Genomic DNA, 55649 nt, shown 5'->3' with positions numbered 1-55649 from the left:
ATCCGGGATGTGGGGCTTCGCACACTGTCCCGCCGCAGGTCAAGGGTGAGTTGACGGGCGTTCGCGGGCATGGTGGACTGCCGGGGCCAAATACGGCGGCAGAAGAGGAAGTCCGGTGCGAATCCGGCGCGGTCCCGCCACTGTCACCCGGCGCACACGCCGGGGAGCCAGGAACTCTCACCGCCGGTCACGTCGAACCAGGGCGCGGACCCTGAGTGAGGACCTCACCATGCCTGGCTGCCGTTCAGCCCTGTCCGCCGGACACCACCTGCGGGACCACTGACCCGATGCGTGCCGACCGTGTATTCGTGTACGGCGCCACCGTCGGCCTCGCCGGTGACCTGCTCGTCGGCGACCCCCGCCGCGGGCATCCCGTCGCCGCCTTCGGGCGGGCCGCGGGCGCCGCGGAGCGCCTGCTGTGGCGCGACCACCGGGGCTGGGGCGCTCTGCACACCGCCGTGTGCGCCGGCGGCGCCGCGGCCCTGGGCGCGCTGGCGTCCCGTGCCGTGCGCCGCTCCCCCGTCGCGTCCGTCGCCCTGACCGCGGCCGCCACCTGGGCCGTGGTCGGGGGCACCACGCTGGGCCGGGAGGCCCGCGTCATCGGCGAGGCACTGGCCGCGGGGGACGTCGAGGCGGCCCGCGCGCGGCTGCCCCATCTGTGCGGGCGCGATCCGCAGGCCCTGGACGAACAGCAGATCGCCCGTGCCGTCGTCGAGTCGGTCGCCGAGAACACCTCGGACGCCGTCGTCGGCGCGCTGGTGTGGGGCGCGGTCGCGGGTGTTCCCGGGCTCGTCGGCTTCCGGGCGGTGAACACGCTGGACGCGATGGTCGGCCACAAGTCGCCGCGCCACCGGCGCTACGGCTGGGCCTCCGCGCGCCTCGACGATGTGGTGGGCTGGCCCGGCGCACGGCTCACCGCGGTGCTCGCCGCCGTGGCGGGCCCGGATCCGCGCAGGGCGGTCCGCGTGTGGCGCGCCGACGCGGCGAAGCATCCGAGCCCCAACGCGGGCCCGGTGGAGGCGTCGTTCGCGGGCGCGCTCGGCGTCCGGCTGGGCGGGACGCTGTCGTACGGGGGCCGCGTCGAGCACCGGCCCGTGCTGGGCGGGCAGGGCCGAGCGGTGGAGTTCGGCGACATCGACCGGGCCGTGCGGCTGTCGCGGCGTATCGGAGTGCTGACGCTGGTGGCGTGCGCGGGTGCGCGGCTCGCCTACGGAGCCATGAGGGGGAGGCGTACATGAGCGGTGGCGGACTGCTGGTCGCGGGCACCACGTCGGACGCGGGCAAGAGCGTCGTCACCGCCGGGATCTGCCGCTGGCTGGTGCGGCGCGGGGTGAAGGTCGCGCCGTTCAAAGGGCAGAACATGTCGCTGAACTCGTTCGTGACGCGCGAGGGCGCCGAGATCGGACGGGCACAGGCGATGCAGGCGCAGGCGGCCCGCGTGGAGCCGACCGCGCTGATGAACCCGGTGCTGCTCAAGCCCGGCAGCGACCGCTCCAGTCAGGTCGTGCTGATGGGCCGGCCGGTCGGCGAGCTCAGCGCGAGGGGCTATCACGGCGGCAGGCAGCGGGAGTTGTTCGAGCCGGTCCTGGCGTGCCTGGAGGAGCTGCGGGGCACGTATGACGCGGTGATCTGCGAGGGGGCGGGCAGTCCGGCCGAGATCAATCTGCGGCGCACGGACATCGTGAACATGGGCATCGCGCGGGCCGCACGGCTGCCGGTGCTCGTGGTCGGGGACATCGACCGGGGCGGGGTGTTCGCGCAGTTCTTCGGGACGACGGCGCTGCTCGCACCCGAGGACCAGGCGCTGGTCGCCGGCTACCTGGTGAACAAGTTCCGCGGGGACGTGACGCTGCTGGAGCCAGGGCTCGACATGCTGCACGGGCTCACCGGGCGGCGGACGTTCGGCGTCCTGCCGTACGCGCACGGGCTCGGCATCGACGAGGAGGACGGGCTGCGGGTGTCCCTGCGCGGGGCGGTCAGGGAGTCGGTCGTGGCTCCGCCGGTCGGCGAGGACGTGCTGCGGGTCGCGGTGTGCGCGGTGCCGCTGATGTCGAACTTCACCGATGTGGACGCGCTGGCCGCCGAACCGGGTGTCGTGGTGCGCTTCGTGGACCGTGCCGAAGAACTGGCGGACGCCGACCTGGTGGTCGTCCCGGGCACGCGCGGCACGGTACGGGCGCTGGCGTGGCTGCGGGAGCGCGGGCTCGCGGACGCTCTGGTCCGTCGGGCGGCGGAGGGCAGGCCGGTGCTGGGCATCTGCGGCGGTTTCCAGGTCCTGTCGGAGCGCATCGAGGACGAGGTCGAGTCGAAGGCCGGTGCCGTCGACGCGCTCGGACTGCTGCCGGTACGGGTGCGGTTCGCGCACGACAAGACCCTTGCCCGCCCCGTCGGCGAGGCGCTCGGCGAGCGGGTGGAGGGCTACGAGATCCACCACGGCGTCGCCGAAGTCCTCGGCGGCGAGGCGTTCCTGGACGGCTGCCGGGTCGGGTCGGTGTGGGGCACGCACTGGCACGGCTCCCTGGAGAGCGACGGCTTCCGCCGGGCGTTCCTGCGCCGGATCGCCGCGCAGGCGGGCCGCCGTTTCGTACCGGCGCCGGACACGAGCTTCGGTGCGCTGCGCGAGGAGCAGCTGGACCGGCTCGGCGATCTGATCGAGGAGCACGCGGACACGGACGCGCTGCTGCGGCTGATCGAGCAGGGCCCGCCGGACGGGCTGCCGTTCGTCCCGCCGGGGGCACCGTGAGCGCCCCGCAGGCCCCACCGGTCCCGTCCCCTGGTGACATCCCGTCACGTCAAGGAGTGAGCATGAGCACCCGTTATCCGTTCACCGCGGTCGTCGGCATGGACGACCTGCGGCTGGCGCTGCTGCTCAACGCGGTCAGCCCGGCGGTGGGCGGTGTCCTGGTCCGCGGCGAGAAGGGCACGGCCAAGTCCACCGCGGTACGCGCGCTGGCCGACCTGCTGCCGGCCGTCCCGGTGGTGGCGGGGTGCCGCTTCGCCTGCGATCCGGCCGCGCCCGATCCCCGGTGCCCGGACGGACCGCACAGCAACAGCCCGGCGCAGCACCGGCCCACGCGCATGGTCGAACTGCCCGTCGGCGCCTCCGAGGACCGGCTCGTCGGGGCGCTCGACATCGAGCGGGCGCTCGCGGACGGGGTGAAGGCCTTCGAGCCCGGGCTTCTGGCGGACGCGCACCGCGGAATCCTGTACGTCGACGAGGTCAACCTGCTCCACGATCACCTGATCGACCTGCTGCTGGACGCCGCGGCCATGGGCGCCTCCTACGTGGAGCGCGAAGGCGTCTCCGTACGGCATGACGCGCGCTTCCTGCTCGTCGGGACCATGAACCCCGAAGAGGGCGAGTTGCGGCCGCAGTTGCTGGACCGCTTCGGCCTGACGGTGGAGGTCGCCGCCTCCCGGGACCCCGACCGGCGGGTGGAGGTCGTACGGCGCCGGCTGGCGTACGACGAGGACCCGGCGGGCTTCGCGGCGCGCTGGGCGGACGAGGAGGCGGCGCTGCGGGACCGGATCGTGGCGGCACGGGAGCTGCTGCCGGGCGTGGTCCTCGGTGACGGCGTGCTGCGTCAGATCGCGGCGACCTGCGCGGCCTTCGAGGTGGACGGCATGCGCGCGGACATCGTGATGGCGCGTACGGCGACGGCGCTGGCCGCGTGGGCCGGCCGGCGAGAGGTCACCGCCGACGACGTACGGCAGGCCGCGCTGCTCGCCCTGCCGCACCGCAGGCGGCGCAATCCCTTCGACGCCCCCGGCCTGGACGAGGACAAGCTCGACCGGACGCTGGAGGAATTCGGCGAGGACGAGCCCGACCCGGACCCGGATCCCGGACCCGACGGCGACGGTCCTGACGGCGGCGGGCCCGGCGGCGGGGGCGGGGTGCCTCCGCAGGGCCAGGGCCCTGACGCGTCACCCGAGTCCGCCGAGCCCTCCGAGCCTTCCGAGGAGGCCCCGCAACCCACGCCGGCCCCCGGGGCCGGGAGCGGTGAGCAGCAGCCCGTACGGGCCTCGGAGCCGTTCCGCGCGAAGGTGCTGAGCGTGCCCGGTCTCGGCGAGGGCGCCTCGGGCCGCAGGTCCCGGGCGCGTACCGAGCACGGGCGGACGACGGGTGCCCGGCGGCCGCGGGGCGCGCTCGGCAAACTGCACCTGGCGGCCACCGTGCAGGCCGCGGCGCCCCACCAGCGGGCCCGTGGGCGCAGCGGCCCCGGGCTGGTGCTGCGCCGGGACGATCTGCGGCAGGCGACCCGCGAGGGGCGCGAGGGCAACCTCGTGCTGTTCGCGGTGGACGCCTCGGGATCCATGGCGGCACGGCAGCGGATGAGCGCGGTCAAGGGCGCGGTCCTGTCGCTGCTGCTGGACGCCTACCAGCGGCGTGACAAGGTCGGGCTGATCACGTTCCGCGGGAAGGACGCGGAGCTGGTGCTGCCGCCGACGTCGTCGGTGGACGCGGCCGCGGCCCGGCTGGAGTCGCTTCCCACGGGCGGCCGTACGCCCCTGGCGGCGGGCCTGCTGAAGGCGCGGGAGGTGCTGCGCGTCGAGCGCCTGCGGGACCCCTCGCGCCGCCCGCTGCTCGTCGTGGTGACGGACGGCCGCGCCACGGCACGGGGTGCGGGTGACGCGTTCGCGCTCGCCATGCGGGCTGCGCGGCTGCACGCCGCCGAGGGGACGGCATCGGTCGTCGTGGACTGCGAGTCCGGCTATGTACGGCTCGGTCTGGCCGGCACCCTCGCCGGCGAACTCGGCGGCGCCGCCGTCACGCTCGACGAGCTGCGCGCCGACTCGATCGCCGGTCTCGTCAAGGACGTTCGCACCGTATCCGCAAACAGCAGAAGGGCCGCTTGATGCCGCAGGGACAGCCGTCCGTCGTACCGGACGACGGACTCACCACCCGCCAGCGCCGCAACCGTCCGCTCGTGTTCGTGCACACCGGCATCGGCAAGGGCAAGTCGACCGCCGCGTTCGGGCTCGCGCTGCGGGCCTGGAACCAGGGGTGGCCGGTCGGGGTCTTCCAGTTCGTGAAGTCGGCCAAATGGAAGGTCGGCGAGGAGAACGCGCTCAGGGTGCTCGGCGCGAGCGGCGAGGGCGGCACGGTCGCCTGGCACAAGATGGGCGAGGGCTGGTCGTGGATCCAGCGCCCCACGGCCGAGGGCGAGCTGTCGAACGAGGACAAGGCGCGCGAGGGCTGGGAGCAGGTCAAGCGGGACCTGGCCGCCGAGACGTACAAGCTCTACGTGCTCGACGAGTTCGCCTATCCGATGCACTGGGGATGGATCGACACCGACGAGGTCGTCGAGGTGCTGCGCACGCGGCCCGGCACCCAGCATGTGGTGATCACCGGTCGCAACGCCCCGCAGAAACTGATCGACTTCGCCGACCTGGTGACCGACATGTCGAAGGTCAAGCACCCCATGGACGTCGGCCAGAAGGGCCAGCGGGGCATCGAGTGGTAGCACGTCTCGTCATCGCCGCGCCGTCCTCCGGCGCGGGCAAGACCACGGTGGCGACGGGGCTGATGGCCGCGTTCGCCGGCCGTGGCCTCGCGGTCTCACCGCACAAGGTCGGTCCCGACTACATCGACCCCGGCTACCACGCACTGGCCACCGGACGCCCGGGGCGTAATCTCGACGCGTACCTGTGCGGTACGGAGCTGATCGCGCCGCTCTTCGCACATGGCGCGCGCGGCTGCGAACTGGCGCTGGTCGAGGGCGTGATGGGTCTGTACGACGGCGCCGCGGGCCAGGGCGAACTGGCCTCGACGGCACAGGTCGCGAAGCTGCTGCGGGCGCCGGTGGTGCTGGTGGTGGACGCGTCCTCGCAGTCGAGGTCGGTGGCGGCGCTGGTGCACGGTTTCGCGTCGTGGGATCCCGGAGTGCGAATCGGCGGGGTGATCCTGAACAAGGTCGCCACCGACCGGCACGAGCGTCTGCTGCGCGAGGCGCTGGAGGAGTCGGGCGTGCCGGTGATGGGCGTTCTGCGGCGTGCGGACGTCATGGCGACGCCGTCGCGGCATCTGGGGCTGGTGCCGGTCGCCGAGCGGCAGACAGAGGCTCTTGACGCGGTCGCCGCGATGGCGGAGCGGGTGCGGGCCGGGTGCGACCTGGACGCGTTGCTGGCCCTCGCCCGGAGCGCTCCTGCCCTGCACGCGGAGGCATGGGACCCGGCGGTCGTGGGGCCGCCGACCGCCGGTGGTCGGGATGTGCCCACCCTCCCCCGGAGCTCCGCCCGGGGGGTGCCCGCAGTCCCGCCGAACGACCGCCCGACACCGGTCGTGGCGGTGGCAGGGGGCGCCGCGTTCACGTTCTCGTATGCCGAGCATGTCGAGCTGCTGAGGGCCGCCGGGGCGGAGGTCGTCACCTTCGACCCGCTCCGGGACGAACAACTGCCCGACGGCACCCGCGGTCTCGTCATCGGCGGCGGCTTTCCCGAGGTGTACGCGCCCGAGCTCTCGGCGAACGAACCACTGCGCAAGGCCGTCGCCGAGCTGGCGCGGTCCGGTGCGCCGGTCGCGGCCGAGTGCGCCGGGCTGCTGTACCTCGCCCGTTCCCTGGACGGAAAGCCGATGTGCGGGGTGCTGGACGCGGATGCGCGCATGACGGGCCGGCTCACCCTCGGCTACCGGGAGGCCGTCGCCGTGGGAGACAGCCCCCTGGCCGCGGCCGGCACGCGCCTGCGCGGCCACGAGTTCCACCGCACGGTGCTGGAGCCCGGGGCCGGGCCGACGCCCGCGTGGGGCATGGTCCGTCCGGAGCGCCGGGTCGAGGGCTTTGTGCAACAGGGCGTGCATGCCAGCTATCTGCACACGCACTGGGCATCGCGGCCCGAGGTCGCCGCCCGGTTCGCCGAGGCGTGCCGGGAATGACGCGGGAGGGTTCACTCGGCGAGGCCGACCACCAGCCAGATGAAGCCGACGCCGCCGATCGTGCACAACAGCGTGGAGCGGGCGGGGTGTTCGTGGTGCGCCTCGGGCAGGATCTCGGCGGCCGCGAGGTAGAGCAGCGCGCCGCCGAAGAATCCGAGGTAGCTGCCGAGAAGTTCCTCAGGAAGAGTGAACAGCAAGGTGGTCGCCGCGCCGATCACCGGCGCGAGCGCGTCGGCGACGAGCATGACGACCGCCTTGCGGCGGGTGTTCCCGTACAGGCTGGTGAGCGTGTACGTGTTGAAGCCGTCGGCGAAGTCGTGGGTGATGACGGCGAGTGCGACGGTGGCGCCCATGCCGCCGCCGACCTGGAAGGCGGCGCCGAGCGCGATGCCGTCCATGAGGCTGTGGGTCACCATCGCCGCGGCGGCCGTCAGGCCCACCTGCGGTACGCGGCGTTCCCCGCCGTGCGCGGCCTGCCGTACGGCCAGCAGCCGTTCCACGCAGTGGGCCGTGAGGAAGCCGCCGGCGAACAGCAGCAGCGCCTGCGGTACGCCGAACACCGGCCGGCCCGCCGCCTCGGACGACTCGGGCAGAAGGTCGAGTCCGACCACACCGAGCATGAGGCCGCCCGCGAGGCCCAGCACGAGGTGTCTGCGGTCGGTGACGCGGTGCGCCATCCAGCCGCCGAACAGCGTCATGAGAAACGCGCCGAGCGCGACGAACACCGCCATGCGCCCTTGCTAGCCCATCGACCCGCCCCCGTGCACATTGCTGCCGCGCCGGATTGACCCGGTCGCCCCGACCTTCGAGGAGTGCTCCATGACACGTTCGACCTCTCTCGTCGTCGGCCTGGGTGCGTCCCGCGGTGTCCCGGTGGACGAGGTGGTGGAACTCGTCCTCGCGGCGCTGCGCGGGGCGGGCCTGGCGGCGGCCGACGTGGTCGAGGTCGCCACGCTCGACGTCAAGGCCGGCGAACCGGGGATCGTGGGCGCGGCCGGACGGCTGGGCGTTCCCCTGGTGACGTACTCCGCCGCGCGACTCGCCGAGGTCCCGGTCCGCGGACCGTCCGCGGCGGCGCTGGCCGCGGTGGGGACGCCGTCGGTCGCCGAGGCGGCGGCCCTGGCGGGCGGCGGCGAACTCCTGGTGCCCAAGCGCCGGTCGTGTCCGGTGGGACGGCCCGCGGGTGTGACGTGCGCCATCGTGCGCCGACCGCGGCGTACGTCTCCGACATCTGCCGGTATCCGGCGGCAGGGGACATGATGACCGTCGTGCGTTCTTCAACCCCCCACACATCGAGGAGACCCCTGTGATCAGTCTTCCCGTACCGCTGCGCGGCGGCCATGTTCACGCGCACTGACGACCGGGGCCACCCCGAGCACCCCGAGCCCTCCGGCGGGCCGCACGACCTGCGGCACCACGGGGACGCCGAAGTCCGCGACGGCGGCGCTGATCTGGTCGACCTCGCGGTCAACGTCCGCACCGGCACGCCTCCGCAATGGCTGCGGGAACGCGTCGCCGCGTCCGTGGCCTCCCTCGCGGCGTATCCGGACGGGCGCGCGGCACGCGCCGCCGTCGCGGCACGGCACGGGCTGCCGGTGGAGCGGGTGCTGCTGACGGCGGGTGCGGCGGAGGCGTTCGTCCTGCTCGCGAGGGCACTGCCGGTGCGCAGGCCCGTCGTGGTGCATCCGCAGTTCACGGAACCGGAGGCGGCGCTGCGGGACGCGGGCCACGAGGTGGGCCGGGTGCTGCTGCGCGAGGAGGACGGCTTCCGGCTGGACCCGGGAGCGGTGCCGCAGTCGGCGGACCTGGTCGTGATCGGCAACCCGACCAATCCGACGTCCGTCCTGCATCCCGCCGCGCGGATCGCCGAACTGGCGCGTCCGGGGCGGCTGCTGGTCGTGGACGAGGCGTTCATGGACGCGGTGCCCGGCGAGGCGGAGGCGCTCGCGGGGCGCACCGACATACCCGGTCTGGTAGTGCTGCGCAGCCTCACCAAGACGTGGGGCCTTGCGGGGCTGCGGATCGGCTATGTGCTGGCCGAGCCGGAGACGATCGCCGCGCTGGAGCGGGCGCAGCCGCTGTGGCCGGTGTCCACGCCCGCGCTGGTGGCCGCGGAGGCGTGCATGGGCAGTGCGGCGCTGGCGGAGGCCGAGGACGCGGCACGCCGGATCACCGCGGACCGTGCGCATCTGCTGGCCGGTCTGGCGGAGTTCGACGAGGTACGGGTGGTGGAGGCCGCCGAGGGCCCGTTCGTGCTGGTGCGGGTCCGCCGTGCGTCGCAGGTGCGGGAGCGGCTGCGGGGGCTGGGCTTCGCCGTCCGGCGCGGGGACACGTTCCCGGGGCTCGACGGGGGCTGGCTGCGGCTGGCGGTACGGGACCGGGCGACGACGAATCGTTTCCTTCAGGCCCTGGACCAAGCCCTGGTCATGGTGGGCTGACGCCGACCCGCTGGACCGGTGGGCCGAGGGCCTCCCGGCTGGACCGGGGCCGATGCCGGCCTGCGGGACGCGCGGGCTGAGTTGGCCTGCGGGACGCGCGGGCTGAGTTGGCCTGCAGGACGCGGCGGACCGGGGCCTCCCCTCGGCGTCGGCCGACTGGACGCTGCGGACGCCGAGGCCGGCCTACGCAACGCTGCGGACCGAGGCGGCTGGCTGGACGCGGCGGACCGGGGCCTCCTTTCGGCACCGCTCCGCCGGGCGCACGCGGACGGGCCCTCCGGCAAGGGCCCGTCCGGTACGGGGCGGCTCAGTCCTGGGAGCGCGAGCGGCGGCGGGTGAGGACCATCGCGGCGGCACCGGCGGCCAGCAGCAGTCCGGCGCCGCCCGCGATGTACGGGGTGCTGGAACTGCCGCCGGTCTCGGCCAGATTCTCGTCGGGCTCCTGCCCGGACTGCGCCGCGATGTTCTTGGCCGGGGCCTTCGACGGCTGTTCCGCCGTCGGCTCGTCTACCGGCTCCTTCGGGGCGTCGGGCGCTGTGCAGGCGGCTTCGGCGAGGGTGACCTCACCGGTGACCTCGGCGACGTTGAGCTCAACAGGGTCGACCGACACCGTGAGCCGCAGAGCCGTCGCGGCGGCGGTGCGGGACGTGGTGTGCGTCGTCGACAGGTCGAGCGTGACCTCTCCGACACCGGGCACCTCGACACGGGTCGGTCCGGACGCACTGAGCGTCACCTTCTCGCCGAGCACCTTGACGTGGCCGAGCACGTTGGAGGTGGCGACGGGCTTCCTGCCCGCTTCGCACACGGCCTCGGAGGTGGCCTTCTCGACCTCGACGAGCGACAGCAGGGGCAGTCCCGGCACATGGACCCGTGCCCGCACGAGATTGCTGTACGCCGCGGCCCTGCCGTCCTCGACGGTGGCCCTCGCGTTGGCCACGTCGGCGCGCAACACCTGGAACGGCCGCCCCTTGTCGACGCCGTCCAACTGCACGCTCAGCGTGGTCTTCTCGGCGCTCCGGGGTGCCCGCACCTCGTTGAGCGTGGCCTTGAGCGGCACGTCGCCGGCCGTGTCGACCAGGGAGACGTCGAGGTCGGTACGGAGAACAACCGCGTTCGCCCGTCCTTCGCCCCCGGTGGCGTGCGCGGGTGCCGCGAAGGCCAGCGGGACGGCGGCCAGTGCGGCGGCGGCTGTCGCGGCGGCTGCCTTGCGTGCGGGCACACTGGCGGGCAGGCGGAAGGTGTTGCTGTTCACGGTGGTGGAACCCCCACAAGAGACATGGCGTCGCCCGCCACCCACGGGGACACGTGGCGGCGGGGACGAAGACACCCCGAATCCTTACGCACGAAGAGTGAACTGACCGGTGCCTGAGGTGACTTCACCCTAAAGTGGGGTTTCCGCGTCAATATTCGATTCCTGAGGCAAGGGTGTTCCCCTTGACCACATCCGTCACGGCCGAAGGGCGTGCGCCGATCCTCTGGACGGGTGCGCGGAAGAAGGCCTCGACGACGGGTGATCCTGCCGGGTCACGCTCGGTCAGCACACTGCCCGGGACGGCCCGGACGCGGGCCGCCGCGCCTCGGCCGCCGGCCGAGGTGACCTGTCGGCGGCCGAGGTGACCTGTCGGCGGCAGGACCGTTTCATCCCACGACCTGCCCGTTCAGCACCACCCGCCGCGGCGCGGCGAGCGCCCGGACATCGGCCCGCGGGTCCTCGTCGTAGACCACCAGGTCCGCCGGGGCGCCCTCCTCCAGCGCCGGGCGGCCGAGCCACTGCCGAGCGCCCCAAGTGGTGGCCGACAGCGCCCGGACCGGTGGAATACCGGCCTTCACCAACTCGGCGACCTCGTCGGCGACCAGGCCGTGCGCCAGCGAGCCGCCCGCGTCCGTACCGACGAAGACCGGGATGCCCGCGTCGTAGGCCGCACGCACGGTGTCGTAGCGGCGCTCGTGCAGCCTGCGCATATGGGCGGACCAGCGCGGGAACCGGCTCTCGCCGCCCGCCGCCAGGCCCGGGAACGTGGCGATGTTGACCAGCGTCGGGACGATCGCGACGCCGCGCTCGGCGAACAGCGGGATCGTGTCCTCGGTGAGTCCCGTCGCGTGCTCGATGCAGTCGATCCCGGCCTCGACGAGGTCGCGCAGCGAATCCTCGGCGAAGCAGTGGGCCGTCACACGCGCGCCCAGCCGGTGCGCCTCCGCGATCGCCGCCTCCACCGCGTCGCGGGGCCAGCAGGCGGTCAGGTCACCGGCCTCCCGGTCGATCCAGTCGCCGACGAGCTTGACCCAGCCGTCGCCGCGCCGGGCCTCGTGCCCGACATACGCGACCAGATCCTCGGGCTCGATCTCATGGGCGTAGTTGCGGATGTAGCGGCGGGTGCGGGCGATGTGGCGGCCTGCCCGGATGATCTTCGGCAGGTCCTCGCGGTCGTCGATCCAGCGCGTGTCCGAGGGAGACCCGGCGTCGCGCAGCAGCAGGGCGCCCGCGTCCCGGTCGGTGAGCGCCTGCTTCTCGCTGGTCGCCTCGTCGACCGGGCCCTGGCGGTCGAGCCCCACATGGCAGTGGGCGTCGACGAGTCCGGGCAGGGCCCAGCCGTGCACGGTGACCGCCTCGGCGCGAGGGCGGTCGTAGGTGATGCGGCCGTCCACCACCCACACCTCGTCCCGGACGTCCTCGGGTCCGACGAGCACCCGCCCCTTCACATGCAGCACCGTGTCATCGCTCATGCCCTGCACTGTACGAGGCTTACAACGGCGGTGACCCGGGGCCTCGGAAGGCTCGGCCGAAGGCCCGGACGCCGGGCCCGCGCCACCGATCGGGGCACGGCCGGCAGGTGGACCTGTGAACGTGCGCGGCGAGCGGCCGGAGAGAGTCGGCAGCACCTTCCCCGCTCCTCTTTGACGCAAAACAATTCATAGCATGGCCCGTAAATACAGGGAGCAAATTCAAGTGAACAGGTCCCCGCATTCTGCTGCCCCCGATCTCCGCCCCTAAACACATGGATTCCTCTCGGTTTCACGAAGCGATTCACGGGCGCGTTCAACGTCGTTACGGATATGTGACCGACTCCACAGGAAGGTTGTTTTGCCCCCTTAAATACGGGCAAAACAGCGCGATCACAGGGGTTCACGCCGAGCCGCTCGCGCCCGCGCGATAACACAGACAGCGTCCGGACCCAACCCCTCCGCTCGATGCAATCTCGAAATTTGCTCGGTAAATTCAATTCGCATGACCGCCTCACAGGAAGACCTTGTACGAGCCCGTGACGGATTCGCCGATTCTGCCGACTCCCCGGAGTTCCTGGAGATAGACACCCCGCGAGTGGAGGACGGAGCCGCGATCTGGCGCATCGCCCGCGACTCCGAGGTCCTGGACCTCAACTCCTCGTACAGCTATCTGCTGTGGTGTCGCGACTTCGCGGCCACCTCTGTCGTGGCGCGCGGCCCCGGCGGCGAGCCCATCGCCTTCGTCACCGGCTACGTACGGCCCGACCGCCCGGAGGCACTCCTCGTCTGGCAGGTCGCCGTCGACCGCGAGCACCGCGGCCGGGGACTGGCCGGCGTCCTGCTGGATGCCCTGACGGCCAAGGTCACCAGTGGCCGCGGGGTGCGTGAGATCGAGACGACCATCACGCCGGACAACACGGCGTCCGACGCCTTGTTCACCTCCTACGCCCGGCGTCACGACGCGCCGCTGCGCCGCGAAGTCCTCTTCGACGGCGGACTGTTCCCCGAGGGAACGCACCAGCCGGAAGTGCTCTACCGCATCGGCCCCCTCGCCGCCTGACCCCCACCCCCATGGAGACCGCTGTGACCATCACCCCGCCCGCCCTGAGCGTCTTCCAGACCCTCGAGTCCGAGGTGCGCAGCTACTGCCGCGGCTGGCCCGCCGTGTTCGACCGCGCGCAAGGCAGCTATCTGCACGACGAGGACGGCCACACCTACCTGGACTTCTTCGCCGGCGCCGGATCGCTCAACTACGGGCACAACAACCCCGTCCTGAAACGGGCGCTGCTCGACTACATCGAGCGCGACGGCATCACCCACGGACTGGACATGGCGACGAGCGCGAAGCGCGCCTTCCTGGAGACGTTCGAGAACGTCGTCCTGCGCCCGCGCGACCTGCCGTACAAGGTCATGTTCCCCGGCCCGACGGGCACCAACGCGGTCGAGGCCGCGCTGAAGCTGGCCCGCAAGGTCAAGGGGCGCGAGGCGATCGTCTCGTTCACCAACGCCTTCCACGGCATGTCGCTGGGCTCGCTCGCCGTCACGGGCAACGCCTTCAAGCGCGCCGGCGCCGGCATCCCGCTGGTCCACGGCACCCCGATGCCGTTCGACAACTACTTCGACGGCAAGGTCCCGGACTTCCTCTGGTTCGAGCGCCTGCTGGAGGACCAGGGCTCCGGCCTCAACAAGCCGGCCGCCGTGATCGTCGAGACGGTCCAGGGCGAGGGCGGCATCAATGTGGCCCGTCCCGAGTGGCTGCGTGCGCTGGCGGACCTGTGCAAGCGCCAGGACATGCTGCTGATCGTCGACGACATCCAGATGGGCTGCGGCCGCACCGGGGGGTTCTTCTCCTTCGAGGAGGCCGGCATCACCCCGGACATCGTCACGCTGTCCAAGTCGATCAGCGGCTACGGACTGCCCATGTCGCTCTGCCTGTTCCGGCCGGAGCTGGACATCTGGGAGCCGGGCGAGCACAACGGCACCTTCCGGGGCAACAACCCGGCGTTCGTGACCGCGACCGCCGCGCTGGGCACCTACTGGGCCGACGGGCAGATGGAGAAGCAGACCATCGCGCGGGGCGAGCAGGTCGAGCGCGCGCTGCTCGCCGTCGTCGACGAACTGGGCGGCGAGGGCGTCGGCTTCCGCGGCCGCGGGCTCGTGTGGGGCCTGGAGTTCGCGGACAAGACCCGCGCCGGCAAGGTGTGCGCCCGTGCCTTCGAACTCGGACTGCTCCTGGAGACCTCGGGTCCCGAGAGCGAGGTCGTGAAGCTCCTGCCGCCGCTGACCGTCTCCCCCGAGGAACTGGACGAGGGCCTGCGCATCCTGGCGCGCTCAGTCCGCGAGACCGCCTGACCACCGCAGAGACAGAAAGGGCAACGACTCACCGTGATCGTCCGATCGTTCAAGGACCTCGAGAACACCGACCGCCATGTGAAGGCCGCGTCCGGCACCTGGGAGAGCAAGCGCATCGTGCTCGCCAAGGAGAAGGTCGGCTTCTCGCTGCACGAGACCGTGTTGTACGCGGGCACGGAGACGTCGATGTGGTACGCGAACCACATCGAGGCCGTGCTCTGCGTGGAGGGCGAGGCCGAGCTCACCAACGACGAGACGGGCGAGACCCACTGGATCGAGCCCGGCACCATGTACCTGCTGGACGGGCACGAGAAGCACACCATGCGCCCCAAGACCGACTTCCGCTGCGTCTGCGTCTTCAACCCGCCCGTGACCGGACGGGAGGACCATGACGAGAACGGCGTGTACCCCCTGCTGACGGAGGAGGGCTGAGACATGACGACCGCACCCGCACGCACCGATCTGTACCCCACCCGTGGCGCGAGTGAGGTGACGACCCCGCGTCAGGACCCGGTCGTCTGGTCCGCACCGGGCACCCCGGGCCCGATCGCCACAGCCGATCTGATGGGCTTCGAGCGCGACGGCTTTCTCACCGTCGACCAGTTGATCGGCGACGACGAGGTGGCGCTCTACCGCGCCGAACTGGACCGGCTGATCGCCGACCCGGCGGTACGGGCCGACGAGCGCTCGATCATCGAGCCGACGTCTCAGGACGTGCGGTCCGTGTTCGAGGTCCACAAGCTCAGCGAGGCCTTCGCCGCGCTGGTGCGCGACGAGCGAGTGGTGGGCAGAGCCCGCCAGATCCTCGGCTCGGACGTCTACGTCCACCAGTCGCGTATCAACGTGAAGCCGGGCTTCGGCGCCTCGGGCTTCTACTGGCACTCGGACTTCGAGACCTGGCACGCCGAGGACGGGCTGCCGAACATGCGGACCGTGTCCGTGTCGATCGCGCTGACCGAGAACCTCGACACCAACGGCGGCCTGATGATCATGCCTGGGTCGCACCGGACGTTCCTCGGGTGCGCGGGCGCGACGCCGAAGGACAACTACAAGAAGTCGCTGCAGATGCAGGACGCCGGGACCCCGTCGGACGAGGCGCTGACGCGCTTCGCCGACGCCCACGGAATCCGGCTGTTCACGGGCCGGGCCGGGTCGGCGACCTGGTTCGACTGCAACTGCATGCACGGGTCGGGCGACAACATCACCCCGTATCCGCGCAGCAACGTCTTCATCGTGTTCAACAGCGTGGAGAACGCCGCGGCGGAGCCGTTCGCCGCGCCGGTGCGGCGGCCCGAGTTCATCGGGGCGCGGGACTTCACCGCGGTGCGGTAGCTCCCGGTCACCAAGAAGGCGGGGCCGGTCTCCTTTCCCGAGGAGACCGGCCCCGCCTTTGGCCGCTGCCGCTCAGACGAGGGCCGGGTAGTCGATGAATCCCTTGTCGCCACCGCCGAAGAAGGAGGACGGGTCGGGGGTGTTGTACGGACCGTCGGCCCGGAGACGGGCCGGCAGGTCGGGGTTGGCGAGGAACAGGGCGCCGAACGACACCAGGTCGGCGACGCCGTCCTCGATCAGGGCCAGTCGGCCGGCCGGGCCGTCGGCCGGCACGTTGAGCACGACGGTGCCGCCGAACAACTTGCGCAGGGTCAGCACGAGCTCCCGTTGGTCGGGGGTGGACTCGAGGACATGCAGGTAGGCGAGTCCGAGCGGTTCGAGCCGCTGGGCGAGCGCGGTGTAGACGTCCTCGGGCTCCGGCTCGTCGATGTCGTTGTACGAGTTGCCGGGCGAGAGGCGGATGGCGGTGCGCTCGGCGCCGATCTCCTCGGCCACGGCCCTGACGGCCTCCACCGCGAAGCGCATGCGGTTCTCGGCGGAGCCGCCCCACTCGTCGGTGCGGCGGTTGGTGTTGGGCGCCAGGAACTGGTGGATCAGGTAGCCGTTGGCACCGTGCAGCTCGACGCCGTCGAAGCCCGCCTCGACGGCGTTGCGCGCGGCGGCGGCGAAGTCGGCGATCGTCGCCCGTATCTCGTCGGCGCTCAGTTCCCTGGGGGTGACGAAGTCCTTGGGCCCCTCGTGCGTGTAGACCTGGCCCTGGGCGGCGACTGCGGATGCGCCGACGGGGACGAGGCCGTCGGGCAGCAGCACGGGATGGCCGATGCGGCCGGCGTGCATCAGCTGGGCGAAGATCGTGCCGCCTGCGGCGTGCACGGCGTCGGTGACCGCGCGCCAGGCGGCGATCTGCTCGCGGCTGTGGAGCCCGGGGGTGTCGGGATATCCCTGGCCGACGTCAGAGGGCTGGATGCCCTCGGTGATGATCAGCCCCGCCGAGGCGCGCTGCACGTAGTACTCCACGACCGACGGGGTGGGCGTCAGTCCGGGACCGTGGGCGCGGCTGCGGGTCATCGGGGCCATGGCGATGCGGTTGGCGAGCTGCCGTCCGCCGAGACGGATCGGGTCGAATGCGGTGGTCATGATCGTCCCCAAACTTTATATGGTCGGCCAATTAATGACACGGACGCCACTGTACCGCATTCATTGGCCAGCCAAGGTAATATGTGTGACAGCATCGGGAACGAGGGCTGGACGAGCCCGCCGCCGCAGTCGGCCGAAGGGCGGAGCCGCTCCCCCTCGCCGCCCCTGGCCGAGGAGGTCACCATGTCCGCCGCGCCCGAGACACAGGACGACGCCACCTGTGCCGAAGCGCTCCCGCATGCCGCCCGCGGCGGCCCCGTGAGCCATGCGCTGTCCAGGGTGGCGAGGCTGCACCGCATCGCCGCGGGAAGGCTGCTCAAGGGGCTGGACCTCTACCCCGGCCAGGAGTTCCTGATGATGCGCCTGTGGGGCGCAGGCCCCGTTCGGCAGTCGGAGCTGATCAAGGAAGTGGGTCTGGATCCCTCCACGGTCACCAAGATGCTCCAGCGCCTGGAACAGACCGGCCACGTCAGCCGCAGCCCCGACCCCGACGACCGCCGCGCGGTCGTCGTCGAGGCGACGGAACGCAGCTGCGCGCTGCTCGCGGACATGTCGGCCGCATGGGCCGAACTGGAGGAGCAGACGCTCGCCGGCCTGGACGGACACGAACGCCGCGAGCTGGCCCGCCTGCTGGGCAAGGTCGAGGCGAGTCTGTGCACAGAGACGGCCGACTGCGGGGAAGCGAAGGGGTGAGGGCGGCGGCGGGCGCGCGACTGAGGCCCGCCCCCCTCAGCCCTGAAGCGGCGCACCCCTTGTGAGCCGTGGCCCGTGAAACCCCCATCTCAGCGGCCACGTGTGCCACCGGACGGCCGGACCGGACACGCTCGATGAGCAACCGCCTGCCATGAACCATCGCCGGGCATGACGGTGGGACACGAAGGCCTCCGTTGCGCGGTGAAGCCTGGACACCTCCTCCACACGGGAGGTCTTCGCCATGATCAAGACCCATGAGCGTCAACAACGCTCGTGATCAATACAGGCGGCGCGGGCCGATGTGCTCCAGCGCGCGGTCCACGTCCGTCTGCGTGTTGTAGAGGTGGAACGCCGCCCTCAAGGCACCCGCGCGCGAGGAGACGACGATGCCCGCCGCGCCCAGTTCCGCCGCGCGGTCGCCGAGGCCCGGGACGGCGACGATCGCCGAATCGCCGGGGACCGGGGCATGGCCGAGCGCGTCGAGCCCGGCCCGGAACCGCCGTGTCAATGCCACGACATGCGCGTGCACCGCGTCGATGCCGATCTCCTCCAGCAGCGCGAGCGACTGCTCGCCGCCGTGGTACGCGAGGAAGGCCGGGGGCTCGTCGTAGCGGCGGGCCGAGTGGGCGAGCTCGTCGATCGGACCGTACGTCGTCTCCCACAGACGCTCGGCCGCGAACGTCCCCGCGTGCATCGGGGCCAGCGCCTCCTGCGCCTCCTCGGCCACGGTCAGGAACGAGACGCCCCGCGGACACAGCAGGAACTTGAACCCGCCGGTCACGGTGTAGTCCCACTCCCCCGCCCGCAGCGGCAGCCAGCCCGCCGACTGGCTGGCGTCCAGCAGCGTACGGGCACCGTGCGCCGCCGCCGCCGACCGTACGGCGGCCAAGTCGGCGATCCGGCCGTCGGCCGACTGGACCGACGAGAACGCCACGAGCGCCGTGCCGGGCCGCACGGCGTCGGCGAGCGCGTCCAGCGGCGCGTACCGCAGCTTGAGGTCGCCGCGCACCGTGAAGGGGGTGATGACGGAGGCGTACTCCCCTTCAGGGAAGAGGACTTCGGCACCCGGCGGCATCGACGCGGCGATCAGCCCGACATGCACCGACACCGAACCGCCGACGGCGACGCGGCCCTCGTCCACACCGGCGAGCCGTGCGAACGAGCGGCGCGTGGCGTCCACCGCCTCCGACTCGCCCGAACCGCCCGGGCGCCCTTCGGCCAGCTCCTCGGCGAGCCGGGTGACCGCGCGGACGGTACGGCGCGGCAGCAGCCCGCACACGGCGGTGTTCAGATACGTCGACGCGGGCGCGAACTCGCCGCCGGCGAGGGCGTGAAGACTCTCCATGGGCCCACCTTCCGATGCGCCGGGCACCTGGTCAATGGCACCCCGCGGCGCCGCCCGAACGGCGTAGTGTCCTCCCATGCCCGCACTCTCCCCCGCCCTACAGCGCCTCCGTGCCGATCACGCCCCCGCCCTCCTCGCGTTCGAGCGGGAGAACCGGGCCTACTTCGCCGCCTCGGTCCCGGACCGGGGCGACGAGTACTTCGCACGGTTCGACGACCGGCACGCCGCCCTCCTCGCCGAACAGGCCACGGGGCTGTGCCACTTCCATGTACTCGTCGACGAGGACGGCCGGGTGCTCGGGCGGGTCAACCTGGTCGATGCGGCGGGCGGCAGCGCCGAGCTCGGCTACCGCATCGCCGAGAACGCGGCGGGCCGGGGCCTCGCGACCGCCGCCGTGCGCGCGGTGTGCGCGTCGGCGGCGGTGGAGTACGGGCTGAGAGAGCTGCGGGCGTCGACGACCGCGGACAACGCGGCCTCACAAGCGGTGCTGGTCCGCACGGGCTTCACGGCCACGGACGAGGTCGTACTGGACGGCCGGCCGGGCATCGCGTTCGTTCGGCGCCTGTAGAGGCCGAGCGACGTGCGGGCCGGCCGCCCGGCCGGGCATCGCGTACGGCGCCTGGAGAACTCGCGACCGGGCGTCGAGGCATCGGAACGCCAGGCGGGGACAAGCAGGGACGCGTCAGGCATCAGGCTCGTCAGCCATCAGGCTCGTCAGGCGTCAGGCTGGTCAGGCGTCAGGCTGGCGGAATCTCGCAGGATCCGTCGGCGTCGCAGGCCGCGGCTGCGGCCGTCCCGACCGGGGTGAGCACCCGGCCCTGCCACGCCTGCTCCAGCGCCTGCGTGAACACGTCGGCGGGCTGCCCGCCGGACACCCCGTAGCGTCGGTCGATGACGAAGAACGGCACCCCGGTCGCGCCCAGCTCGGCGGCCTCGCGCTCGTCGGCCCGTACGTCGTCCGCGTAAGCGCTCCCGTCGGCGAGGACGGCGCGCACCTCGTCCTCGCCGAGGCCCGCCTCGACGCCGAGCCGGACCAGCACGTCCGTGTCGAAGACAGACCGCTCCTCGGCGAAGTTCGCCCGGTAGGCCAGGTCGAGGAGTTCGTCCTGGTGGCCGCGGTCCTTGGCGAGGTGCAGCAGGCGGTGGATGTCGAAGGTGCTGCCGTGGACCCGGCCCTCGGTCCGGTAGCCGAGCCCCTCCGAGCGCGCGGTGGCGGCGACGTGCTCCTCCATGGCCTGCGCCTCCTCGCGGGTGCGCCCGTACTTCGCGGCGAGCATGTCGATCACCGGGGCGGTGTCGCCCTTGGCGCGGTTCGGGTCGAGCTCGAAGGAGCGGTGCACGACCTCGATGTCGTCGCGGTGCGCGAAGGCGGCGAGCCCCTTCTCGAACCGGGCCTTGCCGATGTAGCACCAGGGGCAGGCGATGTCGCTCCAGATCTCGACGCGCATGTCTTCTCATCACTCCAGTCGTGCGGCACAGGGGCAGGCGGAGGCCACCTCCGCAGCAGGGTCAACACGGCGTCGGGCCGTCTCATTCCGCCACGGGCCACGAACGGAGCGTCGGTCCGGCTACGTCCCGTCGCCGGGCCGCAGCACGAGGTCCAGCAGCCCTGGGAAACGCGCGTCGAACTCCTCGCGCCGCAGGCGGACAACCCGCTTCGGCCCCTGGTCGCGCTGTTCGACCAGACCGGCGGCGCGCAGCACCGTGAAGTGGTGGCTCAGTGCCGCCTCGCCGACCGGGACGTCGAAGCTGCCGCAGCTGCGGGTCCACACCGGGGAGCCGGCCGGCTCGCGGACGAGCTGGAGGCGCTCCGGGTCAGCTCTCGCGGCGTCCGTCGACCCGTCGGGGCAGACCGAGGGGGTTGTCGTCGCGCAGCTCCGGCGGGAGCAGTTCCTCGGGGGTGGTCTGGTACGTGACCGGGCGCATCCACCGCTCGATCGCGGTGCCGCCGACCGAGGTCGACGTGGAGGTGGTCGCCGGGTACGGGCCGCCGTGGTGCTGGGCGGGCGCGACGGCGACTCCGGTCGGCCAGCCGTTGACGAGGACGCGGCCGGCGAGCGGGGTGAGTTCGGCGAGGATCCTGGCGCCGTTGCCGTTGCCCTCGGCCTCGTCGCCCGACAGGTGGAGGGTGGCGGTGAGGTTGCCGGGCAGGCGGGACAGGACCGTGGTGACGTCGTCGTGGCTGTCGTAGCGGGCGACGACGGTGACCGGTCCGAAGCACTCCTCGAGGAGCAGATCGTGGTCCCCGTCGGCGGCGAGCCGCGCGGCGGGGACGGTCAGGAAGCCGGGACTGACGGTGTGCTGCGAGCCCACGCCGGGGGTGACGGGAGTGTCCACGTCAGGCAGGGCGGCGCGCTCGGCGACCCCGGCCACGAAGTTGTCGCGCATGCGGTGGTCCAGCAGGACACCGGCGGCGGTGTCGCTCACGGCGTCGGTCAGCGTCTTGACGAGCTGGTCGCCCGCCGGTCCGGCGGGCGCGAACACCAGGCCGGGCTTGACGCAGAACTGGCCGACGCCGAGCGTCATGGCCCCCGCGAGACCGGTGCCGATCTCTTCGGCGCGCTCCGCGGCGGCCGCCTCGGTGATCACGACCGGGTTCAGCGAGCCGAGTTCGCCATGGAAGGGAATGGGCACGGGGCGGGCGGCCGCCGCGTCGAAGAGTGCACGTCCGCCGCGTACGGACCCGGTGAAACCGGCCGCCGCGACCAAGGGGTGCTTCACCAGCTCGACGCCCGCCTCGAAGCCGTGCACCAGGCCGAGGACCCCATCGGGCAGGGCGTGTTCGGCCGCCGCCCTGCGCAGCACGGCGGCGACCAGCTCGGAGGTCGCCGGGTGGTCGGGGTGGGCCTTGACCACGACGGGGCAGCCCGCCGCGAGCGCGCTTGCGGTGTCGCCGCCGGGCACGGAGAACGCGAAGGGGAAGTTGGACGCGGAGTACACAGCTACGACGCCGAGGGGCACCTTGTAGCGGCGGAGGTCGGGAATCGGCGGGGTGGCGCTGTCGTCCGGGTGGTCGATGATCACATCGAGGAAGGAGCCCTCGTCGACGATGTCCGCGAAGGCGCGCAACTGGAAGCACGTCCGGGCCAGTTCCCCGGTGAGGCGTACGGGCCCGAGCGCGGTCTCGGCGTCGGCCGCCTCGATGAGCCGGTCGCCCGCGCCGTCGAGCAATGCGGCGGCGGTGCGCAGGAACGCGGAGCGGACCGTACGGTCGGCGAGGGCGGCGCGGGCGGCGTGCGCGGACCGTACCGCGGCGTCGACCTCCTGGGCTGTGGCTTCCACCGCAACCTGTTCACGCTGCTTCCCGGTTCGGGGGTCGACACTCCAGACTTGTGCTGCTGCCACCGTGTATTCCTTCCCGGCTCTCTGTCATCCACCCGGTCTTGTTCGGTATTCTGAACAGTGTTCCTGGTGATGAATATGCCGGGGACTCTATTTCCGGGCGTTGCGCGGGGTCAAGGCATTCGGCGGTCAGGACGGGCGCCCGTGCGGTCGAGAGGGGCGAACAGCGATGTCAGCAATCGATTCCGGTGGAGCGCAGGTCAAGTCCGCGGTGCGGACGGTCGAGTTGCTCGAGTACTTCGCCGGGCGCCCGGGCATGCACTCGCTCGCCACCGTCCAGGAGGCCGTCGGGTACCCCAAGTCCAGCCTCTACATGCTGCTGCGCACGCTCGTCGAGCTCGGCTGGGTCGAGACCGACGCCACCGGCACCCGCTACGGCATCGGCGTGCGCGCCCTGCTGGTGGGCACCTCCTACATCGACGGGGACGAGGTCGTCGCGGCGGCCCGGCCCACCCTGGACCGGCTCTCCGACGACACCACGGAGACCATCCACCTCGCCCGCCTCGACGGCACCAACGTGGTGTACCTCGCCACCCGGCAGTCGCAGCACTATCTGCGCCCCTTCACCCGCGTCGGCCGCCGGCTGCCCGCCCACTCCACCTCGCTCGGCAAGGCCCTGCTCGCCACCCACAGCGACGAGCAGGTGCGCAAGATGCTCCCCGAGACGCTGGCGCCGCTGACCGAGCACACGATCACCGACCGCGAGAAGCTCATCGAGGAGCTGCACGTCATCCGCGAGCAGGGTTACGCCGTCGACCGCGAGGAGAACACCCTCGGGCTGCGCTGCTTCGGCATCGCCATCCCCTACCGCACCCCGGCCCGTGACGCGATCAGCTGCTCGGTACCGGTGGCCAGGCTCACCCCCGCGCACGAGCAGATGATCAAGGATGCCCTGTTCGACGCGCGTGACCGCCTCACGCTCGCAACGCGAAGGCTCTGAACCGGAAGACTCCGAACCCGGGCCGCGCGGCGACCCGGAGGCGTATGCGCGTCTCAGCCTCACGGCGGAGGGAGATCGTCGCCACGCAGGAGGTGTCCCGGCTCCGCGGCGAGGAGTGTGGACGGCATGACACCGACCTCGCTCCCGGCGGACGCCGGCACACTCCTTACCCTGCGGCGCCGCCCGCTGCGGTCCGCTCTGCGCGCGGTCGCGATCGCCGCCTGCCTGCCGTACCTGGCACTGAAGATCGCCTGGATCGCCGGCAGCCGTATCGGCATCCCCGAGGGCAGCGTGCTGCTGGACCACCGCGCCCTGATAGCCGTCGTCAACAGCGTCACCGTGCTGATGGACGCGGCCGTCGTCGTCCTCGCCCTGCTGCTCACGCAGCCGTGGGGCATGCGCGTGCGCGGCCGGCTGCTCGGCGTGCCGATCTGGGGCGCGACCGGGCTGCTCGCACCGATCATGGTCGGCTTCCCGGTGCAGTTGGCGGCCTCCGCCGCGGGCGGCACCACGACGCAGGACACGACGGGCGAACCGTTCCTGGACGGCTGGGTGTTCGACGTCGTCTACAGCGGCTTCCTCCTTCAGGGCCTTGCCCTCGGCGTGCTCTTCCTGCTGTACGCCAGGGACCGCTGGAGTCACCTGTGGCGGGGACAGGTGTGGGACCTGCCCTCCGCCGTGACGGGCCGGCCGGTGCGCGCCCTGGCCGTGGCCGGTGCGCTCCTCGCGGTGTTCCCCGGCGTCATGCATCTGATGTGGGCGGCCGGATCGACCGCGGCACTGCCCGCCGCCCGGGTGCTGGAGCGCACGACCGACTTCTACGTCCTGGAGGGCGTGCGCGTCGGCTTCGTGGCCCTCGCCGTCGCCGGAACGCTGCTGCTGGCCTTCCGCCTCGGCCCCGCCCTCTCGGTAAAACTGCCGCTTGGCATGGCGTGGGTCGGAGCGAGCGCGCTCGGCGCCTGGGGCGGCTGGCTGACCATGACCGCCGCGATGCCCCCGGCCCATGACGCCGAGCAGCCCACAACGCTGCTGACGCTGACCTACGCTGGGGAAATGATCTCCGGCCTGCTGCTGAGCGCCGCCGTCGCCGTACTGCTGCGCAGGCGCGGCGCGTGAGCGACCCGCGCGCGGCGCGCCGCGGTACGACCACCGGCGCGAGGGCCTCCGGCGGGAGGACCGCAGGCCGAAGGGACCCCGGCGCGAGGACCACCGGCGGAAAGGGCGGCTCCGGCGGGAGGGTGCGCGTCGCGGCGCGGGCGCTGTTCGGACTGCAGGCACGGCTCCGCTGGGTCCATCTGGTGCTCGGCGGCGCGCTGTTGATGCCGTTCTGGCTCGTGGGGACGGTCGTGGTCGGTCCGCTGACCGACACGGGGAAAACGTTCGCGACCTCGCTCGTCGTGCAGTTCGGCGCGTACGCCGTCGCCCTGCCGCTCGCCGCGATCGTCGGGCTGCTGCCGCTGGCCAGACCGCTGTCGGTGGGCATAACCCGGGCACTGACCGGGGTGCCCGCGGAGCTGTTCGCGGACGAACCCGCGCACAGCAGGGCCGCGCGCCTGCGCACTTCGGCCTGGTTCACCCTGCACGCGGGCGTCGGCGCACTGGTCAGCGGTGCGTCGCTCGCCCTGCCGCCGTTCGCGGTCACGCTGATCGTCGCGCCGCTGAGCCGCTCGGTGCAGGACTTCCTTCATGTGCCGTGGTCGATGCGCCCGTTCGATCAGGTCCTGCTGCTGCCGATCACCGGGATCGGCATGCTTCTCGCGCTCGCCGCGTTCTCGGCGGCGGCCGGGGCACTGCTGGCCCGCCACGCACCGGTGCTGCTCGGACCGACGCCAGCCGACCGTCTCGCCGCGGCCGAGCAGCGGGCTGCCGAGCTGGGCGAACGCAACCGCCTCGCCCGCGAATTGCACGACTCGGTCGGCCACGCGCTCAGCGCCGTCACCCTGCAGGCGGGCGCCGCCCGCCGGGTGCTGGACAGCGACGTGGAGTTCGTACGGGAGGCGCTGGCCGCGATCGAGGAGACGACGCGGCGTACCGTCGGCGAACTCGACGCGGTCCTCGGCCTGTTGCGGCAGGACGGCGAGGGGGCCGACCGGGCCGCCGGTCCGACGCTGGACACCCTGGACGGTCTGCTGTCCCGCAGCGGGGTACGGGTGGCCCTGCGCACCGAGGGCGATCCGGCCTCGGTCCCCGCGTATGTCTCCCGCGAGGCGTACCGCATCGTCCAGGAGGGGCTGAGCAACGCCCTGCGCCATGCCGGGGCGGTCCCGGTGTCCCTGTGGATCGCCGTACGCGGCGAGGAGTTGGAGATCACGATGGAGAATCCCCTGCCCGACCAGGCTCCGGTGGTCCGCCCGGGCGGCGGCCGCGGCCTGCGCGGCATCACCGAGCGCGCCGCGCTCCTCGGCGGCCGGGCGGCCGCCGGGCCGCAGGACGCGGTGTGGCGGCTGTCGGCCCTGCTGCCGCTGGGAGGCGGCCGATGAGCGCGGTCCGGGTCGCCCTCGCCGACGACGAGCGGATGGTCCGCACGGCGTTGCGCGTCATCCTCGACGCCGAGCCCGACCTGGAGGTGGTGGGCGAGGCCGCGACCGGCACCGAGGCGGTGTCGGTGGTGCGCGAGCTGCGGCCGGACGTGGTCCTGATGGATGTGCGGATGCCGGAGATCGACGGCATCCGGGCCACCGAGCAGATCCTCGGCACGATGGAGGTGCCGCCGCGGATCGTGGTGGTGACGACGTTCGAGAACGACTCGTACGTGTACGACGCGCTCCGTGCCGGCGCGGCCGGTTTCCTGCTCAAGCGTGCCGCCGCCGAGGAGCTGGTGCAGGCGGTACGGCTGGTCGCGCGCAGTGATTCGCTGCTCTTCCCGGCGGCGGTGCGATCACTGGCCGCCGAGTACGGCCGCCACCGGCCCGCGGCGCTGCCGGCCTGGGCGGGGCGGCTGACGGAGCGGGAGGCGGAGGTGTTGCGGCTGATGGCCACGGGCCTGACCAACGCGGAGATCGCTGGGCGCATGGGTGTGGGCCCGGCCACGGTGAAGACGCATGTGGCCTCGGTTCTCGCGAAGACGGGCGTGCGGGACCGGACCCAGGCGGTGATCGCGGCGTACGAATCGGGCTTCATCTCCCCTCGCTGAGGGGCCGCCGGACAGCCTGTCCCCCGCCACCGGTGTTCATGAGGAAGTCCGGATCGTGTCCGCCGGCACCGCGGAGCAGCTGCGCAGCGCGATGGTGACGGTCGTCGAGGACGGCACGGGCTCGAACGCCTCGATCGCGGGTGCCGAGGCCGGCGGAAAGACGGGCACCGCCCAGCACGGCGAGAACAACAGCAAGACCCCGTACACGGGCAAGGAGGTCGCGGTCGCCGTGGTGATCGAGGACTCGGGCGCGGAGCGTTCGGAGGTCAGCGGCAACGGCCTGCCGGCACCGGTCGCGCAGAAGCTGATGGAGGCGGCGCTGGGAAAGGCATAGTCCCGCCGGCTCGCGAAGTGTGACGCGTGCCGTACCCCGCGACCAGGCGGGGACCCTCGGCCGCAGAACGTCAGCTGACGCCCAGCAGTTGCTCGACGGGGTCGATGGCGAAGTACACGACGAACAGGGCCGCCGTCCCCCACAGCAGCCAGTGCACCTCGCGCGCCTTGCCCACCACGGCCTTGATGACGACGTAGGCGATGAAGCCGGCGCCGATGCCATTGGTGATGGAGTAGGTGAAGGGCATGGCGGCGATGGTGAGGAAGGCCGGGATGGCGACTTCGTACTTCTCCCAGGCGATGTGCCGCACCTGCGCCATCAGCAGGAAGCCGACGGCGACCAGTGCGGGGGCGGCGGCCTGGGCGGGGACGACCGTGGCGAGCGGGGTGAGGAAGAGGGCGACGCCGAACAGCGCGCCGGTGACGAGTGAGGCGAAGCCGGTGCGGGCGCCCTCGCCGACGCCGGCCGCGGACTCGATGTAGGAGGTGTTGGAGGAGGCGGAGGCCGCACCGCCGACCGCGGCGGCGGCGCCGTCGATCAGCAGGACCCGGCCGAGGTTCGGCACCTTGCCGTTCTCGTCGAGGAGTCCGGCCTCGCTGGAGATGCCGACGACCGTGCCCATCGTGTCGAAGAAGTCGCTCAGGATCAGCGTGAACACCAGCAGGACGATGGTGACGACACCGACCTGCTCGAAGGCGCCGAACAGGCTGAAGGAGCCGATGAGTCCGAAGTCGGGTGCGGCGACGATGTCCTCGGGCACGGTCGGCACGGTCAGTCCCCAGGCGAGCGGGTCGATCGTGGCGTTCTCGTTGATGACGACGGCGATCACGGTCATGACGACGATCGATATGAGGATCGCGCCGCGCACCCTGCGCGCCATCAGCGCGATGGTCAGCAGCACGCCCAGGCAGAAGACGAGGACCGGCCAGCCGGAGAGCTGACCGCTCGCGCCGAGCTGTACGGGGACGGAGCCGGTGTCGCCGGGGATACGGGTCGCGAACCCGGCGTCGATGAAGCCGATGAACGCGATGAACATGCCGATGCCCACGCTGATGGCCTGCTTGAGCGACTGCGGGATGGCGTGCATGACGGCTTCCCGCAGCCCGGTGACGACCAGCAGACAGATCAGGACGCCTTCGATGACGATGAGGCCCATGGCGTCGGGCCAGCTCATCAGCGGCGCGATCTGGAAGGCGACGACGGCGTTGAGGCCGAGACCGGCGGCGATGGCGAGCGGCAGATTGCCGCCCAGGCCCATGATCGCGGTCATCACGGCGGCCACGAGGGCCGTGGCGGTGACGAGTTGGGGCCCGGAGAGCTCGGCGCCGAACTTGTCGGCGGTACCGCCGAGGATGATCGGGTTGAGCACGAGGATGTAGGCCATCGTGAAGAACGTGGCGAAGCCGCCCCGTGTCTCCCGCGCGAAGGTCGAACCCCGGGCGCTGATCTGGAAGTATCGGTCGACCTTTGCTGACATGGCGCTCCTCGAAGGCGTGATCCGGTCGGCAGGCAGCTGGATTGTGCCGGGCGCAAGGGCGCTTCAGGTTATAACAGTGTTACACCTGTTCTGCGAAGGGTTGTCACGAGAGTTGTGGCTACGGCCTCCGCCTCCTCGACGCCGTGCCCGTCGCGGGGGAGCCGGACGCCGTCACGGCCGATCTCGCGGACACCGACGCGCTGCGGGAGGCGGTACGCGAGGTCGACGTGATCATCCACCTGGCGGGCATCTCCCTGGAGTCCTCGTTCGACAAGCTGCCGGCGGCCAACATCCAGGGCACCTACAACCTGTACGAGGCCGCCCGCGAGGAGGGCGTGGGCCGGGTGGTCTTCGCCTCCAGCAACCACGCCGCCGGCTTCGTCCCCCGCCCCCTCCAGGACGCCCCCGTACCCGTGGAGGCGCTGATCCCCGTCGAGACCCGCCACCGCCCCGACACCTACTACGGGCTGTCCAAGTGCTTCGGCGAGGACCTCGCCCAGCTCCACTGGGATCTGCACGGCCTGGAGACCGTCTCCGTGCGCATCGGCTCCTGCTTCGCGGAGCCGACCTCCGTACGGATGCTGTCGGTGTGGTTGAGCCCCGGCGACGGCGCCCGCCTCTTCCACGCCGCGCTCACCGCCGAGAACGTCAGCCACACGATCGTCTACGGCTCCTCCGCGAGCACCCGCCGGTGGTGGGACCTGTCGACCGCCCGGGCGCTGGGATACGCGCCGCAGGACGACTCGGAGCGGTACGCGCCGAAACTCCTCGCCGAGCACGGCGAACTCGACCCGGACCACCCCGAGCACACCACCTGGCGGCCACTTCACCACCCGTCCGCCGATGTGGCCCCACTGAGCCGCCGCCCCGAAATCCATCGCCCCGCGGACGCCGATGCGCCAGGATGCCGGACATGGCCACACCTTCCGGATTCACCTGCGCACAGCACGGTGACGGCACCGTCGTCATCACCCACCGGGGACGCGCGGCAGCCACGCTGCGCGGCTCACGCGCGAGGAAGTTCCTCACCGAGGTGGAGTCCGGAGACGCCCAGCTGGTGATGGCGCGCTGGACGGGGGCGTACACGTACGGCAACGAACGCGCCGCGCGCAACCATCCGCGCAACAGGTGACGAGGGTAAGGGAACGGTAAAGCGGCTTCGCTCGTTACCTCTGGCATGACAGCTATGACCCCCGGTTCGAACATCCCCCTGGCCGTCGCCCGTGTGGCGGTGGACGTCGCCGCCCCGGTGCGGCTCGACGTATCGGGCCTGCTGCTCACCGCCGACGGCAAGGTGCGCTCCGACGACGACTTCATCTTCTACAACCAGCCGCAGGGCCCCGGCGTCACCTACCGCTCCGGCGGCGGCACCGCTCCGGACGCGATCGTCGTGGACACCGCGTCCGTCCCCGCCGGCATCGAGAAGATCGTGGTGACGGCGAGCCCGGACGCGGCAGGGCAGTCCTTCCAGGGCATCGAACCGACCGCGACCATCCGCAATGCCGACGACGGCAGCGCGATCGCCACCTTCACCCCGCCGCAGCTGGGCGCCGAGACCGCGCTGGTGGTCGTCGAGATCTATCTCCGGGGCGGCGTCTGGAAGGCCCGTGCGGTCGGCCAGGGCTACGCGAACGGGCTTGCGGGCATCGCCACCGACTTCGGCGTCTCGGTCGACGAGGAGCCTGCGGCCGCCCCCGTCGCCGCGCCGCAGGCCCCTGTCCCCGTCGCCGCGCCGCCGGCCCCCTCCCCCGCAGCTCCGCCGGCGCCTGCAGCCGCCCCCGCGGCCGCCGACCCGCGGATCGCCGCCGCCGCGCCGCCGCCCCCGGCGGCTCCGCCGGCCCCCGCCGCCGCCTCGACCGGGAAGATCAACCTGGACAAGGGCCGCGTCAGCCTGCAGAAGAACCAGACCGTCTCTCTGGTCAAGGGCGGCCGTCCGCTGCTCTCGCAGGTCAAGATGGGCCTCGGGTGGGAGCCCGCGTTCCGCAGCAAGGACATCGACCTCGACGCCTCGGTCATCGCCTACGGACCCAGCCGCAACCACCTGGACAGCTGCTACTTCGGCAAGCTCTCCATCCTCGGCGGCGCGATCAAGCACTCCGGTGACAACCTGACCGGCGAGGGCGCGGGCGACGACGAGGTGATCGTCGTCGACCTCGGCCGGCTGCCCGCCGACGCGACGGGCCTGGTCTTCACGGTGAACTCCTTCTCCGGGCAGAAGTTCACCGAAGTCGCCAAGGCGTACTGCCGCTTGTTGGACGCCGCCACCGGCGAGGAGCTGGTCCGCTTCGACCTCACCGGCGCCGAGCCGCAGACGGGCGTGATGATGGCCAAGCTGATCAAGCAGTTCTCCGGCGAGTGGGAGATGACCGCGATGGGCGACTTCGTGAAGTCCCGTACGGTGCGCGGCATGGTCAAGCCGGCGGCGCAGGCCCTGTGACACCCCGGCCACCGGGGACACCGCCACGGCGTCCCCGGTGGCTGCTCAGATCCAGGGCCAGTCGGCCGACAGGCCCTGTTCGATGAGCGGGACCATCCGGAAGGCGGCATCGGTGAGCCCGCCGAACGTGTGCCGGTTGGCAGCCCCCGAGGGGCCGTGACCGGCCCGATAGCCCGCCAGATTCCAGGTGTAGACGGGCACATGACCTGGGACCTGTTCCGTGGGATCGCCGCAGTGGTGGTACATGGCCTGCTCATCGGTGACGATCAGCACCCGGTCGTGGTCACGGTAGTGCGCCCGCACGGCGCGGGTGGTGTCGGTGCCGCCGAGCTCGCCGAAGCGCGCGAGGACGTTCAGCACCGACTCCCCCTTGGTGTACGCGACCCGGCTGTGATCCGTACCGAACTGCACCAGAGCGGCGTCGTCGGCTCGCATCGCCACCGCCGTGCCGAAGATCGCGGCGGCGTCGGCCCGGTTCAACTGCGAGCGGTCCGACAGCGGAGACCACATCGAGCCGGAACGGTCCACCAGGATCAGCGTCCGCCCCGGCAGGACGGGCACGTTCGCCAGTGAGTGCCCGAGCGCCAGCTCCAGCGGGTAGGCCCAGCGCAGCGACGGCGCGCGCTGGTACGCCGCGAGGTAGCGGAAGGGGAACTGCCGTGACGCGGCCACCACGTCCGGGTCCGAGATCCGCGCCGCCGCCCGCGCCGCGACCTCGTCCGAGACGCCTGCCTCGTCGAAATTCCGGAGATTGCGGACCAGGGCCATCGGACCCATGGACGGTATGACGGCCTCCCACGCCGCGGCGTCCATCGGCCCCTGGAGCCAGCCGGCCAGCGACTCCCACGTCATCCCCGCGGCCGCCAGCCGCTCGGCGCCACCGGGCGCGGTGATCACGGCCCGCCGCTCCGCCACGGGCAGCTCCATCAGCTCCCGGTGCGCCGTGAGCACCGGCAGCGAAGCCGGCGGCTCGGCGCGGTCGGGGCGGTGGCGGCGGTCGAGCGCGTAACGGAACAGGTCGCCCTGCCACGGCTTGGCCGGGTCCGGCGAGGCGTGGACGAGGTTCAGCACGTCGCCGAAGCGGTGGCCCTTGCTCGCGGTGTCGTACTTGAGCAGCGACCTCGCGCCGTACAGCCTGCGCACCGCGTCGGCGATGCCTCGCTTGACCGGCTTGGGCACCGTACGGCCCCACCGCGACATCCAGTACCCCAGCAACTCGCCGGGCTCGTCGGCACGTTGCAGCACGGAGTCCACCACGCGGCGGTTGTGTCCGCCCTGGGTGAGGCCCGCCGCGAGCCGCGCATGCACGAACTCGGCGGCCCCCACGATCGAGGCGGTCCTCATATGGGCGCGGTTGCGCAGCCAGCCGAGCATTGCGGCGGTCCACTGCGGGTCCTCGACGGCGAGCCTGCGCACCAGCGCCGCGAACCGGTTGTCGCGGTCGCCGGCCGCCTCGTAGAAGGTCTCCTGCCCCACGAAATTCGCCACTGCGAGAAGGAAGAGCTCAAAGCGCGGGTCGCGCTCGAAACCGGCACCGCCCTCGTAGGTGCGCACCACGGGCCGGGCAACGACGGGGCGGGCATCGAAGGGGCGGGTGGAGCGGGTGACCGAATGCGGTGCGGGTTCCTCGTCCAGGTAGAGGACCCGGCCGCCGGCACCGACGTACGAGTACGGTGCGGCCTCTTCGCGGGCCGCGGCGCTGTTGAAGCGAGTGATACGAAATCCCCCCGAATTCCGGACAAGCACATCGGGCGCCGGTGGACGGGCGCCTGGCGAACCGTGCCTCCCGAGATCACAGGTGGCAGCGGTGCTTTTTATGTCAGAGGAAGTATCCGCGGCCGACGCACCGGGAGGCGCAGTTCGTGGGAAAACTCTAGGAAACGGGCCGCCGGGCGCGCCACTTGTTTTCCGGTGCCTTTCCGCTTTTCCGGTGCCTTTCCGCGCCCGGCGCGGGAGACCGGTGACGATGCGGCAGGCGCTGCCAGGTCAGAGAGCGAGTACGTGGCCGGCGCGCGGCGCGGTCCGCCCCGACTGGACCACGTGCCAGGCCTGCTCCAGGGCCTGGGGGTGCTGTGCGCGATCCGCCCACCCCTCGACCACGGGGAGCGAACGCTGCCAGGCGTCGGCGAAGCCGCGGTCAGCCCCTCGCGCCCCCAGTCGCCGATGCGCTTGCGCTTCGGCCCGGGAACGCCGGCTCCCCGCAGGGCCCGCCGCGAATGCGCCACACCCCCGCAGGGCCCCGAAAACGCCGTGCAGCCCTGCGCAGGATGCCCGGAACACCGCACCTCCGGCAGGAGCCCAGGAACGCGGCGCATCCAGCAGGGATCGCCGGGTCGCGTCGCACCACCGAGGCTCCCCGGGGCGCCGCGCCCCGGGCCACGGTGCCGCGAGCGTCAGTGCGCAGAGCGGAACTTGAAGGCCGCCTTGCGCGCCTCCTTCGCCAGCCGCCTGTCGCTGTGCAGCCTCCCCATTGCCTCCAGCACATCCGCCGTCCGCGGATGGTCCACCCGCCACGCCGCATCGAAGAACCCGCTGTGCCGGCCGACCAGGCCCTCCACCAGGCCCCGCAGTTCCTCGGCCTCCCCGTCCGCGTCGAGCTGCGCGGCGATGGTGTCGATCGCGAGCCAGAAGATCATCGACTCCGGCGGCGGCGGTACGTCCGACGCGCCCTGCTCGGCCAGCCACACCCGTGCCAGGCCGCCGAGTTCGGCGTCGTCGAGAACCGCACGGACCTCCGGCTCGGCGTGCGGGCCGACCAGGGTGAGGGCCTGCTGGCAGTGAAGGCGGCGCAGCGGCGCCCCGCGGTCGGCGCCCCGCGCCGCGGCGAGCAGTTCGCGGGCGGCGGCGGACGGGGCGCGGCGGGCGAGCCACTGCTCGGTCTCGGCCCGCGCGGCGGTCTCGGGGAAGTGCGTGAGCCGGTCGAGCAGCACATCCGCGCCCTTGCCCGCGAGATCACCGACGGCGGGTGCGTCGACGCCGGCCTCCAGCATCCGGGACCGGATGCCGTACAGACCGAGCGGGGTGAGCCTGACCATCCCGTACCGGGAGACGTCCTCGTCCTCGGCCGGGGTCTCGGTCTCCGCGCCCTCGGCCTCCTCCGCCATCAACGCCTCGTCCACCGGCCGGTATTCGACGAGCCCGATCGGCTCCAGCAGCCGGAACTGGTCGTCCAGGCGCATCATCGCCTCGGAGACCTGTTCCAGCACGTCGTCCGTCGGTTCGCCCATGTCGTCGGGCACGATCATCGATGCCGCGAGTACGGGCAGCGGGACCGGCTGGTCACCGCCGTCGGAGACGGTCAGCAGGTACAGATTGCCGAGCACGCCGTCCAGGAAGTCGGCCTCCGCGTCCGGGTCCCAGCCCAGCGCCTCGAAGTCGATTCCGCCGTCCTCGCCGATGACGTCGGCGATGTCGTCGAGGACGGGTGCGGTCGCGTCCGCGAGGACGACGTCCAGGGCGTCCAGCCACAGCCCGAGCACGTCCTGGGGCGAACCCCCGGTGACCAGCGCCAGGTTGGTCCCCGCGACCGCGCCACCGCCTGCGTCGTCGTGCGCGTCGTCGTCCCCGTCATCGGGGGCGCCGACCTCGACGAGACCGGTGTCGACGGCGACCCGCCACGCCTCGCTCGCGTACGCGGGCCCGTCCGCGTCGTCGGGGGCGAGGCCCAGCACCTCGGCGGCCTCCGGCAGCTGCTCATCGACGAGTTCGCCGCCGACACCGACCCGCGTCCCCTGCCCCGCCCAGCGGGCGAGCCTGACGGCCCGGGCGAGCAACGGGGCGCCGAGCGCGGCCCGAGCCAGCTCCGCGTCCGAGTGCAGCCGGACCGGCGGGAGTGTGGGGCGGTCTTCGGGCATGTGGTGGTTCTCCTCCGCGGCGTACGGGATCCGGGGCAGGCTCTCGGGCCCCCGGACGTAAGGGACCCGGACGCTGGGGACCCGGGCGGTGCCAGCGTAGACGCATTCGAGGGGGTTTCGGGGCCCACCGGGAAGAGGCCACCTCCAAGGGTGCCTGTGCGGGACCGCCCGGGCAGGCTCCGGCCATCGCGTTCACCCACGCGTCCGCCGCCGTACATCCGGGGGCTCTTGACAACTGCACTGTCGAGACAAGAGATTGACGCGCGTAGAACAGTGCAGCACCCCAGCCGGCGCCGCCGGCGCCCCTCATCCCTCACATCCGGAGTACCTCGATGCCTTCCTCCGTCGTACCGAGAACGCCCGCCGTCGCCGCCCTTGTCGCCGCCGCGCTGGCCACCGGTCTGCTCGCCGGCTCCACCGGCGCCACCGCCGCCGAGACCGCCCAGGTGCGGATCCACGACATCCAGGGCACCACCCGGACGTCCCCGCTCGTGGGACGCCAGGTCACCGATGTGCCGGGCATCGTCACGGGCGTTCGGACGTACGGCTCACGGGGCTTCTGGTTCCAGGACCCGCAGGCCGACGACGACGCCGCCACCAGCGAGGGCGTCTTCGTCTACACCGGCTCGGTCCCGACCGTCGCCGTCGGGGACCGGGTGCTGGTCTCCGGCACGGTCGGCGAGTACATCCCGGGCGGCACCTCCTCCGGCAACCAGTCGCTGACCCAGATAGCCAAGCCGGCCGTCACCGTCGTCTCGCAGGGCAACGAACTGCCCGCACCCGTCACGGTCTCGGCCGCGTCCGTGCCCGCCGAATACGCTCCGGAGGGCGATCCGGCCGCCGGCAACAGCATCAACGGCCTCGCCCTGCGGCCGCGCACCTACGCACTGGACTACTACGAGTCGCTGGAGGGCAGCAACGTCCGCATCGGCACGTCCCGCGTGGTCGGCGCCACCGACCCGTACGCGGAGCTGTGGGTGACGGTCAAGCCGTGGGAGAACGACAACCACCGCGGCGGCACCGTCTACGGCTCGTACTCCTCGCAGAACACCGGGCGCCTGCAGATCCAGTCGCTGACGCCGCTCGCCGAGAAGCCGTTCCCCGACGCGAACGTCGGTGACATGCTCGCCGGCACCACCGAAGGCCCCCTGGACTTCAACCAGTTCGGCGGCTACACCCTGACCGCCCGCACCCTGGGCACGGTGGTGGACCGCGGACTCGAGCGCGAGCGCACGCGCCCGCAGCGGGGTGGCGAGCTGGCGGTGGCCACGTACAACGTGGAGAACCTGGACCCGTCGGACCCGCAGGAGAAGTTCGACGCGCTGGCGAAGGCGGTCGTCGACAACCTCTCCTCGCCCGACATCCTCGCCCTGGAGGAGATCCAGGACGACAACGGCGCGAAGAACGACGGCACCGTCGCGGCCGGCCAGACGCTGAAGAAGTTCACGGACGCGATCCTCGCGGCCGGCGGCCCGGCCTACGCATGGCGATCCGTGGACCCGCAGAACAACAAGGACGGCGGCGAGCCCGGCGGCAACATCCGGCAGGTCTTCCTGTTCAACCCGGAGCGGGTCTCCTTCACCGACCGCGCCGGCGGCGACGCCACGACGGCGACCGGCGTCGTGCGCGAGCACGGCCGGGCAGCCCTGACGCTGTCGCCCGGCCGGATCGACCCGGCGAACTCCGCCTGGGAGAACAGCCGGAAGCCGCTGGCGGGCCAGTTCACCTTCCGCGGCCGTACGGTCTTCGTGATCGCCAACCACTTCGGTTCCAAGGGCGGCGACGAGGGACTGACCTCCCACCACCAGCCGCCGAATCGTTCTTCCGAGGCCAAGCGCCTGCTCCAGGCGCAGTCGGTCAACGCCTTCGTCAAGGACGTCCTCAAGGCCGACCGCAAGGCCGACGTCGTGGTCCTCGGCGACATCAACGACTTCGAGTTCTCGGCGACGACGAAGGCGCTCACGGACGGCGGCGCGCTGTACCCCGCGGTCAGGTCACTGCCGCGCTCGGAGCGCTACTCGTACGTCTACCAGGGCAACAGCCAGGTCCTGGACCAGATCCTGACGAGCCCGTCGATCGACGACTTCTCCTATGACAGCGTGCACATCAACGCGGAGTTCGCGGAGCAGAACAGCGACCACGACCCCCAGGTGCTGCGCTTCCGCCCCTAGGCGAGCTGGCGTGCCGGTGCGCCCGCCGCCTCCTGCGGCCGGCGCACCGCGCACCACCGACCTTCACCGCCGCTCACCGCCGTGACCAGGACGTCCGCGCATCTCGCAGCGCTGCTTCACAGTCGTCGGAAGCAGATTTAACTGGAGCTCTACCGCCCCTTTGGCCACACTGCGGACATGTCCTCCTCACGCCCTTTCGGCCGCGCCCTGTGCGCCATGGTCACGCCCTTCACCGACGACGGCTCCCTCGACATCGACGGTGCTCAAGAGCTCGCCACGCGGCTCGTCGACGACGGCTGCGACGGACTGGTGCTCTCCGGGACCACCGGCGAGTCACCGACGACGTCCGACGCCGAGAAGGCGGCGCTGGTGCGGGCGGTTGTCGAGGCGGTCGGTGACCGGGCCGCGATCGTCGCGGGCGTCGGCACCGCGGACACCCGCCACACCGTCGAGCTCGCGCGCGAGGCCGAGCGGGCGGGCGCCGACGGAGTGCTCGTGATCGCCCCGTACTACAGCCGCCCGCCCCAGGCGGCGATCGAGGCGCACCTCCGCCGGGTCGCCGACGCCGTCGGCGTGCCGCTGATGCTGTACGACATCCCCGGCCGCACAGGCGTCCGCATCGAGCCCGAAACGGTGCTGCGGCTGGCGGAGCACCCCCGCGTCGTGGCCGTGAAGGACTGTGCGTACGACCTGCTGGGCAGCACCAAGGTCATCGCGCTCGGCGGGCTCGCTTACTACTCGGGCTGCGAGGAGATGAACCTGCCGCTGTACGCGGTGGGCGGGGCCGGTTTCGTGTCGACGGTGGCCAATGCCGCCGCGCCCCGGATGCGGGCGGTCCTGGACGCGTACGACGCCGGGGACAACGCCCGGGCCGCTCGGTTCAACCAACTCACGCTGCCCCTGGCGGAGTTGATGATGGCTTCGGGGCTGCCGGGTACGGTCACCGCCAAGGCGCTGCTGGGCGCGCTCGGGCGGCCCGGCGGCCCGGTCCGGGAACCGCTGCAGCCCGCCGGCCGCGAGACGGCCGACGGGCTGCTGGATGCGTACGAGCGCTTGGAACGCGCCGCGGTTCAGCCGTTGGTGTAGCTGCTGCCGAGAACGGCGGCGTGTTCGAGAACGTCCTCGAGCGGATCGTCGATCTGACCGATCGAGACCACGGTGACGTGGTCTCCGTTGTGCGAGCCGGTGTGCGTCTCGTCGGCGTGTGCGACACCGTGCGACGACATCGCCGCAAGCAGTGCGCACGTGCCGAGAGCGGTCGGCCTGGTCTTCATGTCGGTTCCTCCCCTGTGCGGTTCGGCACGGGGTCGTACGCCCCGGCGTCGACCTGCCTATCCACCCGCACGCAGCGAAGGTTACGCAGAGTCACACGATGGGAGCGAGGAACGCGACGATCAGTTGTGGCTGTGCAGCACCTCGTTGAGGCCGCCCCAGACCGCGTTGTTCGGGCGGGCCTCGACGGCGCCGGTGACCGAGTTGCGGCGGAAGAGGATGTTCGAGGCACCGGACAGCTCGCGGGCCTTGACGATCTGCCCGTCGGGCATGGTGACGCGCGTACCGGCGGTGACGTACAGACCGGCCTCGACGACGCACTCGTCGCCGAGCGCGATGCCGACTCCGGCCTCGGCGCCGATGAGGCAGCGCTCGCCGATGGAGATGATGACGTTGCCGCCGCCGGACAGGGTGCCCATGGTGGAGGCGCCGCCGCCGATGTCGGAGCCGTCGCCGATGATGACGCCCGCGGAGATGCGCCCCTCGACCATCGAGGTGCCGAGCGTGCCCGCGTTGAAGTTGACGAAGCCCTCGTGCATGACGGTGGTGCCCTCGGCGAGGTGCGCACCGAGCCGGACGCGGTCGGCGTCGGCGATCCGCACACCCTTGGGGGCGACGTAGTCGGTCATCCGCGGGAACTTGTCGACGGAGGTCACCTGCAGGTGCAGGCCCTCGGCTCGGGCATTGAGGCGCACGGTCTCCAGCTGGTCGACCGCGACGGGGCCGAGGCTGGTCCAGGCGACGTTGGAGAGCACGCCGAAGAGGCCGTCCAGGTTCTGCCCGTGCGGCTTGACCAGGCGGTGCGAGAGCAGGTGGAGGCGCAGGTAGGCGTCGTGGGCGTCCAGCGGCTTGTCGTCGAGCGAGGCGATGACGGTGCGGACGGCGACGACCTCGACCCCACGGCGGGCGTCCGGGCCGATGGCCTTCGCGGCGCCGTGGCCGAGGAGCTCCACGGCGCGCTCGGCGGTCAGCCGCTGGGTGCCGGCGGGGCCGGGCTCGGCAGTGAGCTCGGGGGCGGGGTACCAGGTGTCGAGGACGACGCCCTCGGCGGTGACGGTGGCGAGGCCGGCGGCCACGGCACCGGTGGTGCGCTGAGCAGTGGTGCTGTCGGACGAGTCAGTCATGACAGGAAACCTAACCGGCCGGGGCCCGCGGGGGCGAACCGATCTCAGGTGCCGGGCGGCGGTGTCGCGTGGAAGAGCGCGAGGAGCAGGGGATCACATGCAACGCGGTCCGCGTCGCGCACGGCCGCCGCGGAGAACGCGGGATACGGGCGGCAGGGGCGGCGTGGGCCGCGGCTCCGGCCCCGGCTACCTTGTTCGTCCGGACGGGCGGCCGCAGGCCCCGTCCGGTCATCATCCGACGTGGGGGGCTCCAATGGCTTACGGAAACACGCCTGGTCCGGGGGGAAACCCGCCGCCGTATCCGGGTCCGCCCGCATGGGGCCCCTGGACACCACCACCGCCCAAGCCCGGAGTGATACCGCTCGGGCCGCTCGGCCTCGGCGAGATCCTCGGCGGGGCGTTCGCGACGTTCGGCCGGCACTGGAAGCAACTGCTCGGGTTCGCGTTCGCGGTGTACGGCATGGCCGTCGTGCTGTTCGGCGCGGCGCTCGCCCTCGCCTATCTGGCGGTGAAGGCGGAGCTGCACCGGCTGCTCGAGTGGTCCGACGAGAGCGCGCCGGGCAGCGACGAGGTCATGCCGCTGGTGCTGACGTTCGGCACCGTGTACCTCTTCGGGCTCTTCGCCCTTCTGGTCGCCAACGCCGCCGTGTACGCCGGCTGCCCGGCGGTCCTCCAGGACGCGGTGCTGGGCCGCCCGTCGAGCTTCGGCGCCATCTGGCGCCGGGTGTGGCCCCGGCTCTGGGCCGTGCTCGGCACCGTCCTGATCACCGCCTTGATCGCCGCGGTCCCCCTGGTCCTGATGACCCTCGCCTTCGTGGGGATGGTCGTGTCGTTGATCGCGCTGGCCGCCGACGGCTCCGGCGAGTGGGGCTGGCTGGTGCTGATCGCCGTCCTCGGGGCACTGGCCACCGGGCCTGTGGCGGTCTGGCTGTGGGTGCGGTTCAGCTTCGCGCCCGCCGCCGCGGTCCTCGAGGGACAGGGCACCATCAGCGCGATGGCGCGCTCGGCGCAGCTGGTGCGGGGCGCCTGGTGGCGGGTGTTCGGCATCTCGCTGCTGGCCGCCGTGATGGCCGCCGCGGCGAGCTACCTCCTCCAGCTGGTGTTCCAGCTGCTCAGCCTCGTCCCCAGCGGGCCCGCGTCCCTGTCGGACGAGGCGGCCAACGGCGGTGTGGCCGTCACGATCGTCATCACGACGATGGCGTTCGGACTGCTGACCACACTGCTGGGTCAGATCCTCACCTCGGCGTTCCCGCAGCTGGTCATCAGCCTGCTCTACGTCGACCAGCGCATCCGTAAGGAGAATCTCGCCCCGGCGCTCGCCGAGGCCGCCGGGCTGCCTCCGCAGCAGGCACCGGACGCGTACGGGCGCTGAAGACGTACGGGACCTGAGACGTACGGGACCCCGCCCGCCCGGAAGCCGGGCGGGCGGGGTCCCGCGGAGCGTGCGCGGTCACAGCGGCATGCCGTACCCCGTGCAGGTGGGCCGGAAGTCGGCGGGGCCGTCGGCCAGCGCGTTCATGGTGATCTGGAGCGTCGGGTCGTCGTTGAACAGCCCCATGTGGCCGGCCCTGTCGTCGGGGCACATGTCCTGAAGGACGATGTTGTTCACGTCCTTGCCGGTCAGGGCCTGGGAGGCGTACGGGGTGACGACCTTCTCCTGTCTGGTCATGATGACCGTGTACTCGGGTCCGTCCGGCACGCTGTCGCCTTCGGCCCACATCTCCTCGGTGTAGTCGCTGGTGCGGATCTGCTCGACGACTCCGGGGAACCGGCCCGCCCTCGACAGCCCGGTGACGAAGCCCATGAGCTTCAGCGAGTCGCCGAGCCGGGCGATGCCGTTCAGGTCGGTGCCGTGGGAGCTGGGCGCCCAGCCGACGTAGTGGTCGACCTTCTCGGCGCCGCCCATTTTCTTCATCCACCACATCGGCACGCTCCCGCCGAGCGAGTGGCCGACGATGTCCACCTTCTCGGCGCCGGTCGCCCGCTGGACCTCGGTCACGAAGGCGTCCAGTTGCGCGGCAGAGTCGCGATTGGAGCCGAGCCCGCCGACGCGGCCGAAGGACGCGGGTGTGAAGCCGTAGTTCATGGCGAAGACGCAGTAGCCGTTGTTCTTGAGGCGCGGAGCGGCCTTCACGAAGTTGGCGCCGATGTTGAAGAAGGTGCCGGGCAGCATGACCACCGGGTTGGGGTGTTCGGCACTGGGCCGGCACGACCAGTCGTTGGCTCCCGGCACGGTCGCCGGGGAGACCGCATAGTTCCACAGCGCCTGGGCGACGCCGCCTTCGCGCAGTGGCTCCCGCTCGGCGGCCTGCGCCGGGGCCGCGGCGCAGGTGAGGACGACGACGGCGGCGACCACGGCCGCGGCCGGCCCCGTCCGCCGTCGCCGGGCGGACCGATCGATCCCTGACATTCGGGTGCTCCTGGGGGGTTGTTCAGCCCGTCCCGGGGCTGATGGAGGCGGAGGCATACGGGCATGTGCATGCCCGCAAGCAGCCTGACCGCGGTTCGGTCCTCCGGGCCCCGGGCCTGGTCCAAACATTCGGCGGCAGGATTGTGAGCGGTCACAAAACCCTCCCGGGGTACGAGGCCTCGTCCGCGCGTCGGCATTGACACCCCGCGTGTCCTGCGGCGACCTTGGTTACTGGTAAGTAAGATCAGCAGCTTCGATGAGGTCGCCACCGTGGACAGTGACGGATACGTACCGCTCTCCTTCGGAGGGGTTCCGGTGCATCAGCGGCTCGCCGGGTCGGTGGACGAGCTGGCCGCCCGTGTCCTCGCCCGGCTCGTCGACCATGTGCCGGTGTACGGCACGCTGCCGGTCGAGCAGCTGCGCAGCGAGATCCAGCGGGTCATCGGCCAGGGCATACGCGCTTTCGTCTCCGTCCTGCGCACCGGATCGCTCCCGGACGAGGCGCAGTTGCAGGTCGTGCGGCAGTCGGCCGCCAAGCGGGCCGAGGAGGGCGTCCCCGTCGAGGCGGTGATCAGCGCCTACCACGTGGGGGCGCAGGAGTGCTTCGAGCAGATGGCGGCGTACGCGACGCCGGACGACCTGCCGGAGGTGAAGACCGTGAACGTGCTGGTACTGCGGTTCCTGGAGCGGATGACGGCAAGTGTGGTGTCGGGTTACTTCGCGGAGCGGCAGGCGGCCGCGGGCGAGGAGCAGTCGGCCCGGCAGGCGATGCTCACCGCGCTCGTCGACGGGGAGGACGTCCGGGCGACGGCGGACCGCTGGGGCATCGCCCTCCCGGCCTGCTATCTGGTCCTCGGGCTGGCCCTCGGCCCTCACCCCGATGAGGGGGCCCCGGGAGTCAGCCCCCTGTTCGCCAGGACGCGGAAGGTGCGGCGGCTGCGGGTGGAGCTGGAACGTCACGCCGAGGGCCAGGTGCTCTCCGCCCTGTCCGGCGACGGCGGGCTCGCCCTGATCCCATACGGCACGGAGGCGCGACTGCTCGCGGACCGGGACTGGGACCGGCTGGCCAGCGTGGTGTCGCACATGAGCCGGGTGGCCGGGGTCGACATCATGGCCGGCGCGGCGGCGGCCGCCCCCGAGGGCGTGGCCGCGGCGGTCCGGCAGGCGGAGGAAGTACGGCGGGTGGCGGTCTCGGCGGGCCGGGAGCCGGGCGTCTACCGGCTCGGGGACGTCCTGCTGGAGTACCAGTTGATGCAGCCCGGCCCCGCCCGCGACGCCCTGGCCGAACTGATGAGGCCACTGACCGGCCGGCCCGAACTGCTGGGCACACTGCGGACGTTCCTGGACAGCGGGCTCAGCCGCCAGCTCACCGCCGAACGGCTGCGCGTGCACCCGAACACGGTGGACTACCGGCTGCGTCGCGCGGCGGAGGCGACCGGCCTCGACGCCACGTCAGGTGCGGACGTGATGCGGGTACGGGCGGCGCTGAGCGCCCATGACGCGCTCGGTGTCCGGCCCGGAGCGACGGCCGGCGCCGAGAGCGGCGGCCCCGACGCCGGGTGACGCGACCTGGCGTCGGATGACGCGAACCGGCGTCGAGGCGTCAGTCGAGCAGGGTCTTCTTGGGCCGCAGCACACAGAACTCGTTGCCCTCGGGATCGGCGAGGACCACCCAGGTGGCGTCGTCCCCCTGCCCGACGTCCGCACGCCGCGCCCCGAGCGCGATGATCCGGCTCACCTCGGCATCCTGGTCGTCCGGGCTGAGGTCGATGTGCAGGCGGTTCTTGACGGTCTTCGCCTCGGGCACGGTCAGGAACACGATGCCGGGCAGAGCGCCGGCGTCGGCCCCGATGACGATCTCCTCAGGCTCCTCGTAGAGGATCCGCCAGTCGAGTACCTGCGTCCAGAACCGCGCGAGGGCGCCGGCGTCGTGACAGTCGACGGCGATCTGATACAGGGAAACGGCCATGCCCGCCAGTCTGCCTGGCGGACACGGCCGTTGCTCCGCACGACGCATCGCGCGTCACGGGGGACTGCTCATTGCGACGGATCGCACGTCACGGGGTTGCTCGTCGCGACGGATCGCGCGTCACGACGGATCAGACGTTGAACCCGAGCGCGCGCAGCTGCTCGCGGCCGTCTTCCGTGATCTTGTCCGGACCCCACGGCGGCATCCAGACCCAGTTGATCTTCAGCTCGTTGACGATGCCGTCCGTCGCGGCCTTCGCCTGGTCCTCGATGACGTCGGTCAGCGGGCAGGCCGCGGACGTCAGCGTCATGTCGAGGGTCGCGACGTTGGAGTCGTCGATGTGGATGCCGTAGATCAGGCCCAGATTCACGACGTCGATGCCCAGCTCGGGGTCGACGACGTCGTACAGTGCCTCGCGGATCTCTTCCTCGGAGGCAGGCTTCAGTGCCGCCCCAGCGTTCTCGGTCATGCCGTCTTCCTCTCGGCGTCGGTGCCGTCGCCCAGCGCCTGGGCGGTCGCGTCCTTCCACGCCATCCAGCTCAGCAGCGCGCACTTCACACGGGCCGGGTACTTGGAGACGCCGGCGAACGCGACCGCGTCCTCCAGCACCTCCTCCATCGCGTCGTCCGGCTCGATCTGACCCTTGGACTGCATCAGCTCCAGGAACGTGCCCTGGATCTTCTGTGCCTCGGCAAGATCCTTGCCGACGAGGAGCTCGTTCAGCACGGAGGCGGAGGCCTGGCTGATGGAGCAGCCCTGGCCTTCGTACGACACGTCCGCGATACGCGTGCCGTCGTACTTCACTCGCAGCGTGATCTCGTCGCCGCACGTCGGATTGACGTGGTGCACCTCGGCGTCACCGTCCCGCAAGCCCCGCCCGTGCGGATGCTTGTAGTGGTCCAGGATGACGTCCTGGTACATCGAATCCAGCTTCACATCGTCCCCTAGCCGAAGAAGTTCCGGACGTGCTCCAGGCCGTCGACCAGAGCATCGACCTCTGCCGGCGTGGAGTACAGATAGAACGACGCCCGTGTGGTCGCAGGAATTCCGTACCGCAGGCAGACGGGGCGCGCGCAGTGGTGACCGACGCGTACCGCGATGCCCTGCTCGTCGAGGACCTGGCCCACGTCGTGCGGGTGGATGTCGCCGAGCGTGAAGGAGATCGCCGCGCCGCGGTCCTCGGCGGTGGTGGGGCCGATGATCCGCAGGTCGGGGACCTCCAGCAGCCGCTTCACCGCGTACTCGGTGAGCGCGTGCTCGTGCTGGGCGATCTTGTCCATGCCGATCGAGGTGAGGTAGTCCACGGCCGCGCCGAGGCCGACGGCCTGCGCGATCGGGGGCGTACCCGCCTCGAACTTGTGCGGCGCAGGAGCGTACGTCGACGAGTGCATCGAGACGGTCTCGATCATCTCGCCGCCGCCGAGGAACGGCGGCAGGTCCTCAAGGAGCTCCTGTCGGCCCCACAGGACACCGATGCCGGTCGGGCCGCACATCTTGTGACCGGTGAAGGCCACGAAGTCGGCCTGCAGTGCCTGCACGTCCAGCACCATGTGCGGGGCGGCCTGCGAGGCGTCGATCAGCACCAGCGCGCCGACGTCCTGGGCACGGCGGACGATCGCCTCGACCGGGTTGACGGTGCCCATGATGTTGGAGACCAGCGTGAAGGAGACGATCTTCGTCTTCTCGGTGATGATCTCTTCGATGTTCGACAGGTCGAGCCTGCCGTCGTCGGTGAGGCCGAACCACTTCAGCTTCGCGCCGGTGCGCTGCGACAGCAGCTGCCACGGAACGATGTTGGAGTGGTGCTCCATCTCCGTGATGACGACTTCGGTGTCGCTGTCCACCCGGTAGGGCTCATCGGCCCAGCCGAGCATGTTGGCGACGAGGTTGAGCGCCTCGGAGGCGTTCTTGGTGAAGATCACCTCGTTGCGGCTCGGCGCGTTGATGAAGGCCGCGACCTTGTCACGGGCGCCCTCGTACAGCGCCGTGGCCTCCTCGGCGAGCACGTGCACGCCGCGGTGCACGTTGGCGTTGTGCTGCTCGTAGTACTCGCTGAGCACGTCGATCACCTGGCGCGGCGTCTGGGATGTCGCCGCGTTGTCCAGGTAGACGAGCTTCTTGCCGTCGTGGAGCACCCGGTCGAGGATCGGGAAGTCCTTACGGATCGCCTCGGTGTCGAGGAGGCCCGGCAGCTGTGTCACGCCCCTCCCCTTTCGTTCTTCCCCGCGGACTTCGTCCGGGAGGAGCCCCCATTTCCGCCCGCGAGGCGCACCTGCGGGTCGCAGGTCGTCTGCGGGCCGGTGGCCTCGCGTGCGTCGCTCACAGGGATACGCCACCCTTCGTGTAGGACTCGTAGCCCTCGGCCTCCAGCTTGTCGGCCAGCTCCGGGCCGCCCGACTCGACGATCCGGCCGCCGGAGAAGACGTGGACGCGGTCCGGCTTGATGTAGCGCAGGATGCGCGTGTAGTGCGTGATCAGCAGGGTGCCGACCTCGCCGGTCTCGCGGACGCGGTTGACGCCCTCGGAGACGATGCGCAGCGCGTCGACGTCCAGGCCGGAGTCGGTCTCGTCGAGGATCGCGATCTTCGGCTTGAGGAGCTCCAGCTGGAGGATCTCGTGGCGCTTCTTCTCACCGCCGGAGAAGCCCTCGTTGACGTTGCGCTCGGCGAAGGACGGGTCCATGTGCAGACGCTCCATGGACTCCTTCACCTCCTTGACCCACGTGCGCAGCTTGGGGGCCTCGCCGCGGATGGCGGTGGCGGAGGTGCGCAGGAAGTTGGAGACCGAGACGCCGGGGACCTCGACCGGGTACTGCATGGCGAGGAAGACGCCGGCGCGGGCGCGCTCGTCGACGGACATCTCCAGGACGTCCTCGCCGTCGAGGGTCACGGTGCCGCCGGTGATCGTGTACTTGGGGTGACCCGCCAGGGAGTACGCGAGGGTCGACTTGCCGGAGCCGTTGGGGCCCATGATGGCGTGGGTCTCGCCCTGGTTGACGGTCAGGTCGACGCCCTTGAGGATCTCCTTGGTGGCGTTGTCGGCCTCGACGGAGACGCGCAGGTCGCGGATTTCAAGCGTTGCCATGGGGACTTCAGTTCTCCTGGGTGACGGAGACGAGCACATCGTCCCCTTCGATCTTTACGGGGTATACGGGCACAGGGCGCGTCGCGGGAAGGCCGGACGGCTTGCCGGTGCGGAGGTCGAAGGCGGAGCCGTGGAGCCAGCACTCGATCTGGCAGTCCTCCACCTCGCCCTCCGAGAGGGAGACGTTCGCGTGCGAGCAGATGTCGTAGATCGCGAACACCTCGCCCTCGGTGCGGACGACGGAGATGGGCGTGCCGTCGAGTTCCACCCGCTTCGGGGTGTCCTCCTCCAGCTCGCTCAGCCCACAGGCTCGGACGAAGGCCATCAGACGGAAGCCTCCAGCTCGGCCTCGATCTTGGCGATGAGGCGCTCCTCGACGTCCGGCAGACCGATCTGCTGGACCAGCTCGGCGAAGAAGCCGCGGACGACGAGACGACGGGCCTCGGACTCCGGGATGCCGCGGGCCATCAGGTAGAAGAGCTGCTCGTCGTCGAAGCGGCCGGTGGCGCTCGCGTGCCCGGCGCCGACGATCTCGCCGGTCTCGATCTCCAGGTTCGGCACGGAGTCGACCCGCGCGCCGTCGGTGAGGACGAGGTTGCGGTTCATCTCGTAGGTGTCGGTGCCTTCGGCCCTGGCCTCGATGAGGACGTCACCGATCCACACGGCGTGCGCGTCCTGGCCCTGCAGCGCGCCCTTGTAGGCGACGTTCGACTTGCAGTGCGGAGTGTTGTGGTCGACCAGCAGACGGTGTTCCTGGTGCTGGGCGGCGTCGGTGAAGTACAGACCGAAGAGCTCGGCCTCGCCGCCGGTACCCGCGTACTGGACGCGCGGGTGGAGGCGGACGACATCGCCGCCGAAGGTGACGACGACCGACTTGAAGGAGGCGTCGCGGCCGACCAGCGCGTTGTGCTGGGCAACGTGGACGGCCTTGTCGTCCCAGTCCTGGACGGAGACGACGGTGAGCTTGGCGCCGTCGCCGAGGATGTAGTCGACGTTGGCCGCGAGCACCGCGTCGCCGGTGTGGTCGATGACCACGACGGCCTCGGCGAACGCGCCGAGCTCGATCACCTGGTGGCCGAAGGCGACGCCACCCTCGCCGTGCACGGCAATCCGCACCGGTTCGGTGAGGACCGTCTCCTTGGGCACGGTGACGACCGAGGCCTGCTCGAAGGAGGAGTACGCCTGGGCGGTGACGCGGTCCACCGGGGTGCCCGCCTTGCCGAGCCGCGCGTCGTCGCGGCCGACGGTCTCGACGACGACGCCCTCGGGGGCGTCGATCGCGATCTTGACGCCGGTGCCCGTGGCGACGGCGGTGCCGTCGTGCAGTCCGGCGAGGCGCTCCAGCGGAGTGAAACGCCACTCCTCCTCGCGGCCGTGCGGCACCGGGAAGTCCGCCACGTCGAACGACGGGGGCGCACTCATACGGGTGGCGACGGTCGACTCGGCGGCCACCGCGATCGAGCCGGCGGTGGTGGAGCCCACCGGTGTGGATCCCCCCTGGACCGGAGTCCTGCGGAGGTCCTTGGGGGAGTTCTGAGCCTCAGCCATGGCTGTCGGTCTGCTCGCTTTCTGCGTTCAGGTGCGTGCGCTCGCCCACGGGGCCGCTGCGGGCCGGCGCCTTTCGGCTCCGGCTGCGGCAGTCTGCCGGGGTCCGCTGACGGGGCTCACCGGGTGAGCCCCAGGGACGTGATCCGGTCGGCGGTCTAGCCCACCGCGCCTTCCATCTGCAGCTCGATCAGCCGGTTGAGCTCCAGCGCGTACTCCATCGGGAGCTCCTTGGCGATCGGCTCGACGAAGCCGCGCACGATCATCGCCATGGCCTCGAACTCGGTCAGACCGCGGCTCATCAGGTAGAAGAGCTGGTCCTCGGAGACCTTCGAGACGGTCGCCTCGTGGCCCATGGAGACGTCGTCCTCGCGGACGTCGACGTACGGATAGGTGTCGGAGCGGGAGATCGTGTCGACCAGCAGCGCGTCGCAGAGCACGTTGGACTTGGCGCCCGGCGCACCCTCGCCGATCTCGATCAGACCGCGGTACGAGGTGCGGCCGCCACCTCGTGCCACCGACTTGGAGACGATGTTCGACGAGGTGTTCGGGGCCATGTGGACCATCTTGGCGCCGGCGTCCTGGTGCTGGCCCTCGCCCGCGAAGGCGATGGACAGGGTCTCGCCCTTGGCGTGCTCGCCCATCAGGTAGACGGCCGGGTACTTCATCGTCACCTTGGAGCCGATGTTGCCGTCGACCCACTCCATGGTCGCGCCCTCGTACGCCACGGCGCGCTTGGTGACCAGGTTGTAGACGTTGTTCGACCAGTTCTGGATGGTCGTGTAGCGGCAGCGGCCGCCCTTCTTGACGATGATCTCGACCACGGCGCTGTGCAGCGAGTCCGAGGAGTAGATCGGGGCGGTGCAGCCCTCGACGTAGTGGACGTAGGCGTCCTCGTCGACGATGATCAGCGTCCGCTCGAACTGGCCCATGTTCTCCGTGTTGATACGGAAGTAGGCCTGCAGCGGGATGTCCACGTGGACGCCCTTGGGGACGTAGATGAACGATCCGCCGGACCACACGGCGGTGTTCAGTGACGCGAACTTGTTGTCGCCGACCGGGATGACCGTGCCGAAGTACTCCTGGAAGAGCTCCGGGTGCTCCTTCAGCGCGGTGTCGGTGTCCAGGAAGATGACGCCCTGCTCCTCCAGGTCCTCACGGATCTGGTGGTAGACGACCTCGGACTCGTACTGGGCGGCGACACCGGCGACCAGGCGCTGCTTCTCCGCCTCCGGGATGCCGAGCTTGTCGTAGGTGTTCTTGATGTCCTCGGGCAGCTCCTCCCACGAGGCGGCCTGCGCCTCGGTGGAGCGCACGAAGTACTTGATGTTGTCGAAGTCGATGCCCGACAGATCGGAGCCCCAGCTCGGCATCGGCTTCTTGTCGAAGAGGCGCAGACCCTTCAGCCGCAGCTTCAGCATCCACTCCGGCTCGTTCTTCTTCGCGGAGATGTCGCGGACGACTTCCTCGGAGAGACCGCGCTTGGCCGCGGCACCTGCCGCGTCGGAGTCGGCCCAGCCGAATTCGTACTTACCCAGACCCTCGAGTTCGGGGTGGGCAGTCTCCGTGGGGAGAGTCATGCGGGGTTCCTCCCGGCCGTGCTTGCAGATGCTGGTGATGTGGTGGTCTGGGGGGCGCTGCTCTGGGGCGAGCCGCGCGGGATGAACGTCGTGCAGACGCCGTCGCCGTGGGCGATGGTGGCGAGCCGCTGCACATGCGTCCCGAGGAGCTTGGAGAAGAACTCTGTCTCCGCCTCGCACAGCTGCGGGTACTTCTCGGCCGCGTGGGCGACCGGGCAGTGGTGCTGGCAGAGCTGTTCGCCGACCGGCGCGGTACGGGCCGTAGCAGCGTACCCGTCGGCACTGAGGGCCTTGGCCAGCGCTTCGGTGCGCTCCTCGGGGGCCGCGGCCTCGACGGCGGCGCGGTAGGCCTCGGCCTGCGCCTCGAACCGGTCCCGGGCGAAAGCGGCGACGGCCGCTTCCCCTCCGGCATTCTCCTCGATCCAGCGGAGGGCGTCGACGGCCAGCGTGTCGTACGACTGGTCGAAGGCGTCCCGGCCGCAGTCGGTCAGGGCGAACACCTTGGCCGGGCGGCCGCGCGTGCGCGCGCCGTACACGCGCTGCTCGCGCGCCTCCACGACGTTGTCCGAGACGAGGGAGTCGAGGTGACGGCGGACGGCCGCCTGCGTGAGTCCGAGACGGCCCGCGAGGTCGGCCACGGTGGACGGGCCGTGGTCCAGGATGGAGCGCGCGACGCGGTTGCGCGTGGAGCGCTCACCGGTCGCGAGTTCCTCATGGGGAGCCTCGCCAACGTTTTTCACAACGCCATTGTTGCGTAATTCCTCAGAGAGTGACAAGCCGCGTCCGGATCACCGCGCGGTGCCGTACATCACTTAGGCATACCTAAGCTGACCTGCGGAAATGATCATTCGGCACGTCCTTCGCAGGTCCGCCCGGGTGCCCGCCCGCGGGAGCGCCCGCCGTCGGACGGGGTGCCGTGCGGCCCCGGGACACCACCGCACGGGCGAACGCGACCGCATCCCGGACGGCCGCGCCACCCGGGTCGTTGTTGAAGAACGCGTAGACGTCGGCCCGGTCGGACCAGGCGTCCGCGGCACGCCCCGCCCAGGTCGCGAGCGCCTGGCGCCCGTAGCCCGGCCAGGGCTTCGCCCGGCCCTCGTGGAAGCGCAGATATCCCCAGTCCGCCGTCCGCCACAGCGGGGTCACCGGCCGCGAGCCGCGGTCCGCCCAGCACAGGGCCGCACCCCGGGCCGCCAGAACCCCGGCGATCTCCTCGGTCCACCACGAGTCGTGCCGCGGCTCGACCGCCACGCGTACATGGCACGGGAAGCAGGCGAGCACCGCGTCCAGTGCCGCGGCGTCGGCGCGGAGGGTCGGCGGCAGCTGGAGCAGTACGGGCCCCAGCCGCTCCCCCAGCGCTTCGGCACGGCCCATGAGCCGCTCGACGGGCTCCTCGGGATCCTTCAGCCGCTTGATGTGGGTGAGGAAGCGGCTGGCCTTCACCGCCATGACGAAGTCGTCGGGGGTGCGGTCGCGCCAGTCGGCGAAGGTCCTGCGCTCGGGCAGCCGGTAGAAGGCGTTGTTGCTCTCGACGGTCACGAAGTGCCGCGCGTACTCCTCCAGCCAGAGCCGCTGGGGCAGGCCCTCGGGGTAGAGGGCGCCGCGCCAGTCCCGGTACTGCCACCCGGAGGTGCCGATGAGTACGGGCATACGGTGATCCTTCCCCGTCCAGGCCGCCTCACCGTCGTCGGCCGTGGAAACCACCAACCGGACGCCAACCACCAACGGCCCCTGCCCGGGCAAGCCACGGCCCCGGTCAGGCCGGCCCCGTGGAAACCACCAACCGGACAGCAACCACCAACGGCCCCTGCCCGGGCAAGCCACGGCCCCGGTCAGGCCGGCCCCGTGGAAACCACCAACCGGACAGCAACCACCAACGGCCCCTGCCCGGGCAAGCCACGGCCCGGGTCAGGCCGGCCCCGTGGAAACCACCAACCGGACGCCAACCACCAAACGGCCCCTGCCGGGGTCAGGCCGGCCCGTGACCAGGCAGTCCGCCGGTGCGCCCGGCGGGCCCCGGGGGCGCGGCCGGAGCGGTCCCGGCGGGTCCTTAGACTTCCCCGCATGAGCAACCAGTGGGCCGTCCAGATCCGGGGCCTGGTCAAACGGTACGGATCGAAGACCGCGGTGGACGGCCTGGACCTCGACGTCGCCGCGGGATCCGTGACCGCCGTGCTCGGCCCCAACGGAGCCGGTAAGACCACCACGATCGAAACCTGCGAGGGATACCGCCGCGCCGACGCCGGCACGGTGCGCGTCCTCGGCCTCGACCCGGTCGCCGACGCGGCACGGCTGCGTCCGCGCGTCGGCGTGATGCTCCAGTCCGGCGGCGTGTACTCGGGCGCCCGCGCAGACGAAATGCTGCGGCACATGGCGAAGCTGCACGCGCATCCGCTGGACGTCGACGCGCTGATGGAACGGCTCGGCCTCGGCAGCTGCGGCCGCACCACCTATCGCCGGCTCTCCGGCGGTCAGCAGCAGCGGCTCGCTCTCGCCATGGCCGTCATCGGCCGGCCCGAGCTCGTCTTCCTCGACGAGCCGACGGCCGGGCTCGACCCGCAGGCCCGCCGCGCCACCTGGCAGCTCGTGCGCGAACTGCGCGCCGACGGCGTAACCACCGTGCTGACCACGCACTTCATGGACGAGGCCGAGGAACTGGCGGACGCCGTCGCCATCGTGGACGCGGGCCGGGTGATCGCCCGCGGCACCGCGGAGGAGCTCTGCCGCGGCGGCGCCGAGAACACCCTGCGCTTCACCGGCCGCCCCGGTCTCGACCTCGGCTCGCTGCTCAAGGCGCTCCCGGACGGCACTGCCGCGGCGGAGCTCACCCCTGGCGCGTACCGGATCAGCGGCCAGGTCGACCCCCAGCTGCTGGCGACGGTCACGACCTGGTGCGCCCAGCACGGAGTGATGCCGGACGGCATCTCGGTCGAACGCCACACGCTCGAAGACGTCTTTCTTACGCTCACGGGCAAGGAGCTGCGCGGATGAGCGCCGGTACGTACACACCGAAGCCGGGCGCCGCGCCGCTGACCCGCATGATCGCGGCGCAGGCCGCCTTCGAGACCAGAATGCTGCTGCGCAACGGCGAGCAGCTGCTGCTCACCGTGATCATCCCGTCGCTGCTTCTCGTCCTGTTCTCCACGGTGGACATCGTCGACACGGGCGACGGCAGGGCCGTCGACTTCCTCGCACCCGGCGTCCTCGCGCTCGCCGTGATGTCCACCGCCTTCACCGGCCAGGCCATCGCGACCGGCTTCGAGCGGCGCTACGGGGTGCTCAAGCGGCTCGGCGCCTCGCCCATCCCGCGCTGGGCGCTGATGTGTGCCAAGACGCTCTCGGTGCTGGTCACCGAGGTGCTCCAGATCGTGCTGCTGACCGTGATCGCCTTCGCGCTCGGCTGGTCGCCGCACGGCAATCCGTTCGCCGTGCTCCTGCTGCTCGTCCTCGGCACCGCGGCCTTCTCCGGGCTGGGGCTGCTGATGGCCGGGACGCTCAGGGCCGAAGCGACCCTGGCCGCCGCGAACCTGGTCTTCCTGCTGCTCCTGGTGGGCGGCGGGGTGATCGTGCCGCTGGACAGGTTCCCCGCCGGTGTCGCGTCGGTCCTGGGGCTGCTGCCGATCTCGGCGCTGTCGGACGGGCTGCGCGACGTTCTGCAGCAGGGCGCCGGCATGCCCTGGGGCGATCTAGGAATCCTTTCCGTATGGGCACTGCTCGGACTGGGGGCGGCCGCCCGGCTCTTCCGCTGGGAGTGAGGCGCGCGCAAGGATGCTCCCGTCGGACCCGCACAACTGGAGGTCTGGATGGAGCGGGATGCCGCACTGCGACTGGACGCGGAGTGGACGAAGGTCAGGGGTGGCCGGCCCGGCGCCTCGGCCCGTCGGCGCGAGCGCATGCTGACGGATCTCATCGCTGCGCTCGCCCCGCACACGACCGACGATCTGTCCCTCACCGCCAGACTGAGCCTGCGCTACGGCGATCTGGCGCGGCACCACTTCGACATCGGCCGACGTGCGGACGCGCTGGCCGCGGTGGACGAGGCCGTTCGCCACTGCGCCGAGCCCGCGCGGCACGACGACGAGCACGCCCGCTGGTATGCCAGGGCCTTGCTCAGCCAGGCCGTCTACCTCGCGGAACCGCTCAGCGACGAGATGGGGCTGCCGCGCTACGCCTTTCGTCCGCGGGGCGAGCAACCCTCGGCCGAGGACCGGCTCGCGGGTCTTGCCGCCGTGGAGGCCACCCACCGGGCGATCGCCGTCTGGGAGAGGCTGGACCACGGTGACCCGCGCAACCAGGAGGGGCTGGCCCAGGCCTACGCCTTCCTCGGCGACCGGCTGGAGGAGCTCGGCCGCCCGGTCGACGCGGCGGAGTGGGCCGTACGGGCCGAGCGGGCGTTCCACACGGCGTGGGCGCCACCCGTCCCGGCGGAGCGCGCGCACGCGGCCGTGCTGGAGCATCTGGGGGACCAGCTGGCGCGCCGGCTGCGGCGCTGTCCCTTCGAGGGCGGGCTCACCCAGTTGCACAAGCGCGCGCTGCTGCCCGAGCGGCTGGTGCCGCTGGCGGTCCTGGCGGGGCGGATCGAGGGCGTGGCGAAGGACGCGATCGCGGAGGGGCTTGGGCTGGACGGGTCCGAGGCGCGGCGGATCCTGCGAGCGCGCTCGTGGCGGGCGGTGTGGCGGTTCGACGTGCGCGCGGACGACGGGGCATGGATGCCGATGGCGTATCCCTGGCGCGGCACGGACGCGGTGACGGACAGGACCGCTGCGGCGGTCGCCGCCGATCTGACGGACGCCTTCCTGCACTCGCCGGACCGCCCGGGGGACGAGGCGGGGTGGCGGTTCGCCCTGTGGTGGGAGGAGGAGGGACACCTGGACGGGGCGCGTTTCCGGATGACGTGCACGCCCACGCCGGACCCCTCGTGAAACCGTGCACAAGCCCCCGCCTACGATAGGGCCCGTGCAGACCCCCCTCGCCTATATCGCCCAGCGCTGGACACCGTCGCCCAAAACCCTGCGACGTGCGGCGCTCTCGGCCGTCGTGATGAGCGTCTTCATCATCGTCACGGGCGGCGCCGTCCGGCTGACCGGCTCCGGTCTCGGCTGCGACACCTGGCCCAAGTGCACGGACGACAGCCTGGTCGCCACGTCCGAGCAGGGACTCCACGGCGCGATCGAGTTCGGCAACCGGATGCTGACGTACGTGCTGTCCGCCGCGGTCGGCTGGGCCATCATCGCGGTGCGCTCCACCAAGCCGTGGCGGCGCGGTCTGACGCGGCTGGCGTGGCTGCAGTTCTGGATCGTCATGGGCAACGCCGTCGTCGGCGGCATCACCGTGTGGGCGGGCCTGAACCCGTGGACCGTCGCCGGCCACTTCCTGCTCGCCAACGCGCTCCTCACGGCCGCGACCGTGACCTGGGTGCGCACCGGCGAGGGCGACGCCGCACCCCGGCCCCGCGTGCCGCGTCCGGTGCGCAAGCTGTCGTGGGCGATCATCACGGCGTCGGCGGTGCTGATCGTGCTGGGGACGTCGGTGACGGGCTCCGGCAAGCACGCGGGTGACAGCAGCGATGTGCCGCGTATGCCGTGGGACTGGACGGCCGCGGCCCACGTCCACGCGATCGCGGCCTGGGTCGTGTGCGCGCTGGCCGTGGCGATGTGGCTGGTGCTGCGGGTGGTCGACGCCCCGGACGACACCCGGGCCCGGGCGCGCGACCTGCTGCTGGTGGTCCTGGCGCAGGGCGTGATCGGTTACGTCCAGTACTTCACCCACGTCCCCGAGGTCCTGGTGGGCCTGCACATGCTGGGCTCGTCGCTGATGTGGATCGCGGTGCTGCGCCTCGCGCTCAGCCTGCGCGAGCGCCAGGTGTCGGACGCAGTGGCCCCCTCCCGGACGGACGACGCGCTCTCTCCGGTGTGAGCTGCCGCTCCGGGGCCGCGGGCCCCGGGAGACTCACGGTGCGGTGAGCCCGTAGACCCGGCGCGCGTTTCCGGCCGCCATCATCCCCGCCACCCGTTCCGCGTCCGAGCGCGCCCACGCGCCCTCGTCCACCCAGCCGCCGAGTACCCGGCTCACCGCGTCGCGG

At 71.7% G+C, this 55649-nt stretch carries 50 protein-coding genes, 5 pseudogenes and 1 riboswitch (1 of these 56 running past the window's edge); of the genes and pseudogenes, 29 read left to right on the top strand and 26 right to left on the bottom strand.

Features of this window, described 5'->3' with window-relative positions; all coding sequences use genetic code 11:
• Positions 1–55: 55 nt before the first annotated feature.
• Positions 56–198: riboswitch (cobalamin riboswitch) on the top strand.
• A gap of 89 nt (positions 199–287) precedes the next feature.
• The 5 genes from J7E88_RS15955 (at position 288) to J7E88_RS15935 (ending at position 6874) form a co-directional block, all read left to right on the top strand.
• Positions 288–1238: a cobalamin biosynthesis protein gene (locus J7E88_RS15955; protein ID WP_215181372.1), complete on the top strand. Its 951-nt coding sequence runs from the start codon at positions 288–290 to the stop codon at positions 1236–1238.
• A complete protein-coding gene (locus J7E88_RS15950) occupies positions 1235–2743 on the top strand; it encodes a cobyric acid synthase (protein ID WP_215181370.1) in 1509 nt (502 codons plus the stop codon). Before J7E88_RS15955 ends, J7E88_RS15950 begins: the two co-directional genes overlap by 4 nt.
• 62 nt (positions 2744–2805) lie before the next feature.
• Positions 2806–4857 carry a putative cobaltochelatase gene (locus J7E88_RS15945; RefSeq protein WP_215181368.1) on the top strand — a complete coding sequence of 684 codons (2052 nt, stop codon included), beginning with the start codon at positions 2806–2808 and terminating at the stop codon, positions 4855–4857.
• Complete coding sequence (cobO, locus tag J7E88_RS15940; RefSeq protein WP_215181366.1) at positions 4857–5465, top strand: cob(I)yrinic acid a,c-diamide adenosyltransferase; 609 nt, start codon at positions 4857–4859, stop codon at positions 5463–5465. The genes J7E88_RS15945 and cobO overlap by 1 nt, the downstream gene beginning before the upstream one ends.
• Complete coding sequence (locus J7E88_RS15935) at positions 5459–6874, top strand: cobyrinate a,c-diamide synthase (RefSeq protein ID WP_215181364.1); 1416 nt, start codon at positions 5459–5461, stop codon at positions 6872–6874. The genes cobO and J7E88_RS15935 overlap by 7 nt, the downstream gene beginning before the upstream one ends.
• 11 nt (positions 6875–6885) lie before the next feature.
• On the opposite strand, the gene J7E88_RS15930 is transcribed toward J7E88_RS15935, so the two are convergent.
• Positions 6886–7605 carry a ZIP family metal transporter gene (locus J7E88_RS15930; protein WP_215181362.1) on the bottom strand — a complete coding sequence of 240 codons (720 nt, stop codon included), beginning with the start codon at positions 7603–7605 and terminating at the stop codon, positions 6886–6888.
• A gap of 94 nt (positions 7606–7699) precedes the next feature.
• On the opposite strand from J7E88_RS15930, the pseudogene J7E88_RS15925 reads away from it, so the two are divergent.
• Positions 7700–8092 (top strand): annotated as a pseudogene (locus tag J7E88_RS15925) (cobalamin biosynthesis protein); the annotation flags it as partial.
• Between the two features lie 122 nt (positions 8093–8214).
• Complete coding sequence (gene cobC, locus J7E88_RS15920) at positions 8215–9312, top strand: Rv2231c family pyridoxal phosphate-dependent protein CobC (RefSeq protein WP_215181358.1); 1098 nt, start codon at positions 8215–8217, stop codon at positions 9310–9312.
• A gap of 307 nt (positions 9313–9619) precedes the next feature.
• On the opposite strand, the gene J7E88_RS15915 is transcribed toward cobC, so the two are convergent.
• Entirely contained in the window at positions 9620–10564 is a 945-nt protein-coding gene (locus J7E88_RS15915) for an SCO1860 family LAETG-anchored protein (protein ID WP_215181356.1), read from the bottom strand.
• 386 nt (positions 10565–10950) lie between these two features.
• The gene (locus J7E88_RS15910) at positions 10951–12036 is read right to left on the bottom strand and encodes an amidohydrolase family protein (RefSeq protein WP_215181354.1); all 1086 of its coding nucleotides are present in this window, start codon (positions 12034–12036) and stop codon (positions 10951–10953) included.
• Positions 12037–12538: 502 nt separating this feature from the next.
• Between J7E88_RS15910 and ectA the strand changes: the two genes are divergently transcribed.
• The 4 genes from ectA to thpD are packed head-to-tail and all read left to right on the top strand — an operon-like array spanning position 12539 to position 15720.
• A complete protein-coding gene (gene ectA / locus J7E88_RS15905; protein ID WP_215181352.1) occupies positions 12539–13096 on the top strand; it encodes a diaminobutyrate acetyltransferase in 558 nt (185 codons plus the stop codon).
• A 23-nt stretch (positions 13097–13119) separates the two neighbouring features.
• On the top strand, positions 13120–14388 hold the full coding sequence (ectB, locus tag J7E88_RS15900) for a diaminobutyrate--2-oxoglutarate transaminase (protein WP_215181583.1): 1269 nt from the start codon (positions 13120–13122) through the stop codon (positions 14386–14388).
• Positions 14389–14421: 33 nt separating this feature from the next.
• On the top strand, positions 14422–14820 hold the full coding sequence (locus tag J7E88_RS15895) for an ectoine synthase (protein WP_215181350.1): 399 nt from the start codon (positions 14422–14424) through the stop codon (positions 14818–14820).
• A 3-nt stretch (positions 14821–14823) separates the two neighbouring features.
• Positions 14824–15720: an ectoine hydroxylase gene (gene thpD, locus J7E88_RS15890; protein ID WP_215181348.1), complete on the top strand. Its 897-nt coding sequence runs from the start codon at positions 14824–14826 to the stop codon at positions 15718–15720.
• 72 nt (positions 15721–15792) lie between these two features.
• Here thpD and J7E88_RS15885 read toward each other — a convergent pair whose 3' ends face one another.
• Positions 15793–16857, bottom strand: a complete 1065-nt coding sequence (locus tag J7E88_RS15885) for an alkene reductase (RefSeq protein ID WP_215181346.1) — start codon at positions 16855–16857, stop codon at positions 15793–15795.
• 183 nt (positions 16858–17040) lie between these two features.
• On the opposite strand from J7E88_RS15885, the gene J7E88_RS15880 reads away from it, so the two are divergent.
• Positions 17041–17550: a MarR family winged helix-turn-helix transcriptional regulator gene (locus J7E88_RS15880; protein WP_215181581.1), complete on the top strand. Its 510-nt coding sequence runs from the start codon at positions 17041–17043 to the stop codon at positions 17548–17550.
• Between the two features lie 25 nt (positions 17551–17575).
• Here the strand turns inward: J7E88_RS15880 and J7E88_RS35910 are convergent.
• Both J7E88_RS35910 and J7E88_RS15870 read right to left on the bottom strand, forming a co-directional pair.
• A pseudogene (locus J7E88_RS35910) lies at positions 17576–17733 on the bottom strand (helix-turn-helix domain-containing protein); the annotation flags it as partial.
• 94 nt (positions 17734–17827) lie between these two features.
• Complete coding sequence (locus J7E88_RS15870) at positions 17828–18895, bottom strand: aminotransferase class V-fold PLP-dependent enzyme (RefSeq protein WP_215181343.1); 1068 nt, start codon at positions 18893–18895, stop codon at positions 17828–17830.
• A gap of 76 nt (positions 18896–18971) precedes the next feature.
• On the opposite strand from J7E88_RS15870, the gene J7E88_RS15865 reads away from it, so the two are divergent.
• Positions 18972–19463 carry a GNAT family N-acetyltransferase gene (locus J7E88_RS15865; protein ID WP_215181341.1) on the top strand — a complete coding sequence of 164 codons (492 nt, stop codon included), beginning with the start codon at positions 18972–18974 and terminating at the stop codon, positions 19461–19463.
• Positions 19464–19632: 169 nt separating this feature from the next.
• Here the strand turns inward: J7E88_RS15865 and J7E88_RS15860 are convergent, their stop codons facing one another.
• The 3 genes and pseudogenes from J7E88_RS15860 to J7E88_RS15850 form a co-directional block, all read right to left on the bottom strand.
• Complete coding sequence (locus J7E88_RS15860; RefSeq protein ID WP_215181339.1) at positions 19633–20343, bottom strand: DsbA family oxidoreductase; 711 nt, start codon at positions 20341–20343, stop codon at positions 19633–19635.
• A 120-nt stretch (positions 20344–20463) separates the two neighbouring features.
• Positions 20464–20724, bottom strand: a pseudogene (locus J7E88_RS15855) (ArsR/SmtB family transcription factor); the annotation flags it as partial.
• Positions 20711–22240 carry an aldehyde dehydrogenase (NADP(+)) gene (locus J7E88_RS15850; protein ID WP_215181337.1) on the bottom strand — a complete coding sequence of 510 codons (1530 nt, stop codon included), beginning with the start codon at positions 22238–22240 and terminating at the stop codon, positions 20711–20713. The pseudogene J7E88_RS15855 and the gene J7E88_RS15850, both read right to left, overlap by 14 nt.
• A 166-nt stretch (positions 22241–22406) precedes the next feature.
• Here J7E88_RS15850 and J7E88_RS15845 point away from each other — a divergent pair, with 166 nt between their 5' ends.
• The 5 genes and pseudogenes from J7E88_RS15845 to J7E88_RS15825 form a co-directional block, all read left to right on the top strand.
• Positions 22407–23177 carry an IclR family transcriptional regulator gene (locus J7E88_RS15845; protein WP_215181335.1) on the top strand — a complete coding sequence of 257 codons (771 nt, stop codon included), beginning with the start codon at positions 22407–22409 and terminating at the stop codon, positions 23175–23177.
• 126 nt (positions 23178–23303) lie between these two features.
• Positions 23304–24293: a hypothetical protein gene (locus tag J7E88_RS15840; RefSeq protein ID WP_215181332.1), complete on the top strand. Its 990-nt coding sequence runs from the start codon at positions 23304–23306 to the stop codon at positions 24291–24293.
• 122 nt (positions 24294–24415) lie between these two features.
• Positions 24416–25657, top strand: coding sequence for a histidine kinase (locus J7E88_RS15835; protein ID WP_308307510.1), 1242 nt, complete (start codon positions 24416–24418; stop codon positions 25655–25657).
• Positions 25654–26310 carry a response regulator transcription factor gene (locus tag J7E88_RS15830; RefSeq protein ID WP_215181330.1) on the top strand — a complete coding sequence of 219 codons (657 nt, stop codon included), beginning with the start codon at positions 25654–25656 and terminating at the stop codon, positions 26308–26310. The genes J7E88_RS15835 and J7E88_RS15830 overlap by 4 nt, the downstream gene beginning before the upstream one ends.
• 49 nt (positions 26311–26359) lie before the next feature.
• Positions 26360–26644: pseudogene (locus J7E88_RS15825) on the top strand (penicillin-binding transpeptidase domain-containing protein); the annotation flags it as partial.
• A gap of 70 nt (positions 26645–26714) precedes the next feature.
• Here J7E88_RS15825 and J7E88_RS15820 read toward each other — a convergent pair.
• A complete protein-coding gene (locus J7E88_RS15820) occupies positions 26715–28121 on the bottom strand; it encodes an NCS2 family permease (RefSeq protein WP_215181328.1) in 1407 nt (468 codons plus the stop codon).
• Between the two features lie 116 nt (positions 28122–28237).
• Here J7E88_RS15820 and J7E88_RS15815 point away from each other — a divergent pair.
• The 3 genes and pseudogenes from J7E88_RS15815 to J7E88_RS15805 form a co-directional block, all read left to right on the top strand.
• Positions 28238–28979 (top strand): annotated as a pseudogene (locus J7E88_RS15815) (NAD-dependent epimerase/dehydratase family protein); the annotation flags it as partial.
• 55 nt (positions 28980–29034) lie between these two features.
• Positions 29035–29253 (top strand): hypothetical protein, encoded by a 219-nt coding sequence (locus tag J7E88_RS15810; protein ID WP_215181326.1) that lies wholly within the window; start codon positions 29035–29037, stop codon positions 29251–29253.
• Between the two features lie 54 nt (positions 29254–29307).
• Positions 29308–30558, top strand: a complete 1251-nt coding sequence (locus J7E88_RS15805) for a TerD family protein (protein ID WP_215181577.1) — start codon at positions 29308–29310, stop codon at positions 30556–30558.
• 45 nt (positions 30559–30603) lie between these two features.
• On the opposite strand, the gene J7E88_RS15800 is transcribed toward J7E88_RS15805, so the two are convergent.
• Positions 30604–32274 (bottom strand): TROVE domain-containing protein, encoded by a 1671-nt coding sequence (locus tag J7E88_RS15800; RefSeq protein WP_374196283.1) that lies wholly within the window; start codon positions 32272–32274, stop codon positions 30604–30606.
• A 677-nt stretch (positions 32275–32951) separates the two neighbouring features.
• Positions 32952–34412, bottom strand: coding sequence for a hypothetical protein (locus J7E88_RS15795; protein WP_215181324.1), 1461 nt, complete (start codon positions 34410–34412; stop codon positions 32952–32954).
• Positions 34413–34744: 332 nt separating this feature from the next.
• Here J7E88_RS15795 and J7E88_RS15790 point away from each other — a divergent pair, with 332 nt between their 5' ends.
• Positions 34745–36583, top strand: a complete 1839-nt coding sequence (locus J7E88_RS15790; protein ID WP_215181322.1) for an endonuclease/exonuclease/phosphatase family protein — start codon at positions 34745–34747, stop codon at positions 36581–36583.
• Positions 36584–36760: 177 nt separating this feature from the next.
• Positions 36761–37669 (top strand): 4-hydroxy-tetrahydrodipicolinate synthase, encoded by a 909-nt coding sequence (dapA, locus tag J7E88_RS15785; protein ID WP_215181320.1) that lies wholly within the window; start codon positions 36761–36763, stop codon positions 37667–37669.
• Here dapA and J7E88_RS15780 read toward each other — a convergent pair.
• A complete protein-coding gene (locus J7E88_RS15780) occupies positions 37654–37857 on the bottom strand; it encodes a hypothetical protein (protein WP_215181318.1) in 204 nt (67 codons plus the stop codon). The two genes, dapA and J7E88_RS15780, sit on opposite strands and share 16 nt — an antisense overlap.
• Positions 37858–37977: 120 nt before the next feature.
• Entirely contained in the window at positions 37978–38979 is a 1002-nt protein-coding gene (gene dapD, locus J7E88_RS15775) for a 2,3,4,5-tetrahydropyridine-2,6-dicarboxylate N-succinyltransferase (protein WP_215181316.1), read from the bottom strand.
• A 352-nt stretch (positions 38980–39331) separates the two neighbouring features.
• On the opposite strand from dapD, the gene J7E88_RS15770 reads away from it, so the two are divergent.
• Positions 39332–40351 carry a hypothetical protein gene (locus tag J7E88_RS15770; RefSeq protein ID WP_215181314.1) on the top strand — a complete coding sequence of 340 codons (1020 nt, stop codon included), beginning with the start codon at positions 39332–39334 and terminating at the stop codon, positions 40349–40351.
• 78 nt (positions 40352–40429) lie between these two features.
• Here the strand turns inward: J7E88_RS15770 and J7E88_RS15765 are convergent, their stop codons facing one another.
• Positions 40430–41389, bottom strand: a complete 960-nt coding sequence (locus tag J7E88_RS15765) for an alpha/beta fold hydrolase (RefSeq protein ID WP_215181312.1) — start codon at positions 41387–41389, stop codon at positions 40430–40432.
• 270 nt (positions 41390–41659) lie between these two features.
• Here J7E88_RS15765 and J7E88_RS37060 point away from each other — a divergent pair, with 270 nt between their 5' ends.
• Positions 41660–42952, top strand: a complete 1293-nt coding sequence (locus tag J7E88_RS37060) for a CdaR family transcriptional regulator (protein ID WP_215181310.1) — start codon at positions 41660–41662, stop codon at positions 42950–42952.
• A gap of 40 nt (positions 42953–42992) precedes the next feature.
• Here the strand turns inward: J7E88_RS37060 and J7E88_RS15755 are convergent, their stop codons facing one another.
• The 10 genes from J7E88_RS15755 to J7E88_RS15710 form a co-directional block, all read right to left on the bottom strand.
• A complete protein-coding gene (locus J7E88_RS15755) occupies positions 42993–43358 on the bottom strand; it encodes a VOC family protein (RefSeq protein WP_215181308.1) in 366 nt (121 codons plus the stop codon).
• Between the two features lie 130 nt (positions 43359–43488).
• Positions 43489–43827, bottom strand: coding sequence for a metal-sulfur cluster assembly factor (locus tag J7E88_RS15750; protein WP_215181306.1), 339 nt, complete (start codon positions 43825–43827; stop codon positions 43489–43491).
• The gene (sufU, locus tag J7E88_RS15745) at positions 43824–44294 is read right to left on the bottom strand and encodes a Fe-S cluster assembly sulfur transfer protein SufU (RefSeq protein ID WP_215181304.1); all 471 of its coding nucleotides are present in this window, start codon (positions 44292–44294) and stop codon (positions 43824–43826) included. The genes J7E88_RS15750 and sufU overlap by 4 nt, the downstream gene beginning before the upstream one ends.
• Positions 44295–44302: 8 nt before the next feature.
• Positions 44303–45559, bottom strand: a complete 1257-nt coding sequence (locus tag J7E88_RS15740) for a cysteine desulfurase (RefSeq protein ID WP_215181302.1) — start codon at positions 45557–45559, stop codon at positions 44303–44305.
• Between the two features lie 118 nt (positions 45560–45677).
• A complete protein-coding gene (gene sufC, locus J7E88_RS15735; protein ID WP_215181300.1) occupies positions 45678–46442 on the bottom strand; it encodes a Fe-S cluster assembly ATPase SufC in 765 nt (254 codons plus the stop codon).
• A gap of 7 nt (positions 46443–46449) precedes the next feature.
• Positions 46450–46767 (bottom strand): non-heme iron oxygenase ferredoxin subunit, encoded by a 318-nt coding sequence (locus J7E88_RS15730; RefSeq protein WP_215181298.1) that lies wholly within the window; start codon positions 46765–46767, stop codon positions 46450–46452.
• Positions 46767–47990, bottom strand: a complete 1224-nt coding sequence (gene sufD, locus J7E88_RS15725; RefSeq protein WP_374196278.1) for a Fe-S cluster assembly protein SufD — start codon at positions 47988–47990, stop codon at positions 46767–46769. Before sufD ends, J7E88_RS15730 begins: the two co-directional genes overlap by 1 nt.
• Before the next feature lie 155 nt (positions 47991–48145).
• Positions 48146–49567: a Fe-S cluster assembly protein SufB gene (sufB, locus tag J7E88_RS15720; RefSeq protein ID WP_215181296.1), complete on the bottom strand. Its 1422-nt coding sequence runs from the start codon at positions 49565–49567 to the stop codon at positions 48146–48148.
• Positions 49564–50307 carry a metalloregulator ArsR/SmtB family transcription factor gene (locus J7E88_RS15715; RefSeq protein ID WP_215181294.1) on the bottom strand — a complete coding sequence of 248 codons (744 nt, stop codon included), beginning with the start codon at positions 50305–50307 and terminating at the stop codon, positions 49564–49566. Before J7E88_RS15715 ends, sufB begins: the two co-directional genes overlap by 4 nt.
• Positions 50308–50389: 82 nt before the next feature.
• On the bottom strand, positions 50390–51217 hold the full coding sequence (locus J7E88_RS15710) for a DUF72 domain-containing protein (protein WP_215181292.1): 828 nt from the start codon (positions 51215–51217) through the stop codon (positions 50390–50392).
• A 414-nt stretch (positions 51218–51631) separates the two neighbouring features.
• Between J7E88_RS15710 and J7E88_RS15705 the strand changes: the two genes are divergently transcribed.
• The 4 genes from J7E88_RS15705 to J7E88_RS15690 are packed head-to-tail and all read left to right on the top strand — an operon-like array spanning position 51632 to position 55483.
• Positions 51632–52558 (top strand): ABC transporter ATP-binding protein, encoded by a 927-nt coding sequence (locus J7E88_RS15705; protein WP_215181290.1) that lies wholly within the window; start codon positions 51632–51634, stop codon positions 52556–52558.
• A complete protein-coding gene (locus J7E88_RS15700; RefSeq protein ID WP_215181288.1) occupies positions 52555–53322 on the top strand; it encodes an ABC transporter permease in 768 nt (255 codons plus the stop codon). Before J7E88_RS15705 ends, J7E88_RS15700 begins: the two co-directional genes overlap by 4 nt.
• A 48-nt stretch (positions 53323–53370) precedes the next feature.
• The gene (locus J7E88_RS15695; RefSeq protein ID WP_215181286.1) at positions 53371–54489 is read left to right on the top strand and encodes a hypothetical protein; all 1119 of its coding nucleotides are present in this window, start codon (positions 53371–53373) and stop codon (positions 54487–54489) included.
• Positions 54490–54523: 34 nt separating this feature from the next.
• Entirely contained in the window at positions 54524–55483 is a 960-nt protein-coding gene (locus J7E88_RS15690) for a heme A synthase (protein ID WP_215181284.1), read from the top strand.
• Between the two features lie 33 nt (positions 55484–55516).
• On the opposite strand, the gene J7E88_RS15685 is transcribed toward J7E88_RS15690, so the two are convergent.
• A protein-coding gene (locus J7E88_RS15685) for an amidohydrolase family protein (RefSeq protein WP_215181282.1) crosses the window boundary here: on the bottom strand, positions 55517–55649 show its 3' end. 962 nt of this gene lie beyond the right edge of the window; 133 of the gene's 1095 nt are visible here — the last part of the coding sequence; its start codon lies beyond the right edge, outside the window; the stop codon is at positions 55517–55519.

The organism is Streptomyces sp. ISL-10 (assembly GCF_018614575.1).
Lineage (GTDB): Bacteria > Actinomycetota > Actinomycetes > Streptomycetales > Streptomycetaceae > Streptomyces.
The sequence above is the reverse complement of the archived record's forward strand: the minus strand, read 5'-3'. Positions and strand labels throughout refer to the sequence as shown.

What these genes read in the sequence shown, in the direction of transcription:
- J7E88_RS15860 (WP_215181339.1), bottom strand. Translation starts at nt 20,343, where the DNA reads ATGCGCGTCGAGATCTGGAGCGACATCGCCTGCCCCTGGTGCTACATC.
- J7E88_RS15830 (WP_215181330.1), top strand. Translation starts at nt 25,654, where the DNA reads ATGAGCGCGGTCCGGGTCGCCCTCGCCGACGACGAGCGGATGGTCCGC.
- J7E88_RS15765 (WP_215181312.1), bottom strand. Translation starts at nt 41,389, where the DNA reads ATGTCAGGGATCGATCGGTCCGCCCGGCGACGGCGGACGGGGCCGGCC.
- sufD (WP_374196278.1), bottom strand. Translation starts at nt 47,990, where the DNA reads ATGGCTGAGGCTCAGAACTCCCCCAAGGACCTCCGCAGGACTCCGGTC.
- J7E88_RS15865 (WP_215181341.1), top strand. Translation starts at nt 18,972, where the DNA reads ATGCCCGCACTCTCCCCCGCCCTACAGCGCCTCCGTGCCGATCACGCC.
- J7E88_RS15840 (WP_215181332.1), top strand. Translation starts at nt 23,304, where the DNA reads ATGACACCGACCTCGCTCCCGGCGGACGCCGGCACACTCCTTACCCTG.
- J7E88_RS15930 (WP_215181362.1), bottom strand. Translation starts at nt 7,605, where the DNA reads ATGGCGGTGTTCGTCGCGCTCGGCGCGTTTCTCATGACGCTGTTCGGC.
- J7E88_RS15885 (WP_215181346.1), bottom strand. Translation starts at nt 16,857, where the DNA reads ATGACCACCGCATTCGACCCGATCCGTCTCGGCGGACGGCAGCTCGCC.
- J7E88_RS15700 (WP_215181288.1), top strand. Translation starts at nt 52,555, where the DNA reads ATGAGCGCCGGTACGTACACACCGAAGCCGGGCGCCGCGCCGCTGACC.
- cobC (WP_215181358.1), top strand. Translation starts at nt 8,215, where the DNA reads ATGTTCACGCGCACTGACGACCGGGGCCACCCCGAGCACCCCGAGCCC.
- J7E88_RS15945 (WP_215181368.1), top strand. Translation starts at nt 2,806, where the DNA reads ATGAGCACCCGTTATCCGTTCACCGCGGTCGTCGGCATGGACGACCTG.
- dapA (WP_215181320.1), top strand. Translation starts at nt 36,761, where the DNA reads ATGTCCTCCTCACGCCCTTTCGGCCGCGCCCTGTGCGCCATGGTCACG.
- sufB (WP_215181296.1), bottom strand. Translation starts at nt 49,567, where the DNA reads ATGACTCTCCCCACGGAGACTGCCCACCCCGAACTCGAGGGTCTGGGT.
- J7E88_RS15730 (WP_215181298.1), bottom strand. Translation starts at nt 46,767, where the DNA reads ATGGCCTTCGTCCGAGCCTGTGGGCTGAGCGAGCTGGAGGAGGACACC.
- J7E88_RS15695 (WP_215181286.1), top strand. Translation starts at nt 53,371, where the DNA reads ATGGAGCGGGATGCCGCACTGCGACTGGACGCGGAGTGGACGAAGGTC.
- J7E88_RS15790 (WP_215181322.1), top strand. Translation starts at nt 34,745, where the DNA reads ATGCCTTCCTCCGTCGTACCGAGAACGCCCGCCGTCGCCGCCCTTGTC.
- J7E88_RS15795 (WP_215181324.1), bottom strand. Translation starts at nt 34,412, where the DNA reads ATGCCCGAAGACCGCCCCACACTCCCGCCGGTCCGGCTGCACTCGGAC.
- dapD (WP_215181316.1), bottom strand. Translation starts at nt 38,979, where the DNA reads ATGACTGACTCGTCCGACAGCACCACTGCTCAGCGCACCACCGGTGCC.
- J7E88_RS15820 (WP_215181328.1), bottom strand. Translation starts at nt 28,121, where the DNA reads ATGTCAGCAAAGGTCGACCGATACTTCCAGATCAGCGCCCGGGGTTCG.
- J7E88_RS15710 (WP_215181292.1), bottom strand. Translation starts at nt 51,217, where the DNA reads ATGCCCGTACTCATCGGCACCTCCGGGTGGCAGTACCGGGACTGGCGC.
- J7E88_RS15780 (WP_215181318.1), bottom strand. Translation starts at nt 37,857, where the DNA reads ATGAAGACCAGGCCGACCGCTCTCGGCACGTGCGCACTGCTTGCGGCG.
- J7E88_RS15805 (WP_215181577.1), top strand. Translation starts at nt 29,308, where the DNA reads ATGACCCCCGGTTCGAACATCCCCCTGGCCGTCGCCCGTGTGGCGGTG.
- J7E88_RS15910 (WP_215181354.1), bottom strand. Translation starts at nt 12,036, where the DNA reads ATGAGCGATGACACGGTGCTGCATGTGAAGGGGCGGGTGCTCGTCGGA.
- J7E88_RS15870 (WP_215181343.1), bottom strand. Translation starts at nt 18,895, where the DNA reads ATGGAGAGTCTTCACGCCCTCGCCGGCGGCGAGTTCGCGCCCGCGTCG.
- J7E88_RS15955 (WP_215181372.1), top strand. Translation starts at nt 288, where the DNA reads ATGCGTGCCGACCGTGTATTCGTGTACGGCGCCACCGTCGGCCTCGCC.
- J7E88_RS15845 (WP_215181335.1), top strand. Translation starts at nt 22,407, where the DNA reads ATGTCAGCAATCGATTCCGGTGGAGCGCAGGTCAAGTCCGCGGTGCGG.
- J7E88_RS15705 (WP_215181290.1), top strand. Translation starts at nt 51,632, where the DNA reads ATGAGCAACCAGTGGGCCGTCCAGATCCGGGGCCTGGTCAAACGGTAC.
- thpD (WP_215181348.1), top strand. Translation starts at nt 14,824, where the DNA reads ATGACGACCGCACCCGCACGCACCGATCTGTACCCCACCCGTGGCGCG.
- ectA (WP_215181352.1), top strand. Translation starts at nt 12,539, where the DNA reads ATGACCGCCTCACAGGAAGACCTTGTACGAGCCCGTGACGGATTCGCC.
- cobO (WP_215181366.1), top strand. Translation starts at nt 4,857, where the DNA reads ATGCCGCAGGGACAGCCGTCCGTCGTACCGGACGACGGACTCACCACC.
- J7E88_RS15950 (WP_215181370.1), top strand. Translation starts at nt 1,235, where the DNA reads ATGAGCGGTGGCGGACTGCTGGTCGCGGGCACCACGTCGGACGCGGGC.
- J7E88_RS15880 (WP_215181581.1), top strand. Translation starts at nt 17,041, where the DNA reads ATGTCCGCCGCGCCCGAGACACAGGACGACGCCACCTGTGCCGAAGCG.
- J7E88_RS15750 (WP_215181306.1), bottom strand. Translation starts at nt 43,827, where the DNA reads ATGACCGAGAACGCTGGGGCGGCACTGAAGCCTGCCTCCGAGGAAGAG.
- J7E88_RS15810 (WP_215181326.1), top strand. Translation starts at nt 29,035, where the DNA reads ATGGCCACACCTTCCGGATTCACCTGCGCACAGCACGGTGACGGCACC.
- sufC (WP_215181300.1), bottom strand. Translation starts at nt 46,442, where the DNA reads ATGGCAACGCTTGAAATCCGCGACCTGCGCGTCTCCGTCGAGGCCGAC.
- J7E88_RS15755 (WP_215181308.1), bottom strand. Translation starts at nt 43,358, where the DNA reads ATGGCCGTTTCCCTGTATCAGATCGCCGTCGACTGTCACGACGCCGGC.